The 57,671-nt window shown below is 37.3% G+C and carries 54 protein-coding genes and 1 tRNA gene (2 of these 55 cut by a window edge); 33 read left to right on the top strand and 22 right to left on the bottom strand.

Annotated features, from left to right (window positions below):
* From WH188_RS10805 to WH188_RS10890, 18 genes are all read left to right on the top strand, one after another.
* Nucleotides 1-709 carry the end of a tetratricopeptide repeat protein gene (locus tag WH188_RS10805; protein ID WP_132769978.1) on the top strand. Its footprint begins 1,010 nt before the window's first position, so 709 of the gene's 1,719 nt are visible here — the last part of the coding sequence; the start codon falls outside the window, past its left edge; the stop codon is at nt 707-709.
* Nucleotides 710-814: 105 nt separating this feature from the next.
* Entirely contained in the window at nt 815-1,192 is a 378-nt protein-coding gene (locus tag WH188_RS10810) for an NADH-quinone oxidoreductase subunit A (RefSeq protein WP_132769976.1), read from the top strand.
* A 102-nt stretch (nt 1,193-1,294) separates the two neighbouring features.
* On the top strand, nt 1,295-1,846 hold the full coding sequence (locus WH188_RS10815) for an NADH-quinone oxidoreductase subunit B (RefSeq protein ID WP_132769974.1): 552 nt from the start codon (nt 1,295-1,297) through the stop codon (nt 1,844-1,846).
* On the top strand, nt 1,839-2,342 hold the full coding sequence (locus WH188_RS10820; protein WP_132769972.1) for an NADH-quinone oxidoreductase subunit C: 504 nt from the start codon (nt 1,839-1,841) through the stop codon (nt 2,340-2,342). The genes WH188_RS10815 and WH188_RS10820 overlap by 8 nt, the downstream gene beginning before the upstream one ends.
* Nucleotides 2,343-2,362: 20 nt before the next feature.
* On the top strand, nt 2,363-3,598 hold the full coding sequence (locus tag WH188_RS10825; RefSeq protein WP_021190702.1) for an NADH-quinone oxidoreductase subunit D: 1,236 nt from the start codon (nt 2,363-2,365) through the stop codon (nt 3,596-3,598).
* Nucleotides 3,591-4,109, top strand: a complete 519-nt coding sequence (locus WH188_RS10830; protein ID WP_132769970.1) for an NADH-quinone oxidoreductase subunit NuoE family protein — start codon at nt 3,591-3,593, stop codon at nt 4,107-4,109. The genes WH188_RS10825 and WH188_RS10830 overlap by 8 nt, the downstream gene beginning before the upstream one ends.
* 1 nt (nt 4,110) lies before the next feature.
* A complete protein-coding gene (gene nuoF, locus WH188_RS10835; RefSeq protein ID WP_339423916.1) occupies nt 4,111-5,466 on the top strand; it encodes an NADH-quinone oxidoreductase subunit NuoF in 1,356 nt (451 codons plus the stop codon).
* A gap of 27 nt (nt 5,467-5,493) precedes the next feature.
* A complete protein-coding gene (locus WH188_RS10840; RefSeq protein ID WP_132769966.1) occupies nt 5,494-6,507 on the top strand; it encodes a 2Fe-2S iron-sulfur cluster-binding protein in 1,014 nt (337 codons plus the stop codon).
* Between the two features lies 1 nt (nt 6,508).
* Nucleotides 6,509-7,549, top strand: coding sequence for an NADH-quinone oxidoreductase subunit NuoH (nuoH, locus tag WH188_RS10845; RefSeq protein WP_021190698.1), 1,041 nt, complete (start codon nt 6,509-6,511; stop codon nt 7,547-7,549).
* Between the two features lie 12 nt (nt 7,550-7,561).
* Nucleotides 7,562-8,074 (top strand): NuoI/complex I 23 kDa subunit family protein, encoded by a 513-nt coding sequence (locus WH188_RS10850; RefSeq protein WP_021190697.1) that lies wholly within the window; start codon nt 7,562-7,564, stop codon nt 8,072-8,074.
* Between the two features lie 10 nt (nt 8,075-8,084).
* Nucleotides 8,085-8,582, top strand: a complete 498-nt coding sequence (locus tag WH188_RS10855) for an NADH-quinone oxidoreductase subunit J family protein (RefSeq protein ID WP_132769965.1) — start codon at nt 8,085-8,087, stop codon at nt 8,580-8,582.
* The gene (gene nuoK, locus WH188_RS10860) at nt 8,582-8,911 is read left to right on the top strand and encodes an NADH-quinone oxidoreductase subunit NuoK (protein WP_132769964.1); all 330 of its coding nucleotides are present in this window, start codon (nt 8,582-8,584) and stop codon (nt 8,909-8,911) included. Before WH188_RS10855 ends, nuoK begins: the two co-directional genes overlap by 1 nt.
* Nucleotides 8,912-8,943: 32 nt before the next feature.
* A complete protein-coding gene (nuoL, locus tag WH188_RS10865; protein WP_339423917.1) occupies nt 8,944-10,863 on the top strand; it encodes an NADH-quinone oxidoreductase subunit L in 1,920 nt (639 codons plus the stop codon).
* 25 nt (nt 10,864-10,888) lie between these two features.
* Nucleotides 10,889-12,334: a complex I subunit 4 family protein gene (locus WH188_RS10870; protein ID WP_132769961.1), complete on the top strand. Its 1,446-nt coding sequence runs from the start codon at nt 10,889-10,891 to the stop codon at nt 12,332-12,334.
* Between the two features lie 36 nt (nt 12,335-12,370).
* The gene (locus tag WH188_RS10875; RefSeq protein WP_132769959.1) at nt 12,371-13,750 is read left to right on the top strand and encodes an NADH-quinone oxidoreductase subunit N; all 1,380 of its coding nucleotides are present in this window, start codon (nt 12,371-12,373) and stop codon (nt 13,748-13,750) included.
* Between the two features lie 127 nt (nt 13,751-13,877).
* Nucleotides 13,878-16,415: a DUF5686 family protein gene (locus WH188_RS10880; RefSeq protein WP_132769958.1), complete on the top strand. Its 2,538-nt coding sequence runs from the start codon at nt 13,878-13,880 to the stop codon at nt 16,413-16,415.
* A gap of 5 nt (nt 16,416-16,420) precedes the next feature.
* On the top strand, nt 16,421-17,194 hold the full coding sequence (locus tag WH188_RS10885) for an enoyl-CoA hydratase/isomerase family protein (RefSeq protein WP_132769956.1): 774 nt from the start codon (nt 16,421-16,423) through the stop codon (nt 17,192-17,194).
* A gap of 184 nt (nt 17,195-17,378) precedes the next feature.
* Nucleotides 17,379-18,488, top strand: a complete 1,110-nt coding sequence (locus tag WH188_RS10890) for an NAD(P)-binding domain-containing protein (RefSeq protein ID WP_132769954.1) — start codon at nt 17,379-17,381, stop codon at nt 18,486-18,488.
* A gap of 125 nt (nt 18,489-18,613) precedes the next feature.
* On the opposite strand, the gene WH188_RS10895 is transcribed toward WH188_RS10890, so the two are convergent.
* The 3 genes from WH188_RS10895 to WH188_RS10905 all read right to left on the bottom strand — a co-directional run bounded on the left by WH188_RS10895 (nt 18,614) and on the right by WH188_RS10905 (nt 21,517).
* Nucleotides 18,614-20,530 (bottom strand): peptide-N-glycosidase F-related protein, encoded by a 1,917-nt coding sequence (locus WH188_RS10895; protein WP_132769952.1) that lies wholly within the window; start codon nt 20,528-20,530, stop codon nt 18,614-18,616.
* Between the two features lie 138 nt (nt 20,531-20,668).
* Nucleotides 20,669-20,740, bottom strand: a tRNA-Glu gene (locus WH188_RS10900).
* Between the two features lie 135 nt (nt 20,741-20,875).
* Complete coding sequence (locus tag WH188_RS10905; protein WP_021191394.1) at nt 20,876-21,517, bottom strand: 4'-phosphopantetheinyl transferase family protein; 642 nt, start codon at nt 21,515-21,517, stop codon at nt 20,876-20,878.
* 257 nt (nt 21,518-21,774) lie between these two features.
* On the opposite strand from WH188_RS10905, the gene dcd reads away from it, so the two are divergent.
* Nucleotides 21,775-22,311 (top strand): dCTP deaminase, encoded by a 537-nt coding sequence (dcd, locus tag WH188_RS10910; protein WP_132769948.1) that lies wholly within the window; start codon nt 21,775-21,777, stop codon nt 22,309-22,311.
* A gap of 53 nt (nt 22,312-22,364) precedes the next feature.
* Here the strand turns inward: dcd and prfB are convergent.
* Nucleotides 22,365-23,448, bottom strand: a protein-coding gene (gene prfB, locus WH188_RS10915) for a peptide chain release factor 2 (protein ID WP_132769946.1) whose coding sequence is annotated in 2 segments (ribosomal slippage) — nt 22,365-23,387 and nt 23,389-23,448 — 1,083 coding nt in all. Because the reading frame shifts where the segments join, the coding sequence is not laid out codon by codon here.
* A gap of 200 nt (nt 23,449-23,648) precedes the next feature.
* Here prfB and pgi point away from each other — a divergent pair.
* Nucleotides 23,649-25,298 carry a glucose-6-phosphate isomerase gene (pgi, locus tag WH188_RS10920; RefSeq protein WP_168127808.1) on the top strand — a complete coding sequence of 550 codons (1,650 nt, stop codon included), beginning with the start codon at nt 23,649-23,651 and terminating at the stop codon, nt 25,296-25,298.
* A gap of 64 nt (nt 25,299-25,362) precedes the next feature.
* Here pgi and pfkA read toward each other — a convergent pair whose 3' ends face one another.
* The 4 genes from pfkA to WH188_RS10940 all read right to left on the bottom strand — a co-directional run bounded on the left by pfkA (nt 25,363) and on the right by WH188_RS10940 (nt 29,915).
* Nucleotides 25,363-26,337 carry a 6-phosphofructokinase gene (gene pfkA / locus WH188_RS10925; protein ID WP_132769942.1) on the bottom strand — a complete coding sequence of 325 codons (975 nt, stop codon included), beginning with the start codon at nt 26,335-26,337 and terminating at the stop codon, nt 25,363-25,365.
* Nucleotides 26,338-26,508: 171 nt separating this feature from the next.
* Nucleotides 26,509-28,200 (bottom strand): protein-disulfide reductase DsbD family protein, encoded by a 1,692-nt coding sequence (locus WH188_RS10930; RefSeq protein ID WP_168127807.1) that lies wholly within the window; start codon nt 28,198-28,200, stop codon nt 26,509-26,511.
* 266 nt (nt 28,201-28,466) lie between these two features.
* On the bottom strand, nt 28,467-28,916 hold the full coding sequence (locus tag WH188_RS10935) for a protein-disulfide reductase DsbD domain-containing protein (RefSeq protein ID WP_132769938.1): 450 nt from the start codon (nt 28,914-28,916) through the stop codon (nt 28,467-28,469).
* 228 nt (nt 28,917-29,144) lie between these two features.
* Complete coding sequence (locus tag WH188_RS10940; RefSeq protein ID WP_168127806.1) at nt 29,145-29,915, bottom strand: biotin--[acetyl-CoA-carboxylase] ligase; 771 nt, start codon at nt 29,913-29,915, stop codon at nt 29,145-29,147.
* 50 nt (nt 29,916-29,965) lie between these two features.
* Here WH188_RS10940 and rsfS point away from each other — a divergent pair, with 50 nt between their 5' ends.
* The 4 genes from rsfS to WH188_RS10960 are packed head-to-tail and all read left to right on the top strand — an operon-like array spanning nt 29,966 to nt 33,792.
* Nucleotides 29,966-30,340 carry a ribosome silencing factor gene (rsfS, locus tag WH188_RS10945; protein WP_021191401.1) on the top strand — a complete coding sequence of 125 codons (375 nt, stop codon included), beginning with the start codon at nt 29,966-29,968 and terminating at the stop codon, nt 30,338-30,340.
* Between the two features lie 44 nt (nt 30,341-30,384).
* Nucleotides 30,385-32,457 carry an ATP-dependent zinc metalloprotease FtsH gene (gene ftsH / locus WH188_RS10950; protein WP_132769934.1) on the top strand — a complete coding sequence of 691 codons (2,073 nt, stop codon included), beginning with the start codon at nt 30,385-30,387 and terminating at the stop codon, nt 32,455-32,457.
* A 59-nt stretch (nt 32,458-32,516) separates the two neighbouring features.
* The gene (locus tag WH188_RS10955) at nt 32,517-33,164 is read left to right on the top strand and encodes a LutC/YkgG family protein (protein ID WP_021191404.1); all 648 of its coding nucleotides are present in this window, start codon (nt 32,517-32,519) and stop codon (nt 33,162-33,164) included.
* Between the two features lie 4 nt (nt 33,165-33,168).
* Nucleotides 33,169-33,792, top strand: coding sequence for a rhomboid family intramembrane serine protease (locus WH188_RS10960; RefSeq protein WP_021191405.1), 624 nt, complete (start codon nt 33,169-33,171; stop codon nt 33,790-33,792).
* Between the two features lie 2 nt (nt 33,793-33,794).
* On the opposite strand, the gene WH188_RS10965 is transcribed toward WH188_RS10960, so the two are convergent.
* A complete protein-coding gene (locus WH188_RS10965; RefSeq protein ID WP_132769930.1) occupies nt 33,795-35,333 on the bottom strand; it encodes a YifB family Mg chelatase-like AAA ATPase in 1,539 nt (512 codons plus the stop codon).
* 239 nt (nt 35,334-35,572) lie between these two features.
* Between WH188_RS10965 and WH188_RS10970 the strand changes: the two genes are divergently transcribed.
* The 4 genes from WH188_RS10970 to trmB all read left to right on the top strand — a co-directional run bounded on the left by WH188_RS10970 (nt 35,573) and on the right by trmB (nt 37,779).
* Complete coding sequence (locus WH188_RS10970) at nt 35,573-35,842, top strand: YtxH domain-containing protein (protein ID WP_021191406.1); 270 nt, start codon at nt 35,573-35,575, stop codon at nt 35,840-35,842.
* Between the two features lie 86 nt (nt 35,843-35,928).
* Nucleotides 35,929-36,348: a hypothetical protein gene (locus tag WH188_RS10975; protein WP_021191407.1), complete on the top strand. Its 420-nt coding sequence runs from the start codon at nt 35,929-35,931 to the stop codon at nt 36,346-36,348.
* Nucleotides 36,323-36,832, top strand: coding sequence for a hypothetical protein (locus WH188_RS10980; protein WP_132769928.1), 510 nt, complete (start codon nt 36,323-36,325; stop codon nt 36,830-36,832). Before WH188_RS10975 ends, WH188_RS10980 begins: the two co-directional genes overlap by 26 nt.
* A gap of 290 nt (nt 36,833-37,122) precedes the next feature.
* Nucleotides 37,123-37,779 carry a tRNA (guanosine(46)-N7)-methyltransferase TrmB gene (gene trmB, locus WH188_RS10985; RefSeq protein WP_132769927.1) on the top strand — a complete coding sequence of 219 codons (657 nt, stop codon included), beginning with the start codon at nt 37,123-37,125 and terminating at the stop codon, nt 37,777-37,779.
* Between the two features lie 64 nt (nt 37,780-37,843).
* On the opposite strand, the gene trhO is transcribed toward trmB, so the two are convergent.
* The 10 genes from trhO to WH188_RS11035 all read right to left on the bottom strand — a co-directional run bounded on the left by trhO (nt 37,844) and on the right by WH188_RS11035 (nt 46,881).
* Nucleotides 37,844-38,830: an oxygen-dependent tRNA uridine(34) hydroxylase TrhO gene (gene trhO / locus WH188_RS10990; RefSeq protein WP_132769925.1), complete on the bottom strand. Its 987-nt coding sequence runs from the start codon at nt 38,828-38,830 to the stop codon at nt 37,844-37,846.
* Nucleotides 38,831-38,996: 166 nt separating this feature from the next.
* Complete coding sequence (locus WH188_RS10995; protein ID WP_021191410.1) at nt 38,997-39,212, bottom strand: DUF3820 family protein; 216 nt, start codon at nt 39,210-39,212, stop codon at nt 38,997-38,999.
* Complete coding sequence (locus WH188_RS11000) at nt 39,212-39,967, bottom strand: glycosyltransferase family 2 protein (protein ID WP_339423918.1); 756 nt, start codon at nt 39,965-39,967, stop codon at nt 39,212-39,214. The genes WH188_RS10995 and WH188_RS11000 overlap by 1 nt, the downstream gene beginning before the upstream one ends.
* A gap of 1 nt (nt 39,968) precedes the next feature.
* Entirely contained in the window at nt 39,969-40,880 is a 912-nt protein-coding gene (locus WH188_RS11005; RefSeq protein WP_132769921.1) for a glycosyltransferase, read from the bottom strand.
* 5 nt (nt 40,881-40,885) lie between these two features.
* The gene (locus WH188_RS11010; RefSeq protein WP_021191412.1) at nt 40,886-41,527 is read right to left on the bottom strand and encodes an SAM-dependent methyltransferase; all 642 of its coding nucleotides are present in this window, start codon (nt 41,525-41,527) and stop codon (nt 40,886-40,888) included.
* A 28-nt stretch (nt 41,528-41,555) separates the two neighbouring features.
* Entirely contained in the window at nt 41,556-42,908 is a 1,353-nt protein-coding gene (locus WH188_RS11015; protein ID WP_132769919.1) for a flippase, read from the bottom strand.
* A 55-nt stretch (nt 42,909-42,963) separates the two neighbouring features.
* The gene (locus WH188_RS11020; RefSeq protein ID WP_021191414.1) at nt 42,964-43,707 is read right to left on the bottom strand and encodes a DeoR/GlpR family DNA-binding transcription regulator; all 744 of its coding nucleotides are present in this window, start codon (nt 43,705-43,707) and stop codon (nt 42,964-42,966) included.
* A 74-nt stretch (nt 43,708-43,781) separates the two neighbouring features.
* Nucleotides 43,782-45,071 carry a hypothetical protein gene (locus WH188_RS11025; protein WP_339423919.1) on the bottom strand — a complete coding sequence of 430 codons (1,290 nt, stop codon included), beginning with the start codon at nt 45,069-45,071 and terminating at the stop codon, nt 43,782-43,784.
* A 132-nt stretch (nt 45,072-45,203) separates the two neighbouring features.
* Nucleotides 45,204-45,929, bottom strand: a complete 726-nt coding sequence (locus WH188_RS11030) for a YebC/PmpR family DNA-binding transcriptional regulator (RefSeq protein ID WP_021190283.1) — start codon at nt 45,927-45,929, stop codon at nt 45,204-45,206.
* Between the two features lies 1 nt (nt 45,930).
* Nucleotides 45,931-46,881, bottom strand: coding sequence for an NAD-dependent epimerase/dehydratase family protein (locus WH188_RS11035; RefSeq protein ID WP_168127802.1), 951 nt, complete (start codon nt 46,879-46,881; stop codon nt 45,931-45,933).
* Nucleotides 46,882-47,357: 476 nt separating this feature from the next.
* Here WH188_RS11035 and WH188_RS11040 point away from each other — a divergent pair, with 476 nt between their 5' ends.
* Entirely contained in the window at nt 47,358-48,350 is a 993-nt protein-coding gene (locus WH188_RS11040; protein WP_021190281.1) for an aspartate-semialdehyde dehydrogenase, read from the top strand.
* 974 nt (nt 48,351-49,324) lie between these two features.
* On the opposite strand, the gene WH188_RS11045 is transcribed toward WH188_RS11040, so the two are convergent.
* Together WH188_RS11045 and WH188_RS11050 are read right to left on the bottom strand one after the other, a co-directional pair.
* Nucleotides 49,325-50,332, bottom strand: coding sequence for a Kelch repeat-containing protein (locus tag WH188_RS11045; protein ID WP_132769911.1), 1,008 nt, complete (start codon nt 50,330-50,332; stop codon nt 49,325-49,327).
* Between the two features lie 6 nt (nt 50,333-50,338).
* Nucleotides 50,339-51,727 (bottom strand): DUF4270 family protein, encoded by a 1,389-nt coding sequence (locus WH188_RS11050; protein ID WP_165905887.1) that lies wholly within the window; start codon nt 51,725-51,727, stop codon nt 50,339-50,341.
* A 121-nt stretch (nt 51,728-51,848) separates the two neighbouring features.
* Here WH188_RS11050 and WH188_RS11055 point away from each other — a divergent pair, with 121 nt between their 5' ends.
* The 4 genes from WH188_RS11055 (at nt 51,849) to WH188_RS11070 (ending at nt 56,574) form a co-directional block, all read left to right on the top strand.
* A complete protein-coding gene (locus WH188_RS11055) occupies nt 51,849-53,264 on the top strand; it encodes a sensor histidine kinase (protein WP_208700878.1) in 1,416 nt (471 codons plus the stop codon).
* Nucleotides 53,265-53,272: 8 nt separating this feature from the next.
* Entirely contained in the window at nt 53,273-53,947 is a 675-nt protein-coding gene (locus WH188_RS11060) for a response regulator transcription factor (protein WP_132769905.1), read from the top strand.
* 259 nt (nt 53,948-54,206) lie between these two features.
* Nucleotides 54,207-54,749, top strand: coding sequence for a TetR/AcrR family transcriptional regulator (locus WH188_RS11065; RefSeq protein ID WP_021188632.1), 543 nt, complete (start codon nt 54,207-54,209; stop codon nt 54,747-54,749).
* A 118-nt stretch (nt 54,750-54,867) separates the two neighbouring features.
* Entirely contained in the window at nt 54,868-56,574 is a 1,707-nt protein-coding gene (locus WH188_RS11070; RefSeq protein ID WP_206368576.1) for a glycoside hydrolase family 3 protein, read from the top strand.
* 75 nt (nt 56,575-56,649) lie between these two features.
* Here WH188_RS11070 and WH188_RS11075 read toward each other — a convergent pair whose 3' ends face one another.
* A protein-coding gene (locus tag WH188_RS11075) for a carboxy terminal-processing peptidase (protein WP_132770105.1) crosses the window boundary here: on the bottom strand, nt 56,650-57,671 show its 3' end. 1,099 nt of this gene lie beyond the right edge of the window; only the last 1,022 of its 2,121 coding nucleotides appear in the window; its start codon lies off the right edge, out of view — the gene reads right to left on this strand; it ends in the stop codon at nt 56,650-56,652.

Consider the following 57,671-nt stretch of genomic DNA (forward strand, 5'->3'; position numbering starts at 1 on the left):
AATGGATCCTCTACGTGTAATTCCTTTGGATAATATGTATGCAGGTTTATCTGATGTCGCTAATAATAAAGTTGAATCGGGTATTGTATTTATTCAAAAAGCAATTGATCAAGATAAAGAATTGTTAGCAGAAGTTGCTGAAACAGCATTTGCAAAATATCAAGATCAAGAGACTGCAACTGCAGTAGCATTATTTGAGATTATTGCTAAATATCCTGATACTGATTATTACTTCGATTCTAATTATTATGCTGGAGAAGGTAATTACCAAATTGGCTTTAAAAAAGATCAGGAAAGTAAGGATGAGGAAGGTAATGTAACCGATCAAGCTTTAAAAGATCAAGCTGTTGCCGCTTTTGTAAAATCGCAAGCACAGTTAACCGTTATCGAAAATGCGAATAAACCTGAGGTATTAGAAAAATACTTGGTTCCAGCGCTATACTACAAAGCTTTCTCTGCTTTAGGTACGGATAATTTGGAAACTCCAAAAGGTGATTTTGTGGCTCCTTTCGAAAAATTAATTAAAGTTATCAACGAAAGAGGCACACAAGAGAAAAATAAAGCATATTTAATCGATGCTTACACTTATATTGGTTTCTTCCAATACAGTAAAAATGAAATGGCTAAAGCAAAAGCTAGTTTCCAAGAAGTATTGAAATTAGATCCTGAAAATGAGAATGCTAAATCTTATTTAGAAGGTATTAAATAGACTTAGTATTTTAAAATAAAAAGGGGAGAACAAATGTTCTCCCCTTTTTTGATTTTAGGCTATTTTTTCTTAAATTTAGGTTTTACCAATATAAACATTTTTGATATGGAGCAATTTAGTGCGAATGCACCTATTGACTATCTGCCAATTTTATTTCAGCTTATTGTTGCTGCTGGATTTGGTATTGGAACGATCATCATCACACATCTCATTGGCCCAAAAGTAAGAACTGCAAATAAGCTTAGTTCATTTGAGTCGGGTATTGAAGTTGTTGGAAATGCAAGACAGCCCTTCTCGATTAAGTATTTTCTTGTTGCTATTCTGTTTGTCATTTTTGATGTCGAAGTTATCTTTATGTATCCGTGGGCAGTTAATTTTCGAGAATTTGGATTTGAAGGTTTGATCCAGATGTTTATTTTTATGGCCATGTTGCTTTTAGGCTTCATTTATGTCATTAAAAAGAAAGCTTTGAGCTGGGATTAGAATAGTTCTAAATTGCGCTAACAGCTTGATTTTTATCTAGAAAATGTTAGTTTTGATATGTGCGATAGCACACAACTGTAAACCACTTTAAATTATATTTCCATGAGCGATATTAAGTTGGCCAAAGCACCTCCGGGAGTTGAGGGCGCTGGTTTTTTTGCCACGAGTTTGGATAAAGCGATTGGTTTGGCGCGTTCAAATTCTTTATGGCCTTTGCCTTTTGCTACTTCTTGTTGTGGGATCGAATTTATGGCTACAATGGGTTCAACATATGATCTTGCTCGTTTTGGCGCAGAAAGACCAAGTTTTTCTCCTCGCCAAGCCGATATGTTATTGGTAATGGGAACCATTGCTAAAAAGATGGCTCCTGTTTTAAAGCAGGTGTATATGCAAATGGCTGAACCTCGTTGGGTGATTGCGGTTGGTGCATGCGCCTCAAGCGGAGGGATTTTTGATACGTATTCTGTCTTACAGGGAATCGATGAAATTATTCCTGTTGATGTATATGTGCCTGGATGTCCGCCGAGGCCAGAAGCAATATTAGACGGCGTCTTACGCTTGCAGGATATTGTTAAAAATGAATCATTGAATAGGAGAAATACACCTGAATACCGCGCTTTATTAGAAAAATACGGAATTGAAACTTATGAATAAGATAGATAATACCTATTTGTGGGAGAAGTTAGGGTCTAAATTCGGTGCTGATGTGTCACAATTGGCTGATGACTATGATCTATTAACAGTGAATGTACATATTGATGCTATTCATGCTGTGTTGACTTTTTTGAAACATGATGCGGAATTGCAGTTTATTCACTTGACAGATATTACGGCAGTTCACTATCCGCAGCAGAAACAGTCATTTGAAGTGGTATATCATCTGAATAGCCTCGTGCATAATATTCGGATTCGGATTAAAGTGACGATAGACGGACAAAATCCGGAAATTCCTACGGCTACTACCATTTGGAAAGGTGCAAATTGGATGGAGCGAGAAACGTATGATTTTTATGGTATACAGTTTTTAGGGCATCCAGATTTAAGGAGGATATTAAATGTAGATGAGATGGAGGTTTATCCTATGCGGAAGGAATACCCTTTAGAAGACCCCAACCGTGTAGACAAGAAAGATCTCTATTTTGGACGTTAACGTTAGAAAGGAAACCAGTTATGAACGATTATATTACCAAGATATCCCCAAATAAACCTGTTTACGATGATAATGATCCCCAGGATGAGTTGATAACCTTAAATATTGGTCCTACACATCCTGCGACTCATGGTGTATTTCAAAACGTAGTCCAAATTGATGGTGAACGTATTGTTAGCGGTGTTTCAACAATCGGTTATATCCATCGGGCGTTTGAAAAAATTGCTGAACATCGACCATTTTATCAGATTACCCCGCTCACCGATAGATTGAATTATTGTTCTGCCCCCATTAATAATATGGGCTGGCATATGACCGTTGAGAAGTTATTAAAAATAGAAATTCCAAAGCGTGTCCAGTATATGCGGGTTATCGTAATGGAATTGGCTCGTATTGCTGACCATATTATCTGTAACGGTATTCTCGGTGTTGATACGGGGGCATTTTCAGGCTTTTTGTATGTTATGCAGGAGCGGGAGTTTATATATGAAATTTTTGAAGAAATATGTGGAGCCCGTTTAACGACCAACATTGGTCGTATCGGTGGTTTTGAAAGAGACTTTAATGCTATTGCATTTGCAAAGATTGAAGAATTTTTAAAAAGATTTCCTCCGGTTCTGACAGAATTTATGGAGCTATTTGACCGAAACCGAATTTTTATAGAGCGAACATCTGGAATTGCGGCCGTTACGCCGGAAGAAGCTTTAGATTATAGCTGGTCTGGCCCTATTTTACGTGCTACAGGTGTGGATTATGATATTCGTGTTCAAAACCCCTATTGTTCCTATGATGAATTCGATTTTGATATCCCTGTAGGTACAAAAGGAGATGTTTATGATCGCTATATGGTGCGTAATGAAGAAATGTGGCAATCTTTACGCATTATTGAACAGGCTTTAGCTAAAATAGAGAAAGAACCTAAGGGAGTTTTTCATGCTGATGTACCGGAGTTTTATTTACCTCCAAAAGAACAGGTGTACACCAATATGGAAGCATTAATCTATCATTTTAAAATTGTGATGGGAGAAGTCGATACCCCTAAGGCTGAAGTTTACCATGCTGTCGAAGGTGCCAATGGAGAATTAGGATTTTACCTGGTGCACGATGGCGGACGTACCCCTTATCGTTTACATTTCAGAAGGCCTTCCTTTGTCAATTACCAAATGTTTGCTCCGATGAGTGCAGGAATGTTGCTTTCGGATGCGATTCTTAATATGAGTAGTCTTAACGTTATTGCAGGAGAATTAGATGCTTAGTATAAAAAATAATGAATATGTTGAATTTTCTTCAACATTGCTAAATCAATTTGCTGAAGTAGTGGGACGTTTTCCGGAAGGGAGACAAAAATCGGCATTGCTTCCTATACTGCATTTAGTACAAGCGGAGTTTGGGTGGTTAAGTCCTGATGCTATGGATAAGGTCGCTTATTATTTAAGTATAGAGCCTATCGAAGTTTATGAAGTTGCTTCTTTTTATACGATGTATCTATTGCAACCACAGGGGAAATATGTTTTGGAAATATGCAGAACTGGTCCCTGTTGCCTGGTCGGAGCGGAACGTATTATGAGCCATCTTGAACATAAATTGGGTGTTAAAGAAGGAGAAGTGACGGCAGATGGATTGTTTTCATGGAGAGGAGTCGAGTGTTTAGCAGCCTGTGGCTATGGGCCTGTCTTACAGATCGGACCTGAATACACTTTCTACGAAAACTTAACCGAAGATCGTGTTGATCAATTAATAGATGATTTAAGCTCAAAAACTAAGTAATATGGCGCGTAAACTTTTGTTAACACATATTGATGTTCCAGGGATTCAAACTTTTGATGTCTATCGTCAACATGGCGGATATCGTGCGGTTGAAAAAGCACTTAAAACGATGTCCCCTGATGATGTTGTTGAAGAAGTTAAGAAATCAGGTCTTCGTGGAAGAGGAGGAGCTGGTTTTCCTACTGGGATGAAGTGGAGTTTCTTAGCAAAACCGGAGGGTGTTCCTCGTTATTTAGTGTGTAATGGAGATGAATCTGAACCAGGTACTTTCAAGGATCGTTATTTGATGACACATATTCCTCACGCTTTGTTGGAGGGAATGATCGTCTCTAGCTATGCTTTAGGAGCTAAGACTTCTTATATCTATGTTCGAGGTGAAATGATGCCTCAGATCCGTATTCTTGAACGTGCTATTGAGCAGGCGAAAGCTGCAGGTTTTTTGGGTAAGAATATTTTGGGGTCAGGTTATGATTTAGAGATTTATGTACAGCCGGGAGCTGGAGCTTATATCTGTGGTGAAGAGACTGCCTTATTAGAGTCTTTGGAAGGTAAAAGAGGAAATCCGAGAATAAAGCCCCCTTTTCCCGCTATAGCAGGATTATACGGCTGTCCTACAGTAGTCAATAATGTTGAATCGATTGCCGCTACTGTTCCGATTATTAATGATGGTGGAGAAGAATATGCGAAGATCGGTATAGATCGGAGTACAGGAACAAAATTAATATCGGCCAGTGGAAATCTAGTAAAGCCAGGTGTATATGAGATTGATTTAGGCTTATCTGTAGAAGAATTTATTTATTCAGATGAGTATTGTGGTGGCATCGCAAATGGGAAAAGGTTAAAGGCGGTAGTCCCCGGCGGTTCATCGGTTCCTATTTTACCAACGAATTTAATTTTAAAAACAGCAAATGGCAATAACCGCTTAATGACTTATGAATCATTGGCTGATGGAGGTTTCCAAACAGGAAGTTCCATGGGATCAGGCGGTTTTATTGCTTTCGATGAGGATCAGTGTATTGTGCGCAATACGTGGAATTTTAGTCGTTTTTATCATCACGAGAGTTGTGGACAGTGCTCTCCTTGTAGAGAGGGAACAGGATGGATGGAGAAAGTGTTGCACAAGATCGAGATGGGACATGGCAATTTATCTGATATTGAATTGCTTTGGGATATACAGAGACGTATTGAAGGAAATACGATCTGTCCGTTAGGTGATGCTGCGGCATGGCCAGTGGCTGCGGCCATACGACATTTTAGAGATGAGTTTGAATGGCATATCAATCATCCAGAGGATGCATTGACTCGTAATTTTGGATTGGCGCATTATGCAGATCCTTTAGTACCGATTGTTTCTTAATTAGATTGTGATAAACGCGATACGAAGATGGCAGAAGAGGTTAAATTGAAAGTTATTATAGATGGTATTCCTGTAGAAGTTGCGCCAGGAACAACAATTTTGAATGCAGCACGTGAAATTGGTGGCGATATCGTTCCCCCAGCAATGTGCTATTATTCTAAGTTGGAAGGTACAGGTGGTAAATGCCGTACCTGCTTAGTGAAAGTTTCGAAGGGATCTGAAAAAGATCCACGTCCCATGCCTAAGTTGGTCGCCTCCTGCCGTACGACTGTGATGGATGGAATGGAAGTAGAGAACATCACTTCTCCAGATGTTGTGGAAGCAAGAAAAGCGATTGTGGAGATGTTGCTGATTAATCACCCTCTAGATTGTCCTGTTTGTGATCAGGCTGGAGAATGTAAATTGCAAGATTTAGGTTTTGAGCACGGCTCTGCGCAGACGCGATATGAGTTTGATCGAAGAACATTTGAACGTATTGATATAGGAGATAAAATTCAACTGCATATGAATCGATGCATTTTGTGCTATCGATGTGTGTTTGTTGCAGATCAGATTACTGATAAACGCGTGCACGGTATCATTGGTCGCGGAGATCATTCCGAAATCTCAACTTATATTCAAAATGTTGTAGAGAATGATTTTTCAGGAAATGTAATTGACGTTTGTCCTGTAGGGGCTTTAACTGATAAAACATTCCGCTTTAAAAATAGGGTTTGGTTTACAAAACCGGTAGATGCTCATCGCGATTGCCCAACTTGTTCGGGCAAGGTGACTTTATGGTACAAAGGACCTGACGTGATACGTGTCACTGCACGCAAAGATGAGTTTGGAGAGGTAGAAGAATTTATTTGTAATACCTGTCGGTATGATAAAAAAGAAACCATCGACTGGAAGCTAGAGGAACCTACTCCAATTAGTGACCAGTCTGTGATTGCATCTAATCATTATACACGCTTTAATCCACCAGCTGTTATCAAAATAGATCCTGTACTGCAGGAACAAAATTTAGAACAGTTGGCTAGAACAGAAAAATTGAAATAATATGGAGTTGTCATTTGTCATAGAAAAATTCGTCCTTGTTACTTTGGTTTTTGTGATCACGCTTGTGATTGCGATGTACTCAACATTGGCAGAACGTAAGATCGCCGGCTTTATGCAGGATCGTTATGGTCCTGATCGAGCGGGAATATTTGGTTTATTACAACCTTTATGTGATGGTGGTAAGTTTTTCTTTAAAGAGGAAATAATACCCGCCGGAGCGCACAAAGCCTTGTTTATTCTTGGGCCCACGATCGCTATTATTACTGCCTGCATTAGTTCTGCGGTGATACCTTGGGGGCAATCGTTAACGATTGGTGATCGCGTTATTTCACTGCAGGTTGCCGATGTCAATGTGGGCATTCTTTATATGTTTGGTGTTATTGCACTTGGTGTGTATGGTATTATGTTAGGTGGCTGGGCTTCGAATAATAAGTTTTCGCTTATGGGAGCTGTTAGAGCGGCTTCACAAAGTATCAGTTATGAGATTGCTATGGGGCTTTCAATTATAGCACTTTTGATGGTGACGCAATCGCTATCTTTAAGAGATATCGTTGCCCAGCAATCAGGTTTTTTAAATTGGAACATTTGGGCGCAACCTTTAGGATTTATCATTTTTATGGTTTGTGCTTTTGCTGAATGTAACCGTGTTCCCTTTGATTTACCAGAATGTGAGACCGAATTGGTCGGAGGTTATCATACCGAATATTCTTCCATGAAACTGGGACTGTACATGTTTTCAGAATATATCAATATGTTTGTGTCTTCAGCATTGATGGCCTCGTTATATTTCGGAGGATATAACTTCCCTTTCATGCACGACTTAGGACTGTCTGAAAATTGGATAACGATTATAGGCGTTCTCGCATTTTTCGTCAAAATATTTGCATTTATCTTCTTCTTTATGTGGGTGCGTTGGACTTTGCCACGATTCCGATATGATCAACTGATGAATTTAGGGTGGAAAATGCTGATTCCTTTAGCAATTGCAAATATTGTGTTGACGGGAATAATTACATTGATTAAGGATACATATTTTTCATAGAAAGGAACCGTTATGCAACCATTAAGTAATAGAAAAAAAGTTTTGGCACAACAACCAATGAATTTTATGGAGCGGATCTATTTTCCAGCTATTATAAAAGGTTTGTCCATTACTCTAAAGCATTTTTTTAAGAAAATACCAACTGTTAAATATCCAGAGGAACAGCGTCCTTATTCGAAGAACTTTCGAGGGCAACATTCTTTAAAGCGAGATGAAGAGGGACGTGAAAGATGTACAGCATGTGGTTTATGTGCCCTATCTTGTCCTGCGGAGGCCATTACTATGACTGCCGCCGAGAGAACTAACGAAGAAAAGGATTTGTACCGTGAAGAAAAATACGCCGCCGTGTATGAGATTAATATGTTGCGCTGTATTTTTTGTGGTCTATGTGAAGAGGCATGTCCTAAAGAAGCCATTTATTTAGATGGTCCACATGTTACTGCCGATTATCTTCGTAAAGATTTTATCTATGGTAAGGATAAACTGGTAGAGCCAAAATTTGATATTACAAAATTGAATAGTTAACCACAAACCTATGACTGTTTTTTATTTAGTTGCTTTCTTATCGATTTTTTTCGCGCTGATGACCATCTTCACGAAAAATCCTGTGCATAGTGTTTTATATCTTGTGATTACGTTTTTCACGTTTACCATTCATTATATTTTACTTAATGCACAATTCCTTGCTGCGGTTAATTTTATCGTCTATATGGGGGCTATTATGGTTCTCTTTCTATTCGTGTTGATGTTACTGAATCTGAATAAGGATACGGAACCCATGAAATCAAATCTTGTAAAAATGATGGGTGTTATTGCAGGTTGTTGTCTTGTTGTTGTTCTTTTTGGTGCATTACGAGTTTTTGACATCTCCAATCCATTGGTCGCTAAAGATCCTGATATTGGGCTAGTGAAAAATTTGGGAAAAGTATTATTTAAAGAGTTTTTGCTCCCGTTTGAATTGTCTTCAATTCTTTTGTTAACGGCTATTATTGGAGCAGTATTATTGGGGAAAAAAGAACCAAAAAAAATATAATGGAAACAGCAGTTCAACAATTACAAGGTGTTCCTATAAATCATTATTTGATTTTTTGTGGATTGATTTTCGCCATTGGCGTGATCGGAGTATTGATACGTCGTAATGTTATCATTATGATGATGTCAATTGAATTGATGTTAAATGCAGTAAATCTCTTATTAGCGGCATTCTCTGTTCATCATGGTGATGCTTCGGGACAGGTTTTTGTATTTTTTATTATGGCTCTGGCAGCAGCCGAAGTGGCGGTGGGTCTAGCTATTATTATTATGGTGTATCGCAATACGAAGTCGATAGACATTGAATCACTACATAAACTTCGTTGGTAATTTAAAGCATTAAAAAAAGAAAGATATTAGCTATGCGTGATTTAATTTGGTTAATTCCTTTATTGCCGTTGATTGGTTTTGTCATCAATGGAATAGGACGACAGGTGCTTTCAAAAAGTTTAGTTGGATTTATCGGTAGCGGTACCGTATTTATTTCGTTTTTATTGAGCTGTACTCTTTTTGTATCCATTTATGAGGCGCGTGCACTTGGTGAAACAGGTAGGATTAGCCAACATATTTTTGATTGGATTAAAATCGGGAATTTGGAAGTCTCACTTTCCTTTTTAGTGGATCCTCTAAGTGCGATTATGTTATTAGTAGTAACAGGAATTGGCTTTTTGATACATATCTATTCGATAGGTTATATGCAACATGATGGAGGATTTGCAAAGTATTTTGCTTATTTAAATCTCTTTATCTTTTTCATGTTGATCTTAGTCATGGGATCCAATTATTTGGTCATGTTTATTGGTTGGGAAGGTGTTGGACTTTGTTCTTATTTACTGATCGGGTTTTGGTATAAAAACAGTGATTATGGTGCCGCGGCTAAGAAAGCATTTGTGATGAATCGTATCGGAGATTTAGGCTTCCTAATTGCGATCTTTTTTATCTTAAATACTTTTGGATCCTTGGAATTTTCCACCGTGTTTGAGTCAGCAAAAAGTTTCCCAATAGGAGATGTGACGATCTTAACGATTACGCTATTACTCTTTGTAGCAGCAACCGGTAAATCGGCTCAGATTCCTTTATTTACCTGGTTGCCCGATGCGATGGCTGGTCCAACTCCCGTTTCTGCTTTAATACACGCAGCAACGATGGTAACTGCAGGGATTTACATGATTGCCCGTTCAAATATTTTATTTGTATTATCTCCTTTGACGCTTCAGATCATTGCGATAATCGGCGTTTGTACCGCTCTATTTGCAGCAGCAACTGCACTGACACAGAATGATATTAAAAAAGTATTAGCCTATTCTACAGTATCCCAATTGGGTTATATGTTCTTGGGATTAGGAGTTGGTGCATTTACGGGTGCCTTCTTTCATGTTTTAACACATGCCTTTTTTAAGGCTTTACTATTCTTGGGTGCGGGCTCTGTGATACATGGCATGAGTGATGAGCAAGACATGCGAAAAATGGGAGGTCTTAAAAAGGCTTTACCCATCACGTATATGACCATGCTGATCGGTACCATTGCCATTTCAGGTATACCTCCATTTTCAGGTTTTTTCTCTAAAGATGAAATTTTAGCACATGCTTTTGCTGCTAATCCAGTTTACTGGGTACTAGGGTTTATCGGTGCTTTGATGACATCTTTTTATATGTTTAGGTTGATTTATTTGACTTTCTTTGGCTCTTTTAGAGGAACAGAAGAGCAAAAGCACCATCTCCACGAATCCCCTAAATCAATGACTTTGCCATTAATTGTTTTAGCCATATTAGCTATCTTCGGTGGTGTGCTTAATCTTCCTGAGGTATTAGGAGGTCAAACTTGGCTAGCAACATTTCTGTCTCCTGTCTTTGCTGATGGAGCAAGTTTGCAACATATTCATACAATAACTCACAGTACTGAATATATGTTGATGGGAGTTTCTGTTGTGGGGGTTTTGGTCATGGCATTTGTTGCCTATAACAAATATGTGAAACAGGGATCGGTGCCTGAACATAACCAGGTGACCAGAACAGGTCTTGCAAAACTTTCTTACCATAAGTTTTATGTGGATGAGATTTATGAATTATTAATTATAAAACCGATTAATTGGCTTTCCGTATTTCTAGCAAGAATAGTTGATGGCTTAGGAATAGACGGTTTAGTCAATGGAATTGGTAAATCGTCCTTTATGACTGGAAAAGGAGTTCGCCTTTTACAAAGTGGAAATGTAGGTTTCTATCTTTTACTGATGGTCGTTGGAGCGATAGCCATCTTTTTATACGGTTTATTGAGTTTTTAACATTGTAATAGCTATTTGATCATCAATGGATAACCTATTTTTACTTATTCTAACTCCTATTATCGGTGCTATTTTTTTGTCCTTTGTATGTGAACATACACTAGCGAAAAGAGGGGCACTGGTACTGTCTTTGATTACGCTGGGTCTGACTATTCCTTTTATCTGTCAATTCAATCCTGAAGGCGACTTTAATTATGAACAGTCTTATCCTTGGATAACTGCTTTTGGTGTTAACTTCCATATTGGGGTTGATGGTATTAGCTTGCCTTTGTTAGTCCTGACTAATTTTTTAGTGCCACTCATTGTTCTCACAACTTTTAAGAAAGCCTTTAAAGGCAATTTCTATGCTTTAATGTTTTTTATGCAAAGTGGTTTGATGTTGGTTTTTTCTGCTATGGATGCTTTCACATTTTATGTGGGCTGGGAAGTTGCATTGATTCCGATCTATTTTATATGTGCTCTTTGGGGAGACGGTGACCGTATCCGGGTCAATTTGAAATTCTTTATCTATACTTTCTTTGGCAGTTTATTGATGCTGGTTGCGATTTTATATCTACACCAGCAAGTCGCGACTAATGATTTTGAATGGCATTCATTTGTTTCCCTAGATTTAGAAGCATCTACACAACGGTGGATATTTTGGGCTTTCTTTATTGCTTTTGCAATAAAAATTCCAATTTTCCCTTTTCATACATGGCAACCATCAACGTATACACATGCTCCTGCGGCGGGAACGATGCTTTTGGCCGGAATTATGTTAAAAATGGGTGTCTATGGTTTAATGCGCTGGCTTTTGCCTGTTGTACCTGAAGCGGTTGCTATATACGGTCAGCTTGCTATGATTTTATGTGTTTTTGCAGTTGTGTACGCGTCGATTATTGCGATACAGCAACAAGATTCGAAACGACTTATTGCTTATTCTTCTATTGCTCACGTTGGACTAATTAGTGCTGGGGTATTTACTTGGAATGTCACCGGAATGAGTGGTGCCATGATCCAAATGATCAACCATGGAGTTTCTGTTGTCGGATTATTTTTTGTACTGGATATTATTCAGGATCGTACCGGATCAAGAGATTTACGAGAATTGGGCGGTATAGCTAAGAAAGCGCCGCGCTTAGCCATCGTATTTTTAATTATTATCATGGGAGCTATCGGTTTACCATTGACAAATGGTTTTATTGGAGAGTTTTTGCTTTTGAAGGGGATCTATGAATATAGTGTTTGGTTTGCTGTTTTTGGTGGATTGACACTAATTCTTGGAGCTGTTTACATGCTTCGTTTATATCAAAAAACAATGCTTGGCACCACGTCCGAAAGAACAGCGCATTTTGTTGATATTTCTGGTGTCGAATTGTATACTTTGATCATCATTTCAGCAGTGATTATTTATTTAGGAATTTTTCCAAACAGCTTATTGCATATTTCTTCAGCGTCTGTATCCGTTTTGGCTACGTTTCTAGGGAGATAATTTTAGACTTAAACTTTACGAATAATAGATTCGATTATGGGGGCGATTATTACATTATCAATATTAGCATTATTGGTACTTTACTTAGGATTATTTAAGGCAAATAAATCATTATTACCGGTAGGTTTAGTGGGCCTGCTTGTTGTCATTGGACTATTAATTAAAGATTGGAAAATAGATGCATCTCCATTATACAATGGGATGATCTTATTTGATCACTATGCTATTGCTTTTTCAATATTATGTACTTTCGTGACAATATTGGTTTTTATACTATCTAAAGGATATTTCACGTCTTCAAGTGATCATGTGGCTGAATATTATACTTTATTGTTGTTCTCATTGCTTGGGGCTGTTCTGGTTAGTAGTTATCACAATTTAGCCTTATTGTTTCTAGGGATAGAGATCATGTCTGTTGCGCTTTATATCTTGGTCGGAATACGTAAGAAAGATCCAGCTTCCAATGAAGCGGCGATCAAATATTTTATCATGGGGGCATTCTCTACGGGATTTTTATTATTGGGAATAACCCTCTTGTATGGCGCATCCGGATCTTTTGATCTGATGATGATCAGAGACTATGTAACAGCGCATCCGGGTGCCATATCACCTTTATTTTACGGAGGAGTGTTGTTGATGATTATCGGTCTGACTTTTAAAGTTGGTGCAGCTCCCTTTCACTTCTGGACGGCAGATGTATATGATGGGGCACCGATCTTAATTACGAGCTTTATGAGCACAGTGGTTAAAGTAGCATCCTTCGCGGGCCTATTAAGATTATTTACCTTTTCGCTTTTGCCACTGCAAGATTTTTGGACACCTATATTTTTAGGAATTGTCGTGCTTACATTATTTATTGGTAATCTTTCAGCTTTAATGCAATCCTCATTTAAGAGGATGTTAGCTTACTCAAGTATTTCACATGCTGGTTATATGCTTTTTGCGGTGATTGGTATTGGAGCTAGCTCTGCGAATTCAATTTTTGTTTATGGAGCTTCTTATTCTTTGGCTACTGTTACTGCCTTTGCAGCTTTGATTTTAGTAAAACGAGCTGTTGGCTCAGATCATTTCGAATCATTCAATGGGTTGGCGAAAAAGAATCCTTATTTAGCAGCAATCCTCACTATTGCCATGTTGTCTTTAGCCGGTATTCCGTTAACAGCAGGTTTCATCGGCAAATTTATGATGTTCAGTTCAGTGATGGCTCAATACCATATTGTATTACTACTAATTGCGGTTTTAAATGCTGCGATTGCGGTGTATTATTATTTAAAAGTGGTTGTAGCGATGTATTTCAGGACTGCAGAGGGGAAAACTATACTAATAAATGCCAATTACGTTATTCTATTTATTGTTACTACTGTTTTAACGATTTTAATCGGAGTCTATCCGAATTGCTTTATGGAGTTAATTTAAAGGGAGGTTAATTAATATACTTAATGCATAGTTTGTAAAAACTATGCATTTTTTATTTTGATTTCATGCCTTATAATTTAAAGACAAATTGTATATTGTCAGTAGGAATAAGTAATTGCTGATATTCATGAAGTTTTTAATACCGATTATAACTATAATAAAAAGACTTTTTATTATTGCTGTTGTGCTGGGTATTTTAACAAGCCTAGGATTTGCGCAGCGAAATGTTAAAGGTCGTGTCATTGACGGTAAAACTGGAAAAGGAATCCCTTTAGCTAGTATCTCCTGGAGCGGTCATAGTGGAGGCACTTCGGCAGATACACTTGGTAATTTCAATATTGTGCTCCGGAATGAATATGACCAGATTGCCTTTCGGGCAGTTGGTTATGAGATTAAATTAATTGATCTTAATGAGGTTCAAGATTCGGTATTAAATGTATTACTATTTGGCAAAGACAATAAAATCGGGGAGGTTGTGGTCAATGCTAAAGGGCGAAAATATAAAGACCCTGCCTTAGCACTGATTGAAAACGTCATTTCTCATAAGGATGCAAATCATATCTCCAGATTAAATCATATTCAATATGAGGAATATGAAAAATCACAATTTGGTACTGTAGATTTTAAAGTAAAGCCAGGAAGATTGCCAGGTAAATTAAGATTTCTGTTTGAAAATAAAGATACAGTTAGCATACCCGGGAGTTCTATTTTACCTTTTTTCTTAGAAGAAAGTGTCTCAGAAGTCTATTCTACCTTTAAACCTTCGCGGAAGAAAAAGATTATTACAGGACATAAGGTTACAGAATTAAACAAGCGTTATATCAATAATGCCAATATCCAAAGTTATTTTCAAGATCAATTTCGAAATATTGATCTCTACGAGAATAATATCCAGCTGATAAGTAAAGCCTTTTTAAGTCCGATAGCCGGTAATGCTCCTTCTTATTATAAGTATACAATTAGGGATACGTTAGTTAAAGATGGTGTACGCTATATCGAATTGCATTTTGAAGCAAAATCAAAGATGGACGTGCTGTTTAAGGGATCAATATGGGTCTCCGATGATGACCGTTATGCCGTTTATTACGCAGAAATGGAACTTGGTGAAGAGGCCAATATTAATTGGGTTAATGGAATTAATATAGGTCTTGAGTTTGAAAAGCATCCTGCGGGACAAATGTTGCCTAAACGCGCTAACCTACAGATTTTATTTGGAACAGATAAGGGGAATGCGCTGTACGGGAAAAAGGAAACTTATTTTTCGAAATATAAAGATGAAACGATAAGTGATGACCTATTTAAAGGTATTCCGATTGAGAAGCGTTATCTTGAACAAAAAGATTCTGTACAATGGGATCGGGTTAGAGTAGTGCCGCTTACAGAAACTGAAGCTAAGACTTACGTCAATATTGATTCTCTTTCAGAAATGAAATCGATTAATCGATTAATCTCAATTGGATATTTTTTAGTAAGAAGTTATTATAATGTTGGAAAATTTGAGTTTGGTCCTTTAGAATATACCTATAGTTTTAATGAAATAGAAGGAAGCAGAATTCGATTAGGGGGTAGAACAACTGAATTGCTTTCGAATAAATTCTTTTTTGAGGGCTATGTCGCCTATGGTACCCGAGATCAGGAATTTAAATATTACCTCAACGTAGCACAGTCTTTAAATGGAAAATCTATCGTACAGTTTCCTGCCCACTATCTGTCGGCAACGATTCAACATGATGTGATGGAACCTGGTAGGGGTTTAAGCTACCTGAAGGGCGATGGTTTTTTTCAGTCCTTTCGAAAGAATAAACCTACCAAATGGTTGTGGAATGATATTTACCGTCTTGAACATTTAATTGAATTTGGAAATCATTTTAGTGTGAGTACCATGTTGACAAGACATGAAAGACAGGCCGCTGGGACATTGTCTTTTGTGACAGGAAATGCTTCGCCAGATACGATTGCAGCGATTAATACAAATGATATACAGATCAAATTACGATGGGCACCGGGAGAACAGTTCTATTATAGAAATTTAGAGCGGACGCAGATCCGGAATAAATTTCCGATTCTGACTTTGCAATATAACAAAGGATTAGATGGTTTCTGGAATGCAAATCAACGCTATGATGCTTTGAGGTTTAAGATCTTTAAAAAGATATTTATGTCTCCCGCAGGAACAGCTGATATCGAATTTAGTGCTGGTAAGATATGGGGCTCTATTTATTATCCATTGTTAGAGATGCCAGATATTCAAACGGATAAATCGGGTCCTTTACAAAATTTTGATTTGATATCAAATATGGAATTTGTTGCAGATCGTTTTGTGAAGCTTGCTTATTATCACCATTGGGATGGCTACATATTCAACAGGATCCCATTATTGCAACGGTTAAAGTGGCGCGAGGTGACAGGTTTCAAGTTTTACTATGGACAAATCAGTGATCGAAATAATCCGGAATTTAATAAGAATCAGATTCAGTTTGACCGTGATGACGATGGTCTTGTTAAAACTCGGGTTATGGGCAATCAACCTTACATGGAGGGAATAGTAGGTATTGACAATATTTTTAAAATTTTTCGAGTTGAATATAAAAGAAGATTAACGTATTTAAATTATCCAAATGTATCCCGTGATACCTATGGTGTATCACTTCATTTAAATTTTTAGAATTTATGGAATATCAACATCTCTTATATCAAGTGGATAAGCATATTGCTTACATTACAATCAACAGAGCATCGGCATTGAATGCTTTGAACCAACAAACATTGACAGAGCTAGAGGCAACGCTTCTCGAAGCAAAGAAGGATCATGATGTCAAAGGAATTATTATTACCGGCGCAGGTGAGAAAGCATTTGTAGCAGGGGCTGATATTAAAGAATTTGTAGATTTAAGTGAGGCCGAAGCTAAACTTCTTTCACAAAAGGGTCATTATATTTTTACGGAATTGATCGAACAATCACCGAAACCTGTCATCGCCGCAATAAATGGATTTGCGCTAGGAGGTGGTTTAGAATTAGCGCTTGCCTGTCATATGCGCTTTGCTTCAGCAAATGCAAAACTAGGTCTTCCAGAGGTTTCTTTAGGTCTTCTACCAGGTTATGGCGGCACACAAAGATTGACACAATTGGTAGGACGCGGACGTGCATTACAGATGATCCTGACAGCCGATATGATCAGTGCTGAAGAGGGACTGAGAATAGGACTGATCAATGAGGTGCTGGATGCTGCTGATTTGATGGATCGGGTAGTGGAGGTTTTGGAACGCATATTCTCTCGGTCAGGTACGGCTGTGGCAGCAGCTATAGATGCGGTAAATGCATCAAATGAACAAACAAGAGATGGCTATCAGGTGGAGATTAATCATTTTGCTGAACTTTTTGTAACGAGTGATTTTAAAGAAGGTGTTGATGCCTTTTTAACCAAGAGAAAGCCAAACTTCTAGTTATTATTTGTACTTATAGCCTCTTCTCTACGAATGGTAACATGGTTTTACGGTAGAACAGTAGCGATAAAATTTGTCCAAAAAAAATTAATTTCCTATTTATATGCTGTATATTGTAGAGAGGAGAAATTGTACTAAGCCTTGAAATGTCTAAAGTGCCCAAATTGTATCAAAAATAATCAGAATGGAAGCTCATAAAACACTAAAAAATACGCGTCCGGATTTTTTCTACAAGGTAGATATTGTTGTTATTGGTGCAGGGCAGGCGGGTTTATCTGCGGCCTATTATCTGAAAAAAGCAGGAATCGAACCTGGAAAAGGTTTTGTCGTTTTGGATGATGAGTTTGCTGCAGGTGGCGCTTGGCAACATCGCTGGGATTCATTAACGCTTGATAATGTTAATGGGATTAATGATCTTCCAGGAATGGGATTTTCAGATGCTGTAGATACCATGGATACTACACTGCAAGCGAATACCGCTATTCCGAAATATTACGAGCTGTATGAAAAAAAGTTTGAACTTCCGATTATTCGTCCTATAAGGGTGAGTGAAGTAACAGCGCGTAATGGACGATTTATGATACATACAAATGGTATTCAATTTAGTGCTCGCGGATTGATAAATGCAACCGGAACTTGGAAAACTCCCAATTGCCCCAAGTATCCGGGCTGGGAAAAGTTTAAAGGCAGACAGCTGCACACTGGAGAATATATAAATGCGGATGAGTTTATTGGAAAGCATGTTATCGTTGTAGGTGGCGGAATCTCAGCCATTCAACTGCTGGGTGAAATTTCTCAAGTTACCCAGACCACATGGGTAACCCGTAAACCTGTAGATTTTAGAAAAGATGAATTCACTCCCGATGTGGGAAGGGAGGCTGTTGCTCTGGTAGAAAAAAGAGTGCGTGAAGGTTTACCTCCAAACTCGGTTGTATCGGTCACAGGCTTGCCTCTTACACCAGCTATTGAAAAAATGTTACGTGATGGTGTTCTGGATCGTAAGCCGATGTTTAAAGAGATCACTGAAACAGGTGTCAGGTGGGAAGATGGAACGACTTTGGATGCTGCTGTTATTTTTTGGAATACCGGTTTTAAACACTCTCTGGATCACCTTGCTCCACTGGGTTTGATCAACGATAAGGGTGGTATCGAGCTATCAGGAAGATTGGCCACGCAGGTTACAAAAGATCCACGCATTCACTTAACGGGCTACGGTCCGTCAGCTTCTACAATTGGAGCTAATCGTGCTGGAGGGGCAGCTGCAAGAGAGTTAATTGCATATTTAAAGTTGTGAGCGACTATTTGACCTAGCAAAGAGTAATACAAGATGTTATGAAAGTATATACCATCTAAAAAAAGCGACGGCTAGGTCGCTTTTTTTAGATGGGCAAGTTGAAGATTGTAACTTCTTTCCTACTATTATCTTTTGTTGATGCGGCCTTTAAATTGGCTAATACCATCCATAAAGGCTTCTAAAATTATTCTTCCTGAAGGGAGGTGTTTAAGATCATAGTCGAATGTAGCATTTTTAATAGCTTTATACTCATGTTTCTGCCATACGGTGCCATCAACAGTGATCTGCACGGTCATATCGCTTGGTTTATTGGATACGACATTTAATTGCGTATTGTCGACCACTGATCTTGGATAGAGAGAAAAGGCGTATCTGCCTGTTGTGGTATTGAATTCTAACCCCTTCACAGCATTGAAACTGAACATTTCACCGATCCCGCAATCGCTTTCGAATGCATGGATCAAATTTCCTTTTAGATCAAATATGCGAAGATGACCATCTCCATTTGCCGGCTGTGCCCAGAATTGTAATCCATTGCTTGCAGTATCGATGAGACGTAGTGAATGTTTACCTTCCGAGAGGTGTATCGTATCTGTGTATAAGGTCACAGGTTCTAATTGCGTTGCGGTTTTTTGAAAGATTGTATCTTGTTTAGCATTTAAAAGGAAAATGCTGTTGTCTTTAGGCTTATTATTCGTTAAAAACTGTAGAACAAAAGTTGCTGGAAATTTCTGTGCAGCAGTAAAGGTGGCTTGCATGTTATTGTCTCCGGACCAAGCATCTTTCTTTCCGTTGGGTTGATTAAGCGTGACAAGAAATACATTTTCGCCATCTTTTTCCTGAATCTCCCCGGGGAGTATCACTTCGGCAACTTGATTGAAAGGAAGATTTCCTTTCCAATGGAATGTTTTAGTCGGAAAACCCTGTGTTCCATATACAATAGTGAGTGAACGAACAGGGTCTGAACCTAAGTTTCTAAACATTATCCGAGGGCCTGAGCTAGCCGGATTTAAACGGGAAAATCGTTGTTCATCATTGGGAACCATTATAGCTTCCACAGAGACATCTGTTTTTTGATTCGGGGCGGTGTACTCAAACAAATACGCGGCTATATTTTCAGCAGCCTGTATGTTGTCGGTGGCTGTATAAGGCTCCATTAATAAAGATACTTGATGACTGCCTGGCTTTGTCCATACATCGATCACATCAGGTTGTTGTAGGTCGCCCGGACACCAGTACGCCCGGTCAAATATCCAGGTACCACCTTGTGGGTAAAGTGGGTTGTCGCCACATTTTTTCCACATATCACGTTTATCAACGATTTTTCCGTCTACAGAAATTTCGCGCCAGCGGCTGCAAAACTCACTGCAGCCACGTGGTTTGTCCATTCCATGACCGGTATGCTGTATGCGTATTCTGCTTAATGCCGTTCCAGCTGTAGACTCATAATTTACCGGTAAAAGGTTATCCTCAATCTTCTCGTTGGGATCTCCATATTTATAGGCCTTATTCCATAAAGGTTTTATACCAAGTGGTGTAACAACAGGAGGACCGGATAAGATCTCAAAATCTATCGTAAGCGCCCAACCGACTGTTTTATCTTCAAAGCCTGAATGCACATATACAATTTCCACACTATCTCGGAGAAACGGGGCGAAGTCTGTGACATCAACCTGCCATTTCCAGTTCCATCCTTTGTTGTAAATACTGCCATATGGTGTAAGCATCCTACCCAGTTCATAGTTAAGTTCAGAACCATTTGTACCGCCTTTGCGACGCAATATAATATGATCCAAATAATCCCAGTGGGCAGTATGGAGACTATCGGGGCTTCCCAAGGTAACGTGCATGGTTATTTTTCTGATGGAAGCATCTGTTTTAGGAAATAGACCCCATGCAGGGTATGGCTTTTCTCCTTTAATGGGATCGCAAATAATAGTCGCACGGTTATGCGTAACAATGTGGCTTATCGCTGGCTTTTGAGCAACGGCTCTATAACAGATGATGAGACAAAATAGGGTTAGGAAAGATTTTATGTTCATTAATTTGAAGAAATATTATTTAAGAAACTGCATAAAGATAAGATGTTTTACGCAATCTTATTACGAGGAAGGTGTGGCATTATTTGCATCTCAAATTTTGATCAATAAAAAAAGCGACTCTTTTGAAGTCGCTTTTCGTAGCCCGTAGGGGAATCGAACCCCTGTTTCTAGAATGAAAATCTAACGTCCTAACCCCTAGACGAACGGGCCATTTGTTTATTAATGTGATGCAAAGATAAGCGCATTTTTTACTCTTGCAAAATAAATGTACTCTCTTTTACGTAACTCTTTGAATTTGAATAAAATTATTTTTTTACAAGGTCTTTATTTGAGGGTAAATCAAGCTTATTCGACCACATAAGCTAGTAAATACGCATTGAACTTCTCATAATGAACATCGAAGTGACAATCGTGATATTCACTTTTTAAATGTAATTTCAAAATTCCTTCATCCTGATATTGAAAAGGAGCAATGGTCATATTATGTAGAAAGGAGACGCCACTATTACCCTGCAATTTATACACAGCCTCTTTAGCACTCCAACAAGCATAGAGCTGCGCTATACGGTTTTCGCCCGAGGTGATAAAGTCCAGTTCTTCTTCTTTTAAGAATTTATGTGCAATGCGCTCCACTTTAGATTTGATAAGCTCCATATCAATACCTACCTCGCCCACCGAACTGATGATCGCTCCCGCATAATCAAAAGAATGAGTGAGTGATATTTTTTGCGGAAAATTAGCTAGGTATGGTTTTCCATTTGCATCAGAAGGACAATCAATATAAGCAGTCGTGTTTAATAACGTGCGTAAAAGGACGCGTGTGGCGAGCCAATGTAAACGACGTTTGCCATTGGATAGGCTGATGAGTTTCTGTTCTTCTAATGCGTCTAATTGCAGTTGATTAGACAATGTTTGTTCATCTTCTTCAATACGCCAAATTGCAAATTTGGTATGCTGATCCAATTCTCGTAGATATACTAAGCTCATAATCAAACTTAGTTAAATTTGTTTTCATTTAAAAGGAGCTTCGTCTGTAAATAAGCGGTTTTTCAGCTTTATTTTTTGATATGAACTTACTAGGACCTGATGAAGCATGATAAAAATTAATACCTAATATTTCCAGAAGAAATATTAGGAAATGCTGTAAAATATCAACGATTACCGTATTTTTGAAAAAAATGGTTGCTGTTCACTTTTCTAAACGATTGAGAGTCAACTTTAACCTATATAAATATTGAATAATCATGATTTTATCGGATAAACGTATACTAGAAGAAATTGAAAATGGCAATATCGTTATTGAACCATATGATCGTAAATGCTTGGGGACAAACTCGTACGATGTTCACTTAGGTAAACATCTGGCGACCTATAAAAACCGTGTTTTAGATGCGAAACATCATAATGAGATTGATCATTTTGAAATTCCGGAAGAGGGATTTGTTTTAGAGCCTAATACATTATACCTCGGGGTCACGTTAGAATATACCGAAACGCATAAACATGTTCCCTTCTTAGAAGGAAAATCGAGTACGGGTCGTTTAGGTATCGATATTCATGCTACTGCTGGAAAGGGTGATGTTGGATTTTGTAATACGTGGACATTGGAGATTTCATGTGCACAGCCTGTTCGCATCTATGCAGGAATGCCAATAGGACAACTTATTTATTTCGTAGTTGAAGGAGAGGTGGAAACTCTTTATAATACAAAGGGTAATGCAAAATATAATATCAAGACGACCAAGCCTGTGGAGTCTATGATGTGGAAAAACTCATTTTAAAATAAAAAAGAGCAAAGATTTTAAAATCTTTGCTCTTTTCGTTTGAAATCTGCTTAACCTCCAAATTCCATTAAATAGGCTTTTAAGAATTCGTCCAAGTCACCGTCTAGCACAGATTGTGTATTAGAGGTTTCGTAATTGGTTCTTAAATCTTTAATTAATTTATAGGGGTGTAATACATAGTTTCTTATTTGAGATCCCCACTCGATTTTCTTTTTATTACCCTCGATTGCGTCGGTTGCCTCTTGGCGTTTCCGCATTTCGATTTCATACAGTTGTGATTTCAAGAGTCGAAAGGCATTTTCTTTATTTTGTAATTGTGATCTAGATTCCTGATTTTTAATGATAATACCAGTTGGCTTATGGTGTAATCGTACTGCAGTTTCTACTTTATTTACGTTTTGACCTCCAGCACCACCTGCACGGAAAGTATCCCACTCAATTTCAGAATCTTTGACCTCGATTTCAATGTTGTTATCAATTAATGGATAGACGTATACAGAGGCAAATGAAGTATGACGCTTGCCGTTTGAATCAAAGGGTGAAATACGAACTAAACGGTGGACACCATTTTCACCCTTTAGATAACCATATGCAAAATCTCCGGAAATTTGGAGCGTGACAGTTTTTATTCCTGCAACTTCTCCCTCTTGCGAATCCTGTTCAGTTACTTTATAACCATTTTTCTCACCCCACATGATATACATACGCATCAACATGGCCGCCCAGTCACAACTTTCTGTTCCGCCGGCTCCAGCAGTAATCTGCAGAATGGCGTCCAGCTGATCTTCTTCGGCGCTTAGCATGTTCTTGAATTCTAATTCTTCCACCGCTTCTAAAGCAATATGATACTGTTCATTGAGCTCCGCTTCCGTAGCGTCGCCGGCTTGATAGAATTCATATAATACACCCGTATCATCGACAGCTGCCGCGACCGAATCAAAGTGATCCGTCCATACCTTCTGTACTTTGATAGACTGTAATATTTTTTCTGCAGCTTTTGAATCGTCCCAAAAATTAGGTTGTAAGGTAATTTCTTGGTCTTTTTCTAGCAGTTCTTTTTTGACATCGATGTCAAAGATGCCTCCTCAGGGAAGTTACACGATCCCTCAAATCTTGAATTTGTTCTTTGGTCATAATAACAAAGATACGGCTTTCTATAGGAAATGCCCAAAAAGCTGCGATATGAACTTCAGTGATCGGGATAAATTTTTATATTTCCTCAATAGTACAGTTTTTAATGGAAGAGGAGAAATCGATAACTTTGTTTATAGATATGGTACAATTAACATTGTAAATAAAACAAATTTATCTAAGTTTGATTAAAATAGAAAAATATGTTACCAAAAATAGATTTTACTCAGACAGCGGCTTACCGCTATTTAGCCGATCATTATATTAGTATAAACGAGCATAGCTTGAAAGATTTATTTGCTGCAGATGATTTTAGATTTGAGAAATATAGTATTGAATTTAATGATTTGCTCTTAGATTATTCAAAAAATAGAGTGAACGATGAGACGTTAGCTTTGTTACGCCAGTTGGCAAAAGAGTGCCAATTAAGCGAAGCCATAGAAGCAATGTTTCAGGGTGAGAAAATCAATGAAACAGAAGGCCGTCAGGTATTGCATACGGCTTTGCGCAATCAATCTGGAAAAGCAATATTTGTTGATGGTCAAGACGTCATGAAAGATGTAAATGCTGTTTTGGCACAGATGGAGTCATTCACAAACCGCATTCTATCTGGTGAATGGAAAGGCTATACTGGAAAAACCATTACCGATGTGGTGAATGTTGGTATCGGAGGATCTGATTTAGGTCCAGTAATGGTGACGGAGGCTTTAAAGGCTTATCGCACACATTTAAATATGCATTTTGTATCTAATGTGGATGGAACACATATTGCCGAGGCTATTAAAAACCTTGATCCAGAGACAACCTTATTCCTGATTGCATCAAAAACTTTTACAACACAGGAAACGATGGCAAATGCGAATACTGCTCGAGATTGGTTCTTGACAAGTGGAGCACAACAGACCGATGTTGCGAAGCATTTTGCTGCTTTGAGCACGAATACCGCTGCTGTTGCCGCATTTGGTATCGACACTAAAAATATGTTTCAATTCTGGGATTGGGTTGGTGGACGTTACTCCCTATGGTCTGCGATCGGTTTATCGATCAGCTTAGCTGTTGGTTTTGATCATTTCAAAGAATTATTAACGGGCGCATTTGAGGCCGATGAGCATTTTAGAACAGCAGCTTTTGAAGAGAATATTCCGGTTACTCTAGCTTTGTTGGGTATTTGGTATAATAACTTTTTTGAAGCAGAAAGTCACGCGATCTTACCATATGATCAATATTTACATCGTTTCGCGGCGTATTTCCAACAGGGAGATATGGAGAGTAATGGTAAGTGTGTGGATCGTAACGGTAAAGCTGTGGATTATCAAACAGGTCCAATTATCTGGGGTGAGCCTGGTACAAATGGACAGCACGCTTTTTATCAACTGATACATCAAGGAACTAAATTAATCCCTTGTGATTTTATTGCACCTGCCATTAGCTTAAACCCTATAGGCAAGCATCATCAGATGTTACTTTCTAATTTTTTTGCGCAAACAGAAGCATTGATGAATGGAAAATCTGAGGAAGTTGTTGTTGCTGAACTAAAGGCAGCGGGTAAATCGGAAGAAGAAATTGAAAAGCTGAAAGCATTTAAGGTGTTTGAAGGAAATAGACCGAGTAACTCTATTTTGCTTAAAAAAGTAACACCACGTTCTTTGGGTACTTTGGTTGCACTTTATGAGCATAAAATATTTGTACAGGGCATTATCTGGAATGTCTTCAGTTTTGATCAATGGGGGGTAGAATTAGGGAAGCAGCTTGCGGGTCAAATTTTACCAGAATTAGAGTCAGAAGATATCATTACGACGCATGATTCGTCGACAAATGGTTTGATAAATCAATATAAAGCTTGGCGTTTATAAGTGTTAAGGAAATAAAAAAACCGGGGTTAATGTTTTAATCCCGGTTTTTTTATGTTGTTATTTTTTATAAGGATAGAATTTCAACTATTCTTAATAAATCCTGATTGATTGAATCAATGTGTTTAATTGCTTTTTTGAACGATATAAATTGTATTTCGCCATGAACTAAACCCACCATTTCACCTTTGCGACCCTCTAGTAGAGCCTCTACAGCGGCAACACCTAATCTGCTGGCCAATACTCTATCCATACAAGTCGGGCTTCCACCGCGCTGTATATGACCTAATATCGATAATCGAACATCATACTTAGGAAAGTTTGCTTTGATTCTTTCTGACACAACCATTCCACCTTCCGAATCACCTTCGGCAACGATGATGATACGTGATGATTTGCTTTTACGCGTTTTATCTAAGCGTTTCATGATGGCATCGTAATCCACATTAAATTCAGGGATTAAAACGGCTTCAGCACCTGTACTGATACCCGATCTTAGCGCAATCAATCCCGAATCTCTACCCATCACTTCAATTACAAAAAGACGGTCATGAGATTCTGCTGTATCTCTAATTTTATCAACAGCCTGTATAACTGTATTGATAGCCGTATCATAACCTATTGTAAAGTCAGTCCCAGCAAGATCATTGTCAATTGTACCAGGAAGACCGATGATAGGAATATCAAATTCCTCTAGAAATTTGGATGCACCTGTAAAAGTTCCATCGCCACCAATTACGACTAAAGCATCGATACCTGCCGCTTTTACATTTTCATAAGCTTTTTGGCGTCCTTCAATAGTTCTGAATTCATCACTTCTTGCTGTTTTTAAAATGGTGCCACCACGTTGTATGATGTTAGCGACAGATTTAACGTCCATAGCATACATATCGCCACTGACCAAGCCGTCATATCCTCTTTTAACACCAAAAACATTTAAACCATTATATATACCTGCTCTAACTACCGCGCGAATGGCAGCATTCATTCCTGGAGCATCTCCTCCAGAAGTTAATACTGCTATATTTTTAATATTACTCATAATTCAAACTTAATAAATCGTATTTCGGTTTGCAATATAAACCAGTTGAATGAAAAAAACAACTTATTTGGGTTATCTATTTGTAAATTGATCACCCAAATAAGTTGCGATTGCTTTTATTCTTTGCTCGAATCGGGATCGATTCAACAAAATCTACGGCCCGTGAAGCCGTTACTTTTTAGCATTGAAGGCGTCAATTCCACTTTGTAAGTATTGCGCATAGGCAATAGGATCGTAATTTGCTCCTGAAGGTGGAACCAACACGTTTCCTTGCGTATCGACAATCACATAAAGAGGCTGTGAATTACTGTTAAATTTCGACGCTTGAAAATCTGAATTTTTGTTTCCAATATTCTTGATTTTCTTTTTTGAATAAGTTGAAATAATCTGCTCTTCTTCAGGTAACTCCGTACGGTCATCGACAAAAAGTTCAGCCATTACGAAACCTTCTTTCAATAATTTGGCTACGTTAGGATCTGTCCATACGTTTGCTTCCATTTTACGGCAGTTTACACAGTTCCAGCCTGTAAAATCGATTAGAACAGGCTTGTTCAATTCTTTAGCAGTTTCTAAGGCTTGGTCGTAGTCATAGTAAGGATCAAATCCTTTTGGAGTACCACGTTCGTGGAATATCTCTGCATATTTTTTTACTTTGCCATCCGAGTATACCGGTGCACTTGCTATTCCAGCAGATAAATCAAAATCCTGAGTTGCTGATGGTGGTAAAAATGCGGATATGGATTTCAAAGGAGCCCCCCATAGTCCTGGTATCATGTACATCACAAAAGCAAAGACTGTTATCGCTAAAAATGTACGTGGTACGGATAAGAATTTTAGCTCACTATCATGAGAAAACTTAATTTTACCAATAAGGTAGAGACCCATTAAACCGAAAATAACGATCCATAAGGAAAGAAATACTTCACGATCAAACCAATTCCAATGGTAGGCAAGATCAACATTTGATAGGAATTTTAATGCTAAGGCTAACTCCAGAAATCCTAGGACTACTTTTACACTATTTAACCAGCCTCCTGATTTTGGAAGGGATTTTAATAATGAAGGGAACATTGCGAATAATGCAAAAGGAATTGCTAAAGAAATAGAAAAACCAAGCATACCGATTGCTGGCCCTAAGCGCTCGCCTTTAGATGCTGCTTCCACCAACAACGTACCTATAATAGGTCCTGTACAGGAAAAGGAAACTAAAGAAAGGCTAAATGCCATAAAGAATAGACCAACCAAACCACCTTTGTCCGATTTGGCATCCATTTTATTGACAAATGAACTTGGTAGTGTAATTTCAAATGCACCAAAAAATGACGCTGCAAAAACGACTAGTAATAGGAAGAATAAAAAGTTAAAGATACCATTTGTAGAAAGTGCATTAAGTGCGTCAGAACCAAATAAAATGGTAATGATCATGCCCAACGCAACATAGATGATGATGATAAATAATCCATATAGTAAAGCTTTACTTATTCCACTGGCTCTTGATCCTGATTGTTTCGTAAAGAAACTGACAGTCAACGGTAACATTGGAAAGATACAAGGCATCAATAATGCCATAAAACCTCCCACTAAACCTGCGATGAAAATACCCCAAAGTGATTTTTTTTCTTCGGGAGCTTGATCAATTGCTGTTTGCGTCATGGCTTTAGTTGTATCCTGACTGAGGGTATCAGGACTTTCAGAGAAAACCAAATCCTCTGTCACTTCAACAGGGGATGTTGTATCAGCAGATTCTGAAAATTCGATTCCTTCCACACTAAGTAAAGAGTCTTGTGCTGTTGCAAAAGAAAGAACAGGAATAAATAAACTGAAAATAACGAAGTAGATTAAAAATAGTTTCTTTTTAGCCATTATATATAGAGTTCTAAGATAATTTGTAAAATTAAAAAAAGACATTGAGAATCACCTTATTGTTTAGTAGTTGTAAAGTCAATTTTACTTTCTAAAGGCAATCTTACAGGCGTTTATACTTCATTACAAGGGTAATTATAATAAATCGCAGAAAATTAACATTTCATGAAGTGATTTTGAATTCGCACGCTAATAAGAAAACGCTATTCAACTAACCATAATGAATTAGCTGAATAGCGTTTTGTTCAAATATATGTTGCTAATTTTTACTTGATTGCTACAGAAAATGCATAATCTGTTGGTGGAAGACATTGTGTTTTATCGCAAGCTTGGTATTCTACACTTCCTTTTACAGTTGTTGTTCCTTTATTTAATTTTACTTTTTGCTGAAAAATTACCTCTTTTTTAAAGTAGCCTACATTCATTTTAAAGACTTCTTCGTATTTTGTTGCTGCTTTAGGTTCAGCTGTTTTACCGTTTAGCGCGTAATCTTTAGATGCAGGGAACGTAAATGAGGTTGGTATAGGACCATTTTCACCGACATTTTGAGAATAAATGTGCCAACCGTCCTGAATAGTGGCTTTGATAAAGATAACTGCTTCCTTATCATTTAATTTTTTTGAAGCAACAGTCCATTTAACAGGATCGTGGATTTGAGCTACTGCTCCTGAAATAGCAAAAAATAGTACTGCTATTAGTAATGTTAATTTTTTCATGGAATATATTTGTTTTTTTATTGTTACAAAGCTATCATTAGCATATTTATTGTTTTTAGTAAACGATAGGCATTGATGGTTTCATCAGCATATTTAATATTAAAAACTTTCTATACAAATCATGCTCTTGCTATAAGACCTTAGGAAATAGCTAAAGTTTAATTTCTTTTAGCAAATTTACTTTTTTGGTCCAATATATTTATCGGAGCAGGGTAAATATTTTGTTGCTTAAAGGACATATTTAATCTCTTGGAGATTGAACTCTTTTATATCATTTGCGATTTGAATCTGTAATAGGCCATTTGAAAGTACTTGTATTATTTTCCCTTCAATTTTTGTTTTATTGACTATATATCTTTTCATCTCATTTCTTCTAAAAAGATTTTGATTGAATGCTAATAGTTGTTGATCTTGATCCTGGTTTTTTAACCGTTTGTACTCTATATCTAAAAATTGATAAAGTTCTGTCGCTAGCGATCGTATGTGATAGGGTTTTTCTTGTTTGGTGATCGATTTTAGTGAGGTAATATGTTGGGTATCGCCAAATGACGTCTGATTTATATTAATACCGATCCCAATAATACTTGTTGCGATTTTATTTCCTTTTATCGTGTTCTCAATTAGTACACCTACTATTTTTTGGTCATTAACATAAATATCGTTTGGCCATTTGATTTGCACTTTTTGGTTGGTTTTTGTTTTTAACCAGTTAAATATTCCGAGACATATGGCGCACGATAAGGTAAATTGCTGATCTATTCTTAAAAAATGCGGGTAAATGAGGATTGATGTAATGATATTTTTACCAGGTTCGCTTTTCCAAATATTACCCCTCTGACCTTTCCCCGCGAATTGTTCTACTGCTAAAATGGCAGAACCTTCGTCCTGTGGCTTGAATTTTGACAAGTTTTCTTTAAAATAATCATTTGTGGATGCCACTCGATCGACAGTAATTACATTTTGACCGATAATAAGTCCTGAAAATGTGTTATTTTGCAAGGTGATAATTTTTTAATTGTATACAATAGTCAAAACTATAATTTTTTTTAATGGATAAAAATAAAAGTTCAGAATTGTCAACGCGACTGTCAGAGGTGGTGGTATATGGAATGCAAGAGAAGAAAGCAAATGAAATAGTGCGATTGGATTTGAGAAATATTAACAGTTCTGTTTCCGATTATTTTGTAATTTGTCATGCAGACTCCCATATTCAAGCGCAAGCAATCGCGAAAAGTGTAGAAGATGAAGTCTATAAAACATTTGGTCAAGATCCACAATATAAAGAAGGCCAGAGTCTTGGCGAATGGTTGATACTTGACTTTGTAGATGTAGTTGTTCATATCTTCAAGAAAGAAAAAAGGGCACTGTATGCGATCGAGGATCTATGGGGCGACGCTCAAATTCAAGACTTTCAAAGTGCTTAATTAAGATAGAAAAAATAGAATTAAAACGATATAAATAAGAAAGAATGAAGAAAATACCAACTGGTAAAATAACCCCAAAACCGCCCAAGTTTAATGTCATGTGGCTTAGTTTTGCTTTGATATTGGTTTTTTTTGCCCTACAATACGTTTTTAGTGATAATTCGGCTAAAAAAATCACGTACAGTGAATTTGAATCTACCATTTTACCAACAGGTGATGTAGAAAGATTAGAAGGTACTAAGAAAAATGATCTTGTACATATTGATGTTTATATCAAGAAAGATCGTTTAAAAGATGAAAAATATAAAAATGTGGCTCCAGGAGCAAATGCATTGTCATTGAACCCTGAAGTAGGCCCTCAATATTACTTTACTGAAGCTTCGGCTGATATTTTAGCTTCAAACTTAAAAGCGGCGCAAGAAAATCTTCCTGCAGGTACGCCGCGATTAAGTGTAAGTTATGAAGATCGTTCTAACCCATGGGCTAATTATTTTGTGACCTTTATTTTACCACTTGTTGTGATGGTATTATTATGGTTATTCTTGATGCGTCGTATGAATGGAGGTGGCGCTGGTGGTGGCGGTCAGATATTTAATATTGGTAAATCTAAAGCACAGCTGTTTGATAAAGAGTCTTCCATTAATATTACTTTTAATGATGTTGCAGGTTTAGAAGAAGCCAAACAAGAAGTAATGGAAATTGTGGATTTCTTGAAAAACCCGCGCAAATACACAAATTTAGGTGGTAAAATTCCTAAAGGAGCATTATTAGTTGGCCCTCCAGGAACCGGTAAAACGTTACTTGCAAAAGCTGTGGCAGGTGAAGCACAAGTTCCTTTCTTCTCATTATCAGGTTCTGATTTTGTTGAGATGTTTGTGGGTGTTGGTGCTTCTCGTGTCCGTGATTTGTTTAAGCAGGCAAAAGAAAAAGCACCATGTATCATCTTTATCGATGAGATTGATGCTATAGGCCGTGCGCGTGGTAAAAACTCCATGATGGGCGGTAATGATGAACGCGAAAACACTCTAAATCAGCTTCTTGTTGAGATGGATGGTTTTGGAACGGATTCAGGTGTTATTATTTTAGCAGCGACCAACCGTATTGATGTATTAGATAGTGCATTGTTGCGTCCAGGACGTTTTGATAGACAGGTTTCTATTGATAAACCCGATTTAATCGGTCGTGAGCATATTTTTAAAGTTCACTTGAAACCATTAAAGTTATCGGAAGAAGTTGATGCTAAAAAACTGTCTGCACAAACTCCGGGATTTGCTGGTGCAGAGATTGCCAATGTTTGTAATGAGGCGGCTTTAATTGCAGCACGTAAGAATAAGACAGAGATTGATATGCAAGATTTTCAAGATGCGGTAGATCGTGTTATTGGAGGTCTTGAGAAAAAAAATAAAATCATTTCACCAGAAGAGAAGAAAATTGTTGCTTACCATGAGGCCGGCCATGCGATTGCAGGTTGGTTCTTAGAGCATGCTGATCCATTGGTGAAAGTGTCTATCGTGCCTCGTGGAGTTGCTGCACTGGGATATGCGCAGTATTTACCAAGGGAACAGTTTTTATATACTACTGAGCAGTTAGTTGATAGTTTGTGTATGACGATGGGTGGCCGTGTAGCTGAAGATATTACATTTGGACGTATATCTACTGGTGCACAAAATGATTTGGAAAGAATCACAAAATTAGCATATGCTATGGTTGCTATCTATGGTATGAATGATAAGGTTGGTAATGTTTCATTCCGTGACGGATCTGAACAATTTCATAAACCTTATTCTGACAAAACGGCAGAGTTAATTGATTCTGAGGTACGTAATTTAATTACTGACGTTTATGCAAGAACAAAACAGTTATTGTTAGATAAACAAGAAGGTTTAGTTGCGATTGCCGAAAAACTATTAGAGAAGGAAATCTTATTTCAAAGTGATCTGGAAGAAATATTGGGAAAACGCCCTTTTGATACAAAAACAACGTATGATGAGTTTGTGAATAGTGGAGATGGTGGCGGTGTTCCGCAAACAGATCTTCCATTAGATGTGTTACCTGAAGAGGCGAGCAGCGCAGAACCAAAAGTAGGTATTAAAGAAGAGGATAATCCAAACACATAAATTTTTAATTCTACAGCGCTTCTGAAAAGAAGCGCTGTATTTTTTATCAATTCCACCGAATGAATGTTAAAAATAGCAGCAGCAAAGAGCAGATGCTTAGCAAAATAAGAAAAGCTCTGTTAGAAAAGACAGAAAATCCACATCCCAAATTTCAGAAGACACCTTTATATCAGGAGGAAGATGAGCTTGTGGATGTGACCTTTGCACGCGAATTAACAGCAGTAGGGGGGAAGTTTTTGTATTGTGATGGCGAGATTGAACTGATTGAGAATTTGATTAATCTGACGGAGGAAAATAATATTAAAAAGATATTTACCTGGGAAAAAGGAGTTCAAGACCTTTTAAACCCTTACGGTTTTCCTATACATACGGATGAAATTGAATTTGATGCAGCCGATGCAGGGATAACTTCTTGTGAAGTTATGATTGCGCGTAACGGTAGTATCATGGTCAGCAATGCTAATGCATCAGGACGTAGATTGGGAATCTATCCGCCCATCCATATTGTCATTGCAAAAGCCTCGCAGATGGTCTGGGATATTAAAGATGCATTATCCTATATGCAGCGTCGCTACGGTAATGAAATGCCCACAATGGTTTCGACAGTCACTGGACCTTCCCGTACAGCAGATATCGAAAAACGCCTGGTCCTGGGGGCTCATGGACCAAAAGAATTATATGTTTTATTATTAGAGGATCGTTTTTAATTATATGATACAGGAATACCTTTTTTTAACTCCAGTTGCGAGTATTATCTTTGCTTTGACAGTGGCTTCAAGTATCTATAGTTTTTCAAATCCTCAAGTATTGGGAGAGATGATGTTACATCCTTATAGTATATATCGTAAAAAACGCATTTATACTATTTTAACCAGTGGCATGGTTCATAAAGATTGGGGGCATCTCCTTTTTAATATGATCACATTTTATTATTTCGGATTTGGCTTAGAAAAAATATTGATCCAGGTCAGTGATTGGGGGCACCTTCAATTTGCAATCATTTATATTTCCAGTTTAATACTGAGTGATATTCCTACCATTTTCCAGCACAAAAATAATCCGGGCTATTATAGTTTAGGTGCTTCGGGAGCAATCTGTGCCGTTTTATTTAGCTATATCATGTTTGATCCTAAAATGATGCTCGGTATCTTTATGATCATTCCAATGCCAGCTTATATATTTGCCGTACTTTTTCTTGGTTACTGTATTTGGGCATCTAAAAATTCAAAAGACGGTGTCAACCACGATGCGCATTTATTTGGAGCAATCTCTGGAGTGATTATTACCTTGTTGCTCTATCCATGGATTTTTAAACATTTTATAAGTCAATTTTAGCATTATCCTGCCCAGTTCTCGCGGTCTAAGCTTCTATATTGTATTGCTTCAGCGAGATGATGATTCTGGATGTTGGTTTCTTGTTCCATGTCGGCGATTGTTCTAGCTACTTTTAAGATGCGGTCATATGCTCTTGCTGATAAACCTAATTTCTCCATGGCAACTTTAAGGAGCTGTGTTCCCTGCTGATCTATCTGACAGCGTTCACGAACCTGAGTACTGCTCATTTGAGCATTATTATGGATTTCACTATACTGTTTAAAACGTTCGTTTTGAATTTTTCTGGCAGCAATGACACGTTGTCGAACCACGATGCTTTTTTCTGATGTTTCATTAGATACAAGCTCTTTAAATGCTACCGGTGTAACTTCCACGTGGAGATCGATCCGATCCAGTAGTGGTCCTGATATCTTGCTTAAATAACGTTGCACGGTATTGCTTCCACATATGCATTCTTTTTCGGGATGATTGTAATACCCACATGGGCATGGATTCATGGCAGCAATTAACATAAAGCTTGCTGGATAATCGACCGAAAATTTTGCTCTTGAGATTGTAATATTCCGAGACTCCAATGGTTGTCGCATCACTTCAAGTACAGTTCTTTTAAACTCAGGAAGTTCATCCAGAAATAAAACACCATTATGTGATAATGAGATCTCTCCAGGTTGAGGAGTTGCGCCGCCCCCGACCAGAGCAACATCAGAAATGGTGTGATGGGGAGACCGAAAGGGCCTAGTTGTCATCAACGATTCCTTGGCTAAAAGCTGTCCTGCAACAGAGTGAATTTTGGTGGTCTCTAATGATTCTTCTATTGTTAATGGTGGTAAGATCGTCGCTAATCGCTTTGCCAGCATTGTTTTACCTGCTCCTGGCGGACCTATTAAAATAACGTTGTGACCGCCGGATGCCGCAATTTCTAAAGCTCTTTTAATGTTTTCCTGACCTCTAACATCACCAAAATCAGTTTCAGCATGATCGATTTTGTTTAAAAACTCTTCTTCAATATTGATAGCAGTTGGCTTAAGGTCATACTTGTCGTTAAAAAAATCCACTACTTCCGTCAGATTATCAACTCCGAATATTTTAAGATTTGATACAATTGCGGCTTCTCTTGCATTTGTATTCGGAAGAATAATTCCTTTAAAATTATCCTTAAGCGCCTGAATAGCGATTGGTAACACTCCCTTTATAGCTTGAATCTTACCATCTAGCGATAGCTCTCCCAATATCAGATAATCCGTTAATTTGTCCGCATTAATTTGATTAGACGAAGCCAGTATTGCTGTCGCAATTGCAAGATCATAAGCTGAGCCTTCTTTGCGAATATCAGCAGGCGCAAGATTGACAACGATTTTTTGCCTTGGCATACGAAGACCGCAAGACACAATGGCACTTTCTATGCGCTGTAAACTTTCTTTGACAGCATTATCGGGCAATCCAACAATATAATATCTTGTTCCTGCTGTGATATTTACTTCAACAGCTACACTCGTGGCTTCAATGCCATATACTGCACTACTATAGGTTTTTGTTAACATATAATTGGTCTAACTGATCATTAAAGTTAATAAAAAGGTTTAACTATTTCTTGAGAATTATTTTTTTCCTTTGAAGAACAGCATGAAGTTGTGGTTTTAGATAAGATACATTATATTGTAGTAATTGATATTTATCATATGTCAAAAAATAATTGGTTTTGGCAAACGATTTGCTACTCTATTTGTATTATTAATGAATAGAACGGATTGCAAAGAATTAACATTTAAAGTTTAAGAATATGAATGATACTAGTAAAGTAGTAGTGGCATTATTGGCAGGGTTAGCTGCAGGAACCGCTTTAGGAATTTTATTCGCACCTGATAAAGGAACAGAGACAAGAGACAAGTTAAATGAATCATTAGCAGATTTGGGAGATGCTATCCGTGAACGCGCAGAAGAGCAGTTTGATCAGCTAAATGACTTCAAGGAAAAAATAGTTTCAACCCTTAAAACAAAAATCAATAAAGGGGAAGAAATCTTCGAAGACGAAATAACAGAACACGCGTAAGTGGCTGTTGTTTTAGAGCTTAAAAAAATATTATAGATCATATTATCAGAGGCTAAAAAAGCCTCTGATTGTTAAAATAAAAATAAATGGAAGAAGAAAAATTCTCGCTTAGTGGAACATTCCAAAAGACCAAGGAATATTTAGATTCGCAATTAAATTTAATTCGGCTAAAGACCGTTGAGCGATCTTCCCGTTTGATCGCAAGCTTAATTGTCGATGGAGCAAAAATTATTTTAACCTTATTTATTATATTTTTCCTTTGTCTTGCCCTTGGTTTTTATTTGGGAGAAGTATTAGGTAGTAATTCTTTAGGATTTTTAGCTACAGCCGTAATATTTTTGGTGATACTGTTACTGATTTGTGTATTAGAGCCAAAATTAGAGACCAAATTTATGGATTTATCTATCCGCAGATTCTCTGCAAAATGGGATGATGAATCAGATGAAGAAGAAAATAATTTGAAACAAGAAAACTTAGAAGATGACGAAAAAAAGCAAAATTCATAACCTCGCAGAGCTTAAGGCAGAAATCGCGCGTCTCAAGATTTTGAAGAACGAACAGGAAGCGTATTTAAAGTCTCAAGTTAAATTATTGAATCATAAAATAGAGACACCTGTACGTATTTTTAATGCGCTTAAATCTAATATTCCGGGTGCAAATATCATATCAGGCCTTTTTGCTTCGACAAAAAATAGCGGTGGCACTAACTCAGACTGGGTAACTAAAGCCCTGCGCATTGGTGTGCCTTTTGTTATGAACAGATTTTTCTTTAAAAAAGCTGGTGTTTTGAAAAAGGCTCTTCTTCTGTTAGCTTCGGAAAAAGCTCTTGGTCAGGTTAATCAAGATAAAATTTCAAGTATTATCGAGAAAGTAACAGATTTTATTAAACCAAAAAAGAATAAGAAAAAAAAGGTTGATATGGAGAAGCTTCCAGTAGTAGAAGATCAGGTGAATGAATATGGTATACCTTCCTATAGTGAAACTTATTAATGAGGATAACTGTTTCCTTCAGTACTATTGACCAAAGCCAGATGTTGGCTTTATTAATGAATTGCTGGCGATAGCTATTTTTCTTTTGTCATTCTATTGCTAATAATATTTAGCTGTTTCATAAAAGCTATCCCTACTTATTTTATAAGATGAATTTTTGAATGTTGCAATGACATTTACGATTTCATGACCTCCTGGCTAAACTTTGATCGGTCATACTCCCCACTTAATTTTACTATACTATTGATTACTGCAAGAATAAGATTATTTTTGCAGGATATTTTATTATAATGGGTAAAGACAAACTTAGAAAATTTGCAGAAATTGGTACTTTTGACAACGTCGTAGAACTTGATGCAGGTAAAGCGCTTAAAGGTCAATGGGCTAAAACGCATTTTAAAAATGATAATCCAATTGTTGTAGAGTTGGCTTGTGGAAAAGGTGAATATACTGTCAATTTGGCGAAGCTTTTCCCTGAAAAGAATTTTATTGGTGTTGACTATAAGGGTAACCGGATTTGGAGAGGAGCAAAAACTGCTATTGAAGAAGGTATTACTAATGTTGGATTTCTACGTATTCAGATTGAAACGATTTTAGAATATTTTGCAGAAAATGAAGTTTCCGAAATCTGGATTACATTCCCAGACCCACAACCGCAGGATAGCCGTGAGAAAAAAAGACTGACCAATCCAACTTTCCTAGGCCGTTATAAGTTTGTTTTAAATGATGGTGGATTTATGAACCTGAAAACTGACAATGATGGTTTTTATAATTATACTTTAGAACAGATTGAAATCTTAGGATTGCCTAAACATGTCGAAACAGCAGATTTGTATCATTCTGATTTAGTAGATGAGGTTCTGTCTATTAAAACATATTATGAGAAGAAATATTTGGCTGTTGATAAAAATATAAACTATGTTAAATGGTCATTTGATCAGATATAATTCTTTTCTGAAATGCATTTCATAAATAAGAAGGCTCCATCCGGTTAGGATGGAGCCTTCTTATTTATGCTTCAACTTGCGCTTTAGGAGGAAAGTTTTTATGTTTTCTTTTGCTTATTTTTTCGATGTTGACCGGTTGAGGTATCTTAACATAGTAGCCTGTACCATCATAGGTGCGTTTCAACGGATCTTCTTGGCAAGCTGTTGAGCAACAGCCTTCAAGTTTTTCACCACATTCATCACATTGTGTGAAATGCTCATTGCAGATTGGGCTGGCACAGTTAATCATCTTCGGTGTTTCTTTTCCGCAGTTCTTACATTTTGAAACTACAACAGGATTTACAGAGTTGACATCAACAGTAACCCTGTTATCAAAGACATAACATTTACCATCGAAGTCTTTACCTCCGGCCTCTTTACCATATTTGATAATACCACCATGTAGTTGATAGACATCTTCGAAACCTTCTGCAAGTAATAGCGCTGATGCCTTTTCACATTTGATACCGCCAGTACAGTAGGTTAAGATTTTTTTGCCTTTATATTTTTCGAGTTCTTTAACTTTTTCAGGGAATTCTCTGAAATTTTCAATGTCTAAAGTAACTGCATTTCTAAAATGACCAACATTATGTTCATAATTAGAGCGTACATCAAGAACAACAACATCATCTCGGTCTTTCATTTCCATGAAGTCTTTAGGTTCAAGATGTATTCCTGTTTTCTGAGTGGGGTCAATAATTTTTGGATCCCGTAAACCCGAGTGAACAATTTCGGTTTTGTAACGGCAGTGCATCTTAATAAAAGATGGTTCCGTAACATCGTCTATTTTAAACTCGGTATGATTAAATCTTCCATCGGCATAAAGGGCATCCATATACGCTTGGCAAGACTCTGGTGAACCCGAAACCGTTCCGTTAAGACCTTCGTCTGCAACGATAATACGTCCAACTAAATTTAATGATTTACAAAATTCTAAATGATCTGCCGCAAATTTTTCAGCGTCAGCGATAGGACTGTAGCAATAGTACAGTAAAGTTTGATATTGTGCCATAGTTTTCATTGATACCGCTGCAAACGGCGTTTAATGCAAATGAATTATAGGGCAAATTTAGTTAAAAATTGGAAATTATACAATTTTTAACGTTTTCTCATCGACCTTTGAAGAACAAATATCATGATGAAACATAAAAATAAAACGGTGAAATAAATAATATTCGTCACTTTTTCTTTAATGGCTCTAGTAGGTACTCGAGTCCATTTAATTTTATCTCATATAATGTACCCAATTGAATACCTAGCTTTCCTGGAGGGAAACCTTTTTGGTGGAACCATACCAGATAAGGTTCGGGTAAGTTACAGAGCGTATAGCCTTGGTATTTTCCAAAAGGCATTTTAACGGTTACAAGTTCAGTAAGTATTTCTGGATTCATCATTAGTCTTCGGGATTACCATTTTTGATACGGTAAACAATCATTTTCAGTCCAATTATAAAATGGTTGAACAGATTGGGAATTGTGCCGTAATATTTTTGAAATATGTCATAACGCTCTTTCAAGGATTCGCGGTGCCTTTGTTTGGACATTCCACCAACTAAATAACGTGCAACATGCTGATGGGCATTTACTGCTATAGATGCCTTTTTTGCAGCTTTGATGACCCAATCTATATCTGCACACAATTTGTAATGTAAGTCATAAGGCTCGGCAATAGTGCGTTTGATATAGATTGCCTGGTGACAGATATTCATGCCATAGCGAAAGCTTTTCCAGTTAAAATATGCGGGAACTTTATGTCGACGTTCACCAATTATTTCTCGCTGTTCGTTTATTAAGAAAGTTTCACCGTAAATAATATCAGCTCCTTCACTTACTTCAGCAAGGTTTGCTAATGTTTCTTTACTGTACAACTCATCTCCAGAATTCAAAAATAGAACATAATCACCTGTTGCCTGTGCTAGACCTTTATTCATTGCATCGTAAATCCCTTTATCTTTTTCGGATAAAATAACGGATACCTGTGATCTATATTTTTCGATCACATCCAAAGTTCCATCTGTAGATAAGCCGTCAATAACAATGTATTCTACATGTTTGTAGGTTTGATTAACAACAGATTTTAGGGTATGTTCAATATCCCGCACATTATTGTAAACGACTGTAATGATGGAAAATGTGGGGTTATTATACATGTTATTTTTTTAATTCGTTGAGTTTCTTTTTTGCAAAACGGATTCCTCTTTGTAAAAGCGAACCTTTTCTATGGGCATAAAAATACTTAATTGATTGATAAGCTTGGGCATGCTCTTGAATTTCTTGCGGAAATTGTGTTATTTTTTTATTCGCAAGTACAACTTGATAGGTCGTCTCTGCTGCTGTATGTGTTCCGGATCCATCATTACCGATATTCTGTGTCAATGAATTTCGCGGATAGAGCACTAATCCGTTGTTTTTAAAAACAGATGCATACCAGCGGATAGCCCAAGAGTTGATTTTTCCAGCTTTAAATTCTTTCACCTGCTTCCAAAAATTCTCTTTGCCCTCTATACTAAATTGGTGAATTTGCTCAGCAGTAAAATCATCTGTTAAGGTATTAATATCGCTATTGAAACGATTCCAAGCGCGATCCCATGTTGCCCAGCCCCAACTATTTGCTACTCTAAAGAAAAACGTTTCAGGTAGAGTTTCAATATCTTTTACGGGATAACCATAGCCAGATATCTGCATGACCTGATCTTGATGTCGGTAAAGTTCTAGAGCATCATTAAAGTATTGCAAAGCAAATGGGGAAGTTACTAAATCATCTTCTAGAACGATCACTTGACCATATTGTTTTACAATTTTAGTTACACCGTCGATGACATTTGCTGCTAATCCGCAATTTGACTCCCTTAAAGTAAGAGTTACAGCTTTAAATCTCCAATTTCTACTGATAATTTCCCGTACTTGTTCTACTGCAGCCTTTGATTGCTCATTTTTAGCAGCATCCGCGTAAATAAATAATTCAGACTCGGAAGCCAGATTATTATTTTCCAGTGCCTTTAACGTACGTAAAGTGTGATCTGGTCGATTGTAAACGAATAAGATAATGGGAGCTTTTGACATTATGGTTATATTCCTAAGCAGTTATTTTCTTTGTAAAATAGAGATGTCGCTTTTCGATGTATTGCACCGATTGCTATTCCTGAAAAAGGGATATGTTTAAATCCTTGTTGTAAAAGAAAGTCAATAGCAGGTTGGTAGTGTGCCCTTTCTGAATCGTCCAATATCAATACACCGCCAGTGCTCAATTTTTCAATGGCACTTTTACAGCAGGCAACGCGCTTTCTGCCATCAACAATAACAATATCAAAAAGCTGGTCTTCCTGATTTATTGCGTTGATATAGTCGTCATTTTCTAAAGAAATGTTCTTAATATCGACATTGGCAGGCATTTGATTTTTGATACGTTCAAACCAATTTTTATCATGTTCTACAGCAGTTACTTTTTTGACATGTTTTGCATAGAATAAGGTTGAATTGCCTGCTCCGTATTCAAAAAGTAATAAATCTTTATTTAAGCGACCATCAATAAAATCTAAAAAGGAGTAAGTGAGCCAAGGGATTGGATTTCCATTCGGATCTAATGATTCTTTGTTTAAATAGGAGTTGATCCAGCCTGTCTGAACGAAATATCCCTTAAAGGCCAAGGATAATAACCCCTTAATTAATTTGCTATTGAATAATGATTGGTAGCTACCTGTTTTTTCCATTTTTTAGATTTTATTAGTGGAAATAAACTTAACGATTTATTTTCGAAAATCTTTCTTTTATCGTAGATAAAAGCCCCAACAGGAAGAGGGATTTTATCATTAAAATAGCATTCGGACGAGTCCTTTTAATGAAAAGAAGGAAAAAAGTCGAAGCAAAATAGGCGATCAGGGTTGCATAAGCAGCTCCAATAATTCCAAATTTTGGTATGAAGAAATAATTCAGCACGACATTAACAATTGCACCAAAAGCTGTTCGGTATAAGGTGATCTTTGTAAGTCCCTCAGCAATGAGATATTGTGCACTCGCTGTTCCTAAGAAAGTAAATACACCTGCCCAAATATGCACTTGAAGCGTATGCAGTCCTGGTGCATATTCTGGCTTATAATATTTAAAAATAAAAGGGGCGAGAAATGTAACAACCAAAGCAACAGATACGCTAACAAAAACCATAAGCTCATATAAGTTTCCTAGTCTTTTTTGATATAACTCAGGACTCCCTTTTCGGGCATTCATTATGGCGGGAAATAATGATGTGGAAATAGCAACAGGTATAAAATACCAACTTTCGCTAAAATTTACCACAACCGTATAAACTCCTAATGCTGATTTACCCAATATCGCGTCGATCATCAATTGGTCGATCTTCATGTAAAAGGTAATAAACAAAGAAGAGAAGGCTAATGGCCAGCCTTGTTTGATCAATTCTTTAGCGGTAGTGGCATCATATTTCCATTTGGAAATATGATGTCCCAGTTTACGGTAGAGTGCTAAATATCCGATTTGTAAAATAAGAACATCAATAACTAAAGTCCAGATGAAAGCATCTAATGGGGCTTTTAACAGAATTAATATCAGTTTTATAGCAGCAGAAAGAATGTTTCCTCCTACCTGTACGATCATAATCATCTTACCCTTCACCTTCGCTTGAAAGAAGCTATCGATGATCTGAACGGCCTGTATGATGCATATAAAGGAGACAAGTACAATCTGTTTAAAAGTAGCAGCTGGGGCTTCTGGTGCGTACTGAGCGATGAAAAAGTAAGTGATGTAAATAAGCGGCAAGACGAGTAAACCCGTTATGATACGAATGCGTAATGCCGAACCTAAAAGCTCATTTTCCTTTTCAGGATGCTGAATGATTTGTCGGGTGATGAGGCCATCGGTACCCATTGTGGAAATGCCTGTAAAGAAAGCAAGCAAAACTAATGGATAACTGTAAGTACCGAAATTTGCACTCCCTAAGTAGGAAGGTAATGCAACAGTTGTGACCAACATCTTGATAAACAGGGATCCTACACGGGCCATTAAAAGCCAACCCGTGTTTTTGAAATATTTTTCGAATGCCTCTGGATTAAATCCTGGTAATGCCGGTATTTTCATTATGATGCAAACCTACTGATTTTTTAGAGGTTTGCATGAGAATCCCACCGTATTATTACAATACATTAATCGTATTGGAGAATTCGATTAAGCTCGGGTGTGTTGGATTAAGGTCTGTTACAAGGTAATTGACATCATGAATTGGAACAACTTTCATCTTCTGCACTGAGTTTAATTTTTCGGCAATGCTTAAGATAACTAGTTTGCTTGAACATTTAATCATGGCCTTTTTAATTTGGACAACTTCCCAATCAGAATCTGTAACGCCATCTTGAGTGGAAAGACTGTTTGTCCCTAATAAACAAAGATCTACTTTGATATCAGAGAGCTCATTAGTTACTTGAGATCCCGATACGATATTTGTATTCCTGGAAAGTTTTCCACCAATTAAAATAACTTCTAAATTTGGTTTTTCAGCTAATTCTAATGCAACAAGGGGGCTGATCGTAAATATGGTACATTGTAGACTGTCAGGTACTAGTCGAGCAAGTTCAATCATCGTTGTACCTCCGCCAGCAAGAATGGTCATGCCATTTTGAAGTAAAGTAATTGCTTTTTTAGCGATTTCCTTTTTAGCTTCTTTCGCATAAACATTTCCATCTTGAAAAGGAAATTGAAAAGATTTGGATAAGGCTCCACCGTAAACCTTTAGTACTTTGCCATTTTCCGCTAATTCATTTAAATCACGACGTATCGTGTCTTCAGAAACATTGAGCTGAATGCTTAAATCTGAAGATAATACTTTATTGTGCAGATTTATTTGGTGTATAATAAAAGCTTGTCTTTCCTCTTTTAACATGACAGATAGTTTATATAGTCGAAATAATTTATATACAAATGTAATTAAATGAAGGTATAAAAAATAAAAGTATTTTAACCGTTATCTTTATTTTTTATCTGCGTTACTCCCGCTTTAAATCGCGGTTTAAAACCAGTCGGTTTGCTAGCAGGTTCAATGGGATCCTCTTTAACAGTTTGATCCTTTTGCTCTTCTGTTTTATGTTCCGTATTTATCGGTTCTGCTGTAGTAGCTTGTTTTGTTAGTCCTGCTTTAAATCTAGGTTTAAATCCAGCAGGTTTGTTTGCTGCTTCAGCAGGCGTGTCCTGTTGGTCCGTTTTATCAAGCTGTGCATCTACTTTTTGTTCCGCATCTGTAGGTTCTGCTGCAGTCGCCGGTTTTGTTACTCCAGCCTTAAATCTAGGTTTAAATCCAGCAGGCTTTTTTGCTGTTTCAGCAGGCGTGTTCTGTTGATCCGTTTGATCAAGCTGTGCATCTACTTTTTGTTCCGCATCTGCCGGTTCCACTGTAGTCGCCGGTTTTATTACTCCAGCCTTAAATCTGGGTTTAAATCCGGCAGGTTTGTTTGCTGCTTCAGCAGGCGTTTTCTGTTGATCCGTTTGATCAAGCTGTGCATCTACTTTTTGTTCCGCATCTGCCGGTTTCACTGTAGTCGCCGGTTTTGTTACTCTAGCCTTAAATCTGGGTTTAAATCCAGCAGGTTTGTTTGCCGTTTCAGCAGGTGTGTTCTGTTGATCCGTTTGATCAAGCTGTGCATCTACTTTTTGTTCCGTATCTGTCGGTTCTACTACAGTCACCGGTTTTGTTACACCGGCCTTAAATCTGGGTTTAAATCCAGCAGGTTTAGTCGTAATATCTGCTGGAAGATCAACTTGTTCTTTTTTATCGTCGGTGTTTTCTGTACCGGAAGCGGGTTCGGATACAGGTGACGATGTTACTCCGGCCTTAAATCTAGGTTTGAATCCGGCCGGTTTTGCTGTTACTTCTTGTGATATGGCAGCATTCTGCGTTTTTTCGACATCCTCATTTTTCAATTCTGTTTCAGTAGCAGGAACTATGGCAGGTTTTACCATTGTTTTAAAGCGTGGTTTAAAACCTGTAGATGGAGTAGCCGTTTCAGCCGCAACAACTTGTTTTTCTTTTACAATTGGAGCAGGTTGTTGTATTTCTTTCTTGTCAACTATTACCTCCTCTAATCGATAACTTTTTCGGAGTCTATTGAACCAAAATTTCTTGGTATGGTCAAAACTTTTTGCACCCATGGCCACATAGTGCTTTTTAAATTCTTCATAAAGTGAGTTGTCCGCTTTTTTTAAAGCAGTTAAATCAATCTTTTTTTTAGCGAAAAATTCTTCAAAAGTCATCCTGAAAGTATTTAGTCTATTACAAATGTATACTATTTTATTAAGCTTTAATAGCTTGGGTGCTATTTTGAAATAATTTTGGGTATAAAAAAAGAGCGACAAGCGCTCTTTTTTTATGTTGTCAGAAAAATATTAAGCCATGTTGTGGTATACAGCTTGAACATCATCATCTTCTTCAATTTTGTCGATTAGTTTTAGTACATCTGCAGCATCCTCTTCCGAGATATCAGAATGTGATAAAGCAATACGTTCTAGTTTTGCAGAAGAAACTGCTATACCTTTTTCCTCAAGTAGACGTTGCATATTTCCAAAATCTTCAAATGAAGTTTGGACAACAACTACATCATTTCCCTCTTCATCAGATTCGACGTACAATTCTTCGAGACCGCCGTCAATGAGTTCTAATTCTAATTCCTCTACATCCAGATCTTCTGTTGCAGGAAATCTAAAAAGAGATTTACGGTTGAAAATAAAGTCTAGAGATCCTGTTTTACCCAATGTTCCACCAGCTTTGGTGAAATAGCTGCGTATATTGGCTACAGTTCTATTCGTGTTGTCAGTTGCTGTTTCAATTAAGATAGGCACTCCGTGAGGGCCGTATCCTTCATATACATATTCTTCATAGCCTTTGGAATCTTTTTCAGAAGCTCTTTTGATAGCTGCTTCTACACGATCTTTAGGCATATTTACAGCTTTCGCATTGTTTATCGCTGTACGTAATCTAGAATTTGATTCTGGATGAGGACCACCTTCCTTCACCGCAATTGCAATTTCTTTTCCTAAACGCGTAAATTGGATTGCCATTTTGGCCCAGCGTTTAAACTTACGTTCCTTTCTAAATTCGAAAGCTCTTCCCATGTTATATTTTGTTTGTTTTAAGATTCTCTATCATTTCGACAGTAAGCTTTGCTAAATCAAAAGCAGGCTTCCAGTTCCAATCTGCTCTTGCTGGAGAGTCCTCAATACTAGCTGGCCAAGAATCTGCAATGGCTTGTCTAGGATCATTCTCCGAGTAAGTGATTGTAAAATTAGGAAGAATTTTTTTAATTTCTTCAGCTAGTTCTTTTGGCGTAAAACTTACACCTGTTAAATTATAGCTTGAGCGAATCGTTAAACTTTCTTTTGGTGCATCCATCAACTGTAAAGTACCGCGGATAGCATCGTCCATATATAACATCGGTAGTGCTGTATCTTCAGATAAGAAACACTCATACGTTCCTTTCTTCAGTGCGTCATAGAAAATATGAACAGCATAATCTGTTGTACCTCCTCCTGGTTCAGCTTTCCATGATATAATACCCGGGTAGCGAATGCTACGGATATCTAATCCACGGTTTTCTTGATACCATTCAACTAGTCGTTCGCCGGCAAGTTTGCTGATTCCATAAATGGTATTTGGATCCATCACACAGTATTGGTCTGTATTCGTTTTAGGCGAATGAGGTCCAAATACTGCGATTGAGCTCGGCCAAAATATTTTTGACACCTTATATTCAACTGCAAGATCAAGCACATTGAGCAGACCGTTCATGTTAAGGTCCCAAGCTTTTTGTGGATATATTTCACCAGTCGCCGATAACATGGCCGCTAATAAATATACTTGTGTTGGTTTATATTTTTGGAAAAGGGATTCTATTGCACTTTTGTCAAGTACATTAAGGGTTTCAAAGATTTCCCCGTCCTTTAAATTTTGAGGTTCTCTAATGTCGGAAGTAACGACATTTTCAATACCAAATTTTTCTCTTAAAGCTGTAGCCAATTCAGTTCCGATTTGACCATTTGCACCGATTATAATAATGCTTTCTTTCATCGATGCAAATATAGTATTTTTATTATCCTAACCAATGCTTTGAAACCATTGAAATGACTGTCGAATATTCTTTTTTTAGTCTCATAAAGTCTTTACTGTCACGATATTCGGATCATTTGCTGTTTCGTTTTAGCTTTTTTTTGAGCTTTTTTTAGCTCTTTTTTTTAGTGTTTATTTTTCATTTATGACGCTTTTCTAGGAGAGCAATCGATTGCTTATTTTTGCATTGTGTAACGTGACATGTGTTGATTTATTTTATTATGAAAAGTTGTAATTTTAGAATAGTTCAGCGGGATATTATTTTAAGATATTTTATTAAAAATAGCATTAGGCTATTGATATTACTATTGATTAATCTATTTTTTTGCAATAATCATTAAATATTAGCCCTTAATTTCGTAAGTTTGAGAAATAAGAATGTTCTCATTTGTACATTCGTAATACATTTTATAACAAATTAAAGAAAAAGTAGCAAGATGAAAGTCGCAGTAGTCGGCGCAACAGGCCTTGTAGGTACTGAGATGTTAACAGTGTTAGCAGCGCGCAATTTCCCAGTTTCAGAATTAATTCCAGTAGCTTCAGAGCGTAGTAAGGGTAAGGAAATTGATTTTAAGGGAAAGAAGTATAAGGTGGTTACTCCATCTGAAGCTATTGCTTTAAAACCTGATGTTGCTTTGTTCTCTGCTGGTGGAGGTACTTCTTTAGAGTATGCGCCATTATTTGCCGCTGCTGGAATTACAGTTATTGACAATTCTTCTGCTTGGCGTATGGACCCGACCAAGAAATTGGTTGTTCCGGAAGTTAATGGAGATGTATTAACTGCTGAAGATAAAATTATAGCCAATCCAAACTGTTCAACCATACAGATGGTCGTTGCTTTAAAGCCGTTGCATGACAAGTATAAAATTAAGCGAGTTGTCGTTTCTACTTATCAGTCTGTGACTGGTACAGGGGTTAAAGCTGTCGAGCAATTGATGAATGAGCGTGCGGGTATTAAGGATGGCGAGAAAGCTTATGCTTACGAGATCGATTTAAATGTTATTCCTCAAATTGATGTATTCCAAGAAAATGGTTATACAAAAGAGGAAATGAAAATGATTTTGGAAACAAATAAGATTATGGGTGATGATTCCATTAAAGTGACTGCAACTACCGTTCGTATTCCAGTAATGGGTGGACACTCTGAATCATTAAATATTGAGTTTGAGCGTGATTTTGATTTAGCAGATGTTCGTGAAGCATTAGCCGCTCAAAGCGGTGTTATTGTCGTTGATGATCCAGCTAATTTGCAGTATCCGATGCCAAAAGATGCACACGGTAGAGATGAAGTATTTGTCGGCCGTATTCGTCGTGATGATTCACAAGCAAATACGTTAAATATGTGGGTAGTTGCAGATAATTTGCGTAAAGGTGCCGCAACTAATACCATTCAAATTGCAGAAACATTAAGAGAAAAGGGATTAATTTAATCTGATCTTCATATACGTAAAGAGCTATATCAACACATTGATATAGCTCTTTTTTGTTTTGGGACCTGCTCCACCATTGTATTTCCTCTTAATTGCACATCAACCACTTTAAAATAATCTTCTCTCTTTTACTCATTACAACTAAAGCCCCTTCTTATTTTCAACCTTTCTTGTACGATATTACTGCTTTATGTACATAAAAAGTGATTGGAGTCCACATCAAAAGCAATATTTCTTCACTTAGCGCTTGTGTTTCAAATGCTATTTTGTGGATTGATTTCTTGTAGGTCTACGCTAGGGACCTGCTAAGAACCAAATAGGGCCCAACTTATAGATGTGAGTAGGGTGTGAAAACTGTGTTCCCAAAGAGAAAGCACGATGTAATATGGACTTACCGTGGTTAAACTTATAACATGGTACAAATTTGGTCATAACCTGCTCCCTCGCTGTTCGGTTTTATTACCGTTAAACTTGCGCTAATTCTAGCTACTGTATTTGTCTTCTTATTCTTTAATTTACGGTACTGCTCTTAGAGTCTCTCGTCAATGAATAGGTTGTGACGTATCTGAGATGCGCTTCCGAATCAATCTTTTAAAATGTGGTAATAGAAAATATTAGGATAATATGTTAGACACTCCAATACTTGAATTAAATTCATAGGTTGGTTTACTTTTCATGCTTATTCTTTGGCGAATGCCTCCGTATCTCTGGAGCGTGAGAAATATCGATTTGGCTTCAGGATGAATAATCTAACCAACAGTAATTATTTCGCGGGAGATGGAGTTATTGTGGCGTAGATGCCTCGTAACCTTGTAACGAAAGTAGTCTTAAGTTGTAAAATAAAGCCGAATCAACGAAGTGCGATTAATGGTTCGCCTCACTTCTCGATGTTACCTTGCTTAGGAAAGCTTTTTTTAATAATAAAGCGGCTGTATTAGAATACAGCCGCTTTATTATTTAGTATTTTTCTTTAACTATTTTACTGGAACAAATTTCCAAGTATCGTAGTATTTGTTTGATCCGTTTTGACCAGTAGTGATATACCCTACATTGTCGATTCCAAATCCAACAGCATCTTGTCTAACTTGACCTTGGAAACCTTGGTTGTCAGCATTCCAAACATCAGTTGTTGGGTTATATTCCCAGATCGTGTTGATTGTCGTGTTTTTTCTACCACCTACTACATATGCTAGATTGTTCAATACAAAAGTAGATGCGCTTGAACGTGTTAAGTTGTATGTGTAAGAGTTATCACTACGATCTAAATCATTTAATGGAGTCCATTTGGTACCATCAAATTTAAAGAAATCTTCAGGGTATGAGCTATTGTCGATACCACCACCTACGTAAGCGACGTTATTGATCACAAAAGCAAATCCATATCTTCTGTTCGATTTTAATGGGCTTTCTACAGGAGTCCATGAATTATTTGTAGGATCGTATTTGTAGAATGATTTAACGTTAGTATTATTATCGTTCCCTTTAGAACCAGTACCTACATAACCGAAACCACCAATTGAAAAAGCAACTGCACCATAACGAGCTGCGTCAGCAGGTAGGTCAGCAATTTTAGTCCAAGTGTTAGCTGAAACATCATATTTATAGAAATCTGACAATGCATTTGCTCCATCATAACCAGACCCTACATATCCATTGTTTCCAATTGAAAAAGCAACAGCTGAGTAACGAGCTGAGCCAGGGAATTCAGCCTTTTGAGACCAAGTTCCTGAGGTTGCATTATATGCCCAAATATCTTTTTTAGGCACAGATACTTGACCTTCTGTAGCAAGACCAGTTGCTACATAAGCGATATTGTTAATTAAGAAAGATACTGCCCCACTTCTTGCGCCACCATCGAAAGCAGAACCTTTAGTCCATTCTGTTACCTCATCTGTAGTATCATCATCCTTTGATTTACAAGAGTAAGTAGAGAAAGTAACGACGCACGCTAATAATATTAGTAGCCAATTTTTCTTGTTCATAAACTGTTAAAATTTAGTATATAAGATGTTTAATTTTATTCTTGGTTTGTTATTTGCATCCTTTGCAATAATAAGTCGATCTGTAGTTGCGAATAAACTACTTTGCGGCACACTCAAGAATAAAGATGTGTTAAAGTAGCTATCTTTTTTTATATTATTAACATATTCGATCATATTAAACGTATATTTTGCATTTCCACCGAACTCATCACCTCCTGCTAAAATCCCATATTGCGTAGGATCCTGCTGTCCTTGTTGCTGTAAGAAGGGAGGCGTAGTAATAATACTTACCGGATTTCCACCAGCGTTTGCGATCATCAGCACGACACGAGCAGGCGGGATAAAAAATGAATTACGATATTTGTTTTCTGTTTCTATAACGAGTTCGACCTTATTGATCGCTACAGTTGGATCGTTAACTAAATCCAATAATGTTGGAAAAGTTAATTTAACGACTGCTCCTGTGCTACCTTCCACAAATACATCACCGTTCGTCGTGGTGCTTTTCAATTCTGGATTTGTAACACTTAAAGTGTTGAATGCTGTACCTGAACGGTCAGCTTCTACATTATTAAACTGATAGGCTTTGTTACCCAAATTAAATGAAGTGGATTTACTCACTTTAAATCCTTCGTCGTTTATATAGTTATAATGCACCTGCATACTCACGGTATCTTTAAAACCGATCATTGCCGTGTTATTATTTCCAGCAACAAGTGCTATTCCTTTGAAGTATTCATTGAAATTGTCATTGGATGCAATATTTCCATGACCATCTTTGATATAAGAAAATAGCGTGTTTCCTAAGTTGTCATTTAGTCTGATTGCGATTGAATCTAATTTTTTGACAAAAGGTTTGAATGACAAGGACCCTAAAGCTGTTGGTTCGTAAGTGAATTTTTGATTATTATAAACAGCTGCCCCATTGACATAATACGGTAATTCATTTGTACCGGATCCCGTACTGACTTCTTTTAATGTAATCTGCTGCGTTAATTGGTGAACAGATAATGTTTGTGTTTTCGTTGTATCTCCGTAGAAATATTTGTTCGGCTTTAATACAAACGTAATGGAGTCGTATTTTGCTGCTGTTGGGATTGAACCGGCTATAATGTTATCGATAGCCATGCGCATATAAGACGTCGAAAGAACAGATCCTGTTGTAGTATTCGAAATTTTTCCGGCTAGAATCATTCCTGTTCCAGACGTTGGTACATCATCTAACAGATAAGTAGATGCATTCACCTGAAAGGTATCGATAGGAACTAATCCTATGGATTCATCTCTTGAATTGTCTAAAGAGAGCGAAATATCTTTATTACAAGCTGAAATGCCTATCAGTAATAACGCTGAGAATAAAAATTGAATACTACGTCTCTTAAAATTTCTTATCATGCTTAAAAATTGAATATTGCAAATGTAATCAATGCGCATTGTTAATCAGTGTTATATTTTGTTAAATATGGTTAATTACCAAGGCGAATGCAAATCTAGTAATTTAAATTTGTTTTTAATTATGGCAAATAAGTTTAAATTATTGATAACACTTTCGGTATTAACAGGTATCGGGATGATTAGTATCTTGGGTATATGGCTCTACGGAAGTTACAATAACCGGCTTGATCTGTTCCTTTCTTCAGCAGAGCGGAGTATGTTTAATGTTGTGCAAGATGTGTATCAAGCCCATAGCAATGATCTAAAAAGTGATCAGGGCGGGGCATTGGGGAAATTACGGAAAGAATTAAAAGCAAAGTATACAGATGCTGAAATTGATACGCTATTTAAAGATTTTGGATCCTATTACAAACAGTCAAAAGCGGGGTCATCTCGAGGAGGAAAGACGATGGGATTATCTTATCCGCACGGGAAATCTGGAGGAGAAATGATGGCGCCTTATTTATTTTCACAGATCGGTGTCACTCCAGCGATGATCGAAGAAATAAATGAAAAATTTGCCACCGCTTTAGAAGCTAAGGGAGTCCGTGCAGAATATGATGTTACGACCGATATTTTTCCGAGGGATAGTCTGTTTGCTATCCGTAAGGAGTATAGAGCAAAAAAGTTATCGTGGACAAGACCGATATTGATAGACGCTTCGGACAGTCGCTTTTTAATCGTCAAATTTAGGCAGGTATGGAAAAATCTCTTGTTTGATTTAGGATGGCAGCTGGGCATTGCTATACTTTTGATCAGTATTTTTATCGGTTCATTTCTTTATCTCTTTAAAACGATCTTTCGACAGAATCGATTAGCTGAGATGCAAAAGGCATTTGTGAATAATATGACGCATGAGCTGAAGACCCCTGTCTCTACTGTCATGACTGCTATCGAAGCGATTCAACTCTACGGGGTAAAAAATGATCAGGTGAAGATGGATCGTTATTTGGCCATTTCCCGACGTGAGCTTGATCACCTTTCGGATATGATTGATCGAGTTCTTCAATTGGATGTTGATGAACGAAAAGGTCTTAAACTTGACAAAAGCGAGATTGATCTGATGCTCGTTTTAAACAATGCGGCAGACACCTTTCGAATCAATGTCAGTAAGGAAGTGAAGATTTCAGTGAACAGTTCCGTTCCTACATTAAGGTTACATGCCGACGAATCACATCTGCGCAATGTTGTTAATAATTTATTAGAAAATGCTGTCAAGTATTCTGGAGATGTGGTTACTATCACTATTGATGTCTGTGACCATTCCGATTATATAGAGTTTAGTGTTTCCGACAAAGGAAAGGGCATCGCTTTGGAGTACCAGAAGGAGATTTTTGGTATGTTTTTTCGGGTTCCTGAAGGCAATCTACATCCAGTCAAAGGCTTTGGAATCGGCTTGGCGTATGTTCGTCAGGTAATACTGCAGCACGGAGGTAAAATTACAGTGAAAAGTAGTCCAGGTAAAGGTAGTACCTTTACTATTAAAATACCTAAATAAGCAGATTTATGATTGATATCTTATATGTTGAAGATGAAGCGAGCCTGGCACTTATTGTTGCTGATAGTCTGGAGATGAACGGTTTTTCGGTAAGACATTGTCATGATGGGCAGGAGGCTCTTCGTTTATTTGAAAAGCAAAAGCCAGATATCTTGCTTATTGATGTGATGATGCCAGTGATGGATGGCTTTACGTTGGCTACACATATAAGAGCCTTAGACAGTCAGGTGCCGATTATTTTCCTTACTGCTCGTGTGCAGACAGAAGATGTTGTTAAAGGCTTTCACTTGGGGGCGAATGATTATGTAAAAAAACCTTTTCGTATTGAAGAGTTGGTCGTTCGTATCGAATCACTGGTTAAGGGCAGTCCTAAAATGCAGCTTAGTCAAAATCTCATGATCGGAGATTATGTCTTAGACAGCTTGAGACAGACACTTAGCTATAAAGGCGACAGTATTAAGTTATCTTACCGGGAAAGTGAATTGTTACGCAGCCTGTATGAAAATAGGAATCAGGTAATTCCTCGTGAAGATATCATGAAAGCCTACTGGAGTTATGATAAATATTTTTCTGGAAGAAGCTTAGATGTATTTATAAGCCGTATCCGAAAATATTTAAATCAGGATCCACGTATCAAAATTACCAATATACGGGGTATAGGTTATATGCTTTCTGTTGAGTAATTGATTTGAAAGCTATGAAGTGCTATGTTTTCTGGACTTTTGTCACCTCTTGATAATATTATTTTCAAGTTACAAATGATGGTCTTTCGAAAAGAAAAGAATAAGTATATTTAAAGGAGTGATATGAAAATTGCGCCCTATTGATGCGTGTCAATTATGAAGAACGAAACAAATAATTTGCTTTTATATTTAGGAAGATTATAATTGGGTATAAACGCAAATTTATCTAAGTTTGTACGCTGTAAAAGGGAATAAAAAAATGAAAGATAGTGTATTGAGTAGAAAAGAGAAAATTGTTCGTGAGGCATTGAATTTGTTCTCAGAACAAGGTTATGCAGATACCTCTACCAAAGCTATTGCTCAAAATGCAGGTGTGTCTGAGGCTTTAATTTTTAAACATTTCGGAAATAAGGATGCTTTGTTGGTGCACCTTATTAAAGCGGGCTATCGGAAAGTGCTGACACATCATAAAGGTATGATGACTTATCGTGATTCGAAGGACTTTTTACGTAAGATGATCAATTTACCTAGTAAGCTGGTCGCTGATGAGCCTATCTTCTGGAAATTACAAGAACGTCTTTCCCATCATCCTTTTTCAAGACAGCAGCATGAACAATTTATGAAACCGGTGCAGGCAATTATTGTGCGGGCTTTTAAGGAACTGGGATATAAAAATCCGGATCTGGAAACGGAATTTTTGTTAATTGTTATTGATACTTTATGGAAAAAGGAAGCTAATGGTGAACTTGATCATGCGATGGAACTAGCCATATTATTGGAAGAGAAATATAACTTGATATAAGTTATATTTTTTTGTTCGACAATGCAAGTTTATGCATGTTTCATAAAATTGTTGCACAAACTGTTTTTTATTGTGTGAAAAATACCCGTAATTCGTATTCTATTTTAAACAAAAAATTATGTTAAAAAAACTAGCTTTGGGTGTTGCCGCACTGGCATCTTCCATCTCTTTTTCACAAGCTCAAGATAAGAAGGATTTTGTGAAATATATTAATTCTCCCCATGCTTGGGTTGATTCTGTATTTAACAGCTTGACACCTAAAGAACGTATCGCCCAACTTTTTTTGGTGCGTGCCCATACCAATCTGGGACAGCGTTATATTGATTCTGTAGCACAGGTTGTTCAAGATGAGCAATTGGGCGGTCTTGTTGTATTTCAGGGCGGGCCGGTTCGTCATGTGGATATGTTCAATCGTTATCAGCATCTTTCAAAAGTGCCTTTATTGATCACTTTTGATGGAGAATGGGGTTTAGGCATGCGTCTTCCCGATTCAACTTTATCTTATCCATATCAGATGACCTTGGGAGCTATACAGAATGATCAATTGATTTATCAAATGGGCCAAGAAGTTGCAAAAGATTTTCATCGTATCGGTATGCATTTTAATTTTGCTCCTGTTGTTGATATTAACAATAATCCGAAAAATCCAGTTATCGGGTTCCGGTCTTTCGGCGACAATAAAGAAAATGTTGCAAAAAAAGCTAAAGCATATATGGATGGTATGATGAACGGTGGTATTATATCATCATTAAAACATTTTCCTGGACATGGCGATACAGATGTTGATTCACATCATGACTTGCCGCAATTGACCTTTACTAAGGATCGTCTAGAGGCTTTGGAAATGTTTCCATTTAAAGAATTAATTCGTGCTGGTGCTCCTGCTATTATGGTCGCTCATATGAATATTCCAAGTTTAGACCCTACTCCCAATATTCCCTCTTCCATTTCAAAACCTATTGTGACAGGGATACTACGTGAAGAATTAGGTTTTCGTGGTTTAACAGTAACCGATGCAATGGATATGAATGGTGTGAAAAAATTTTTCCCAAATGGTGAAGCTGACGTGATGGCTATTATTGCAGGTCATGATTTGTTGGAAGTATCTGAAAATAGTAAACGCGCTATTGACCTTGTATTGAAAGCAATCGGGGAAGGCCGAATCAATCAAGCGGATTTGGATGCACGTGTTAAAAAAGTACTCGCGTCAAAGCTATGGTTGGGCTTAGATCAATATCGTGATGTGAATACCGGAAATCTATATGCGGATCTGAATAGAACTTCTTCAAAGCAGCTGATAGACCAATTAGCCGCATCATCGGTCACGGTTTTGAAATCTACGGATAAAATAAAATCATTTAAAAATTCAGAAAAAACGGCAATTGTCAATATCGGATTAAAATCCCCAGGTACTTTCCAGCGGATAATGGACGATGCCCTCGCCAATGAAACGCAATATTTTGTTACGGATGAAACCAGTGAGGCTGATTTAAAAAATATCATCAAAGAAGCAAAGAGAAACAAACAGATTATACTTGCGATCCATGATACACGTTCACGTCCAAGACCTGAAGTGCCAGCAAATGATGGTGTAAAGCATTTGATTAAAAAATTGGCTAAGAAATCAATTGTTACTTTCTTTACCAATCCTTATGCATTGGATGGTTTTAAAGGCGTCCATAAAAGTAAAACCATTTTAGTTGCTTATCAAAATGATGATTTTATGCAACGTGCTGTAGCAAAAACAATTTTAGGACAAAATATTGCTACAGGGAAATTACCTGTTACCATCAATAAATATTTCAAGTACGCGGCGGGTAAATAACTGGCAGCAATTCTTATAAACAAAGAAGGGGCTTATTATTGATAAGCCCCTTCTTTGTTATGGATAGAAATATATTTATTTTTTTTCTTGGATGATCATATCTGTCATCACTTTAGCACTTTCATCCTGTACAAAGTCAAATTCCATTTTAGGTTGTGGCTTGCCCTCTTCCCATAAAGGTAGCCCTCTTTGTTTCAGTAAAGCATTCACACGATCTCTATTTTTCTTCTGAAAATCATCACGCTCTTTTTTAAACTTATCGAGTTGTAATGGAATTTTAGTTCCCTCGTCGCGTTTTTCGAAGGTTGCAATATCTTCCAGTAAAAACTTGTATTCAGTCGAGTTTTTCATTCTCGCTTCGTGTTCTTGTTCTAGTTTTTTGTTCAATGCTGTTAAGTCCGCTACTTTTTTATATGTACTTGATTTGATCTGATCCCAAGGTAAAGCAGAAGGCTCGGAACTCTCACCGAATTTTTCTGCAGAATACTGCGTTGGGAATGTCACATCGGGACTTACACCTTTATGTTGTGTGCTGCTACCATTTACACGGTAGAATTTTCCTAATGTAATATTGATCTGACCATATTCTGGTGCACCATTTGGTGTATCAGGATCTTTTTCGTTTTGTGCTTTTAATAATAATTTACTTGTAGGACTGATCACACGTGCCATATCAACAGCAGATTGTACTGTACCTTTACCGTATGATTGAGAACCTAAGATAACACCGCGGCCATAATCTTGTATTGCTCCAGCAAAGATTTCAGACGCTGAAGCGGAGAAACGGTTGATCATAACACCCAGTGGACCATCCCATGAAACGCCTGCGTTTCTATCTTCTTCCACATCGATGGTATTTCGGACATCACGTACCTGTACTACTGGTCCTTTGTCAATAAATAAACCTGTCAGGTCGATAGCTTCCGGAAGTGACCCACCACCATTGAAACGTAAATCAATCAAAACTGCATCAACTTTTTCCTGTTTTAAGGTATCCAGCAATAAGCGCACATCGCGGGTCGTACTTTTATAGTTTGGATCACGCTTACGGTATGCTTCAAAATCCATGTAAAATTTTGGTATGTTGATGACACCAA

It is taken from the genome of Sphingobacterium sp. MYb388 (assembly GCF_037479535.1).
Taxonomy (GTDB): Bacteria; Bacteroidota; Bacteroidia; order Sphingobacteriales; family Sphingobacteriaceae; genus Sphingobacterium; species Sphingobacterium anhuiense.

Bases quoted from the DNA above. Each gene is read 5' to 3' on its own strand.
- WH188_RS11025 (WP_339423919.1), bottom strand. From the start codon at position 45,071: ATGACTTTTGAAGAATTTTTCGCTAAAAAAAAGATTGATTTAACTGCT.
- pfkA (WP_132769942.1), bottom strand. From the start codon at position 26,337: ATGAGTAATATTAAAAATATAGCAGTATTAACTTCTGGAGGAGATGCT.
- WH188_RS10825 (WP_021190702.1), top strand. From the start codon at position 2,363: ATGAACGATTATATTACCAAGATATCCCCAAATAAACCTGTTTACGAT.
- WH188_RS11050 (WP_165905887.1), bottom strand. From the start codon at position 51,727: ATGATAAGAAATTTTAAGAGACGTAGTATTCAATTTTTATTCTCAGCG.
- WH188_RS10930 (WP_168127807.1), bottom strand. From the start codon at position 28,200: ATGGCTAAAAAGAAACTATTTTTAATCTACTTCGTTATTTTCAGTTTA.
- WH188_RS11015 (WP_132769919.1), bottom strand. From the start codon at position 42,908: ATGAAAATACCGGCATTACCAGGATTTAATCCAGAGGCATTCGAAAAA.
- nuoH (WP_021190698.1), top strand. From the start codon at position 6,509: ATGGAGTTGTCATTTGTCATAGAAAAATTCGTCCTTGTTACTTTGGTT.
- nuoK (WP_132769964.1), top strand. From the start codon at position 8,582: ATGGAAACAGCAGTTCAACAATTACAAGGTGTTCCTATAAATCATTAT.
- WH188_RS11010 (WP_021191412.1), bottom strand. From the start codon at position 41,527: ATGGAAAAAACAGGTAGCTACCAATCATTATTCAATAGCAAATTAATT.
- WH188_RS11030 (WP_021190283.1), bottom strand. From the start codon at position 45,929: ATGGGAAGAGCTTTCGAATTTAGAAAGGAACGTAAGTTTAAACGCTGG.
- WH188_RS10890 (WP_132769954.1), top strand. From the start codon at position 17,379: ATGGAAGCTCATAAAACACTAAAAAATACGCGTCCGGATTTTTTCTAC.
- dcd (WP_132769948.1), top strand. From the start codon at position 21,775: ATGATTTTATCGGATAAACGTATACTAGAAGAAATTGAAAATGGCAAT.
- WH188_RS10840 (WP_132769966.1), top strand. From the start codon at position 5,494: ATGGCAGAAGAGGTTAAATTGAAAGTTATTATAGATGGTATTCCTGTA.
- WH188_RS10965 (WP_132769930.1), bottom strand. From the start codon at position 35,333: ATGTTAACAAAAACCTATAGTAGTGCAGTATATGGCATTGAAGCCACG.
- WH188_RS10955 (WP_021191404.1), top strand. From the start codon at position 32,517: ATGAATGTTAAAAATAGCAGCAGCAAAGAGCAGATGCTTAGCAAAATA.
- WH188_RS10970 (WP_021191406.1), top strand. From the start codon at position 35,573: ATGAATGATACTAGTAAAGTAGTAGTGGCATTATTGGCAGGGTTAGCT.
- WH188_RS10980 (WP_132769928.1), top strand. From the start codon at position 36,323: ATGACGAAAAAAAGCAAAATTCATAACCTCGCAGAGCTTAAGGCAGAA.
- trhO (WP_132769925.1), bottom strand. From the start codon at position 38,830: ATGGCACAATATCAAACTTTACTGTACTATTGCTACAGTCCTATCGCT.
- WH188_RS10895 (WP_132769952.1), bottom strand. From the start codon at position 20,530: ATGAACATAAAATCTTTCCTAACCCTATTTTGTCTCATCATCTGTTAT.
- WH188_RS11045 (WP_132769911.1), bottom strand. From the start codon at position 50,332: ATGAACAAGAAAAATTGGCTACTAATATTATTAGCGTGCGTCGTTACT.
- WH188_RS11060 (WP_132769905.1), top strand. From the start codon at position 53,273: ATGATTGATATCTTATATGTTGAAGATGAAGCGAGCCTGGCACTTATT.
- WH188_RS10810 (WP_132769976.1), top strand. From the start codon at position 815: ATGGAGCAATTTAGTGCGAATGCACCTATTGACTATCTGCCAATTTTA.
- WH188_RS10815 (WP_132769974.1), top strand. From the start codon at position 1,295: ATGAGCGATATTAAGTTGGCCAAAGCACCTCCGGGAGTTGAGGGCGCT.
- WH188_RS10850 (WP_021190697.1), top strand. From the start codon at position 7,562: ATGCAACCATTAAGTAATAGAAAAAAAGTTTTGGCACAACAACCAATG.
- trmB (WP_132769927.1), top strand. From the start codon at position 37,123: ATGGGTAAAGACAAACTTAGAAAATTTGCAGAAATTGGTACTTTTGAC.
- nuoL (WP_339423917.1), top strand. From the start codon at position 8,944: ATGCGTGATTTAATTTGGTTAATTCCTTTATTGCCGTTGATTGGTTTT.
- WH188_RS10820 (WP_132769972.1), top strand. From the start codon at position 1,839: ATGAATAAGATAGATAATACCTATTTGTGGGAGAAGTTAGGGTCTAAA.
- WH188_RS10830 (WP_132769970.1), top strand. From the start codon at position 3,591: ATGCTTAGTATAAAAAATAATGAATATGTTGAATTTTCTTCAACATTG.
- rsfS (WP_021191401.1), top strand. From the start codon at position 29,966: ATGGATAAAAATAAAAGTTCAGAATTGTCAACGCGACTGTCAGAGGTG.
- WH188_RS10880 (WP_132769958.1), top strand. From the start codon at position 13,878: ATGAAGTTTTTAATACCGATTATAACTATAATAAAAAGACTTTTTATT.
- WH188_RS11065 (WP_021188632.1), top strand. From the start codon at position 54,207: ATGAAAGATAGTGTATTGAGTAGAAAAGAGAAAATTGTTCGTGAGGCA.
- WH188_RS10905 (WP_021191394.1), bottom strand. From the start codon at position 21,517: ATGAGCTTAGTATATCTACGAGAATTGGATCAGCATACCAAATTTGCA.
- WH188_RS11040 (WP_021190281.1), top strand. From the start codon at position 47,358: ATGAAAGTCGCAGTAGTCGGCGCAACAGGCCTTGTAGGTACTGAGATG.
- WH188_RS10975 (WP_021191407.1), top strand. From the start codon at position 35,929: ATGGAAGAAGAAAAATTCTCGCTTAGTGGAACATTCCAAAAGACCAAG.
- ftsH (WP_132769934.1), top strand. From the start codon at position 30,385: ATGAAGAAAATACCAACTGGTAAAATAACCCCAAAACCGCCCAAGTTT.
- WH188_RS11035 (WP_168127802.1), bottom strand. From the start codon at position 46,881: ATGAAAGAAAGCATTATTATAATCGGTGCAAATGGTCAAATCGGAACT.
- WH188_RS11070 (WP_206368576.1), top strand. From the start codon at position 54,868: ATGTTAAAAAAACTAGCTTTGGGTGTTGCCGCACTGGCATCTTCCATC.
- WH188_RS10855 (WP_132769965.1), top strand. From the start codon at position 8,085: ATGACTGTTTTTTATTTAGTTGCTTTCTTATCGATTTTTTTCGCGCTG.
- pgi (WP_168127808.1), top strand. From the start codon at position 23,649: ATGTTACCAAAAATAGATTTTACTCAGACAGCGGCTTACCGCTATTTA.
- WH188_RS11000 (WP_339423918.1), bottom strand. From the start codon at position 39,967: ATGTATAATAACCCCACATTTTCCATCATTACAGTCGTTTACAATAAT.
- nuoF (WP_339423916.1), top strand. From the start codon at position 4,111: ATGGCGCGTAAACTTTTGTTAACACATATTGATGTTCCAGGGATTCAA.
- WH188_RS10875 (WP_132769959.1), top strand. From the start codon at position 12,371: ATGGGGGCGATTATTACATTATCAATATTAGCATTATTGGTACTTTAC.
- WH188_RS10995 (WP_021191410.1), bottom strand. From the start codon at position 39,212: ATGATGAATCCAGAAATACTTACTGAACTTGTAACCGTTAAAATGCCT.
- WH188_RS10960 (WP_021191405.1), top strand. From the start codon at position 33,169: ATGATACAGGAATACCTTTTTTTAACTCCAGTTGCGAGTATTATCTTT.
- WH188_RS10885 (WP_132769956.1), top strand. From the start codon at position 16,421: ATGGAATATCAACATCTCTTATATCAAGTGGATAAGCATATTGCTTAC.
- WH188_RS10870 (WP_132769961.1), top strand. From the start codon at position 10,889: ATGGATAACCTATTTTTACTTATTCTAACTCCTATTATCGGTGCTATT.
- WH188_RS11005 (WP_132769921.1), bottom strand. From the start codon at position 40,880: ATGTCAAAAGCTCCCATTATCTTATTCGTTTACAATCGACCAGATCAC.
- WH188_RS11020 (WP_021191414.1), bottom strand. From the start codon at position 43,707: ATGTTAAAAGAGGAAAGACAAGCTTTTATTATACACCAAATAAATCTG.
- WH188_RS11055 (WP_208700878.1), top strand. From the start codon at position 51,849: ATGGCAAATAAGTTTAAATTATTGATAACACTTTCGGTATTAACAGGT.
- WH188_RS10935 (WP_132769938.1), bottom strand. From the start codon at position 28,916: ATGAAAAAATTAACATTACTAATAGCAGTACTATTTTTTGCTATTTCA.